At 46.9% G+C, this 57,671-nt stretch carries 52 protein-coding genes (2 of these 52 running past the window's edge); 31 read left to right on the top strand and 21 right to left on the bottom strand.

Translation table 11 applies throughout. From position 1 onward, the window contains the following. A protein-coding gene (locus OEZ43_08410; GenBank protein ID MDH5545600.1) for a DHH family phosphoesterase crosses the window boundary here: on the top strand, window positions 1-544 show its 3' portion. Its footprint begins 419 nt before the window's first position; the window shows 544 of its 963 coding nt (coding positions 420-963); its start codon lies beyond the left edge, outside the window; its stop codon occupies window positions 542-544. Between the two features lie 45 nt (window positions 545-589). On the opposite strand, the gene cysC is transcribed toward OEZ43_08410, so the two are convergent. Continuing rightward, complete coding sequence (gene cysC, locus OEZ43_08405; protein ID MDH5545599.1) at window positions 590-2,317, bottom strand: adenylyl-sulfate kinase; 1,728 nt, start codon at window positions 2,315-2,317, stop codon at window positions 590-592. A 438-nt stretch (window positions 2,318-2,755) separates the two neighbouring features. Here cysC and OEZ43_08400 point away from each other — a divergent pair, with 438 nt between their 5' ends. From OEZ43_08400 to OEZ43_08365, 8 genes are all read left to right on the top strand, one after another. After that, window positions 2,756-4,651 carry an amidotransferase 1, exosortase A system-associated gene (locus tag OEZ43_08400; GenBank protein MDH5545598.1) on the top strand — a complete coding sequence of 632 codons (1,896 nt, stop codon included), beginning with the start codon at window positions 2,756-2,758 and terminating at the stop codon, window positions 4,649-4,651. Next, entirely contained in the window at window positions 4,651-5,625 is a 975-nt protein-coding gene (locus OEZ43_08395; protein ID MDH5545597.1) for a sulfotransferase, read from the top strand. The genes OEZ43_08400 and OEZ43_08395 overlap by 1 nt, the downstream gene beginning before the upstream one ends. 11 nt (window positions 5,626-5,636) lie before the next feature. After that, window positions 5,637-6,857, top strand: a complete 1,221-nt coding sequence (locus OEZ43_08390; protein ID MDH5545596.1) for a glycosyltransferase, exosortase A system-associated — start codon at window positions 5,637-5,639, stop codon at window positions 6,855-6,857. Continuing rightward, window positions 6,854-8,026, top strand: a complete 1,173-nt coding sequence (locus tag OEZ43_08385; GenBank protein MDH5545595.1) for a glycosyltransferase family 4 protein — start codon at window positions 6,854-6,856, stop codon at window positions 8,024-8,026. The genes OEZ43_08390 and OEZ43_08385 overlap by 4 nt, the downstream gene beginning before the upstream one ends. Further along, window positions 8,019-9,308: a putative O-glycosylation ligase, exosortase A system-associated gene (locus OEZ43_08380; GenBank protein ID MDH5545594.1), complete on the top strand. Its 1,290-nt coding sequence runs from the start codon at window positions 8,019-8,021 to the stop codon at window positions 9,306-9,308. Before OEZ43_08385 ends, OEZ43_08380 begins: the two co-directional genes overlap by 8 nt. Then, window positions 9,305-10,219, top strand: a complete 915-nt coding sequence (locus OEZ43_08375) for a polysaccharide deacetylase family protein (protein MDH5545593.1) — start codon at window positions 9,305-9,307, stop codon at window positions 10,217-10,219. Before OEZ43_08380 ends, OEZ43_08375 begins: the two co-directional genes overlap by 4 nt. After that, the gene (locus OEZ43_08370) at window positions 10,197-12,035 is read left to right on the top strand and encodes an asparagine synthase-related protein (protein MDH5545592.1); all 1,839 of its coding nucleotides are present in this window, start codon (window positions 10,197-10,199) and stop codon (window positions 12,033-12,035) included. Before OEZ43_08375 ends, OEZ43_08370 begins: the two co-directional genes overlap by 23 nt. Window positions 12,036-12,101: 66 nt before the next feature. Next, window positions 12,102-12,830 carry a hypothetical protein gene (locus tag OEZ43_08365; GenBank protein MDH5545591.1) on the top strand — a complete coding sequence of 243 codons (729 nt, stop codon included), beginning with the start codon at window positions 12,102-12,104 and terminating at the stop codon, window positions 12,828-12,830. Between the two features lie 36 nt (window positions 12,831-12,866). Here the strand turns inward: OEZ43_08365 and OEZ43_08360 are convergent, their stop codons facing one another. The 7 genes from OEZ43_08360 to OEZ43_08330 form a co-directional block, all read right to left on the bottom strand. Continuing rightward, the gene (locus OEZ43_08360) at window positions 12,867-14,324 is read right to left on the bottom strand and encodes an oligosaccharide flippase family protein (protein MDH5545590.1); all 1,458 of its coding nucleotides are present in this window, start codon (window positions 14,322-14,324) and stop codon (window positions 12,867-12,869) included. Between the two features lie 42 nt (window positions 14,325-14,366). Continuing rightward, entirely contained in the window at window positions 14,367-15,356 is a 990-nt protein-coding gene (locus tag OEZ43_08355) for a hypothetical protein (GenBank protein ID MDH5545589.1), read from the bottom strand. A gap of 90 nt (window positions 15,357-15,446) precedes the next feature. Continuing rightward, a complete protein-coding gene (locus OEZ43_08350) occupies window positions 15,447-16,451 on the bottom strand; it encodes a GNAT family N-acetyltransferase (protein ID MDH5545588.1) in 1,005 nt (334 codons plus the stop codon). Next, window positions 16,448-17,653 (bottom strand): DegT/DnrJ/EryC1/StrS family aminotransferase, encoded by a 1,206-nt coding sequence (locus OEZ43_08345; protein ID MDH5545587.1) that lies wholly within the window; start codon window positions 17,651-17,653, stop codon window positions 16,448-16,450. The genes OEZ43_08350 and OEZ43_08345 overlap by 4 nt, the downstream gene beginning before the upstream one ends. Window positions 17,654-17,876: 223 nt before the next feature. After that, the gene (locus tag OEZ43_08340) at window positions 17,877-19,067 is read right to left on the bottom strand and encodes a hypothetical protein (protein ID MDH5545586.1); all 1,191 of its coding nucleotides are present in this window, start codon (window positions 19,065-19,067) and stop codon (window positions 17,877-17,879) included. 17 nt (window positions 19,068-19,084) lie between these two features. Continuing rightward, window positions 19,085-21,424 (bottom strand): hypothetical protein, encoded by a 2,340-nt coding sequence (locus OEZ43_08335; GenBank protein MDH5545585.1) that lies wholly within the window; start codon window positions 21,422-21,424, stop codon window positions 19,085-19,087. A 4-nt stretch (window positions 21,425-21,428) separates the two neighbouring features. Next, window positions 21,429-22,493 carry a PKD domain-containing protein gene (locus OEZ43_08330; GenBank protein MDH5545584.1) on the bottom strand — a complete coding sequence of 355 codons (1,065 nt, stop codon included), beginning with the start codon at window positions 22,491-22,493 and terminating at the stop codon, window positions 21,429-21,431. 547 nt (window positions 22,494-23,040) lie between these two features. Here OEZ43_08330 and OEZ43_08325 point away from each other — a divergent pair. Genes OEZ43_08325 through OEZ43_08310 form a run of 4 tightly spaced genes read left to right on the top strand, consistent with a single transcriptional unit; the run spans window position 23,041 to window position 26,178 of the window. Then, on the top strand, window positions 23,041-23,292 hold the full coding sequence (locus tag OEZ43_08325; GenBank protein ID MDH5545583.1) for a phosphopantetheine-binding protein: 252 nt from the start codon (window positions 23,041-23,043) through the stop codon (window positions 23,290-23,292). Further along, window positions 23,289-24,125: a hydrolase 2, exosortase A system-associated gene (locus tag OEZ43_08320; protein MDH5545582.1), complete on the top strand. Its 837-nt coding sequence runs from the start codon at window positions 23,289-23,291 to the stop codon at window positions 24,123-24,125. The genes OEZ43_08325 and OEZ43_08320 overlap by 4 nt, the downstream gene beginning before the upstream one ends. 21 nt (window positions 24,126-24,146) lie before the next feature. Further along, window positions 24,147-24,995 (top strand): hydrolase 1, exosortase A system-associated, encoded by an 849-nt coding sequence (locus tag OEZ43_08315; protein MDH5545581.1) that lies wholly within the window; start codon window positions 24,147-24,149, stop codon window positions 24,993-24,995. After that, the gene (locus tag OEZ43_08310; GenBank protein ID MDH5545580.1) at window positions 24,982-26,178 is read left to right on the top strand and encodes a hypothetical protein; all 1,197 of its coding nucleotides are present in this window, start codon (window positions 24,982-24,984) and stop codon (window positions 26,176-26,178) included. Before OEZ43_08315 ends, OEZ43_08310 begins: the two co-directional genes overlap by 14 nt. Window positions 26,179-26,181: 3 nt before the next feature. Here OEZ43_08310 and OEZ43_08305 read toward each other — a convergent pair whose 3' ends face one another. Together OEZ43_08305 and OEZ43_08300 are read right to left on the bottom strand one after the other, a co-directional pair. Beyond that, window positions 26,182-27,417 (bottom strand): pyridoxal-dependent decarboxylase, exosortase A system-associated, encoded by a 1,236-nt coding sequence (locus OEZ43_08305; GenBank protein ID MDH5545579.1) that lies wholly within the window; start codon window positions 27,415-27,417, stop codon window positions 26,182-26,184. An 11-nt stretch (window positions 27,418-27,428) separates the two neighbouring features. After that, the gene (locus tag OEZ43_08300) at window positions 27,429-29,015 is read right to left on the bottom strand and encodes an acyl-CoA ligase (AMP-forming), exosortase A system-associated (protein ID MDH5545578.1); all 1,587 of its coding nucleotides are present in this window, start codon (window positions 29,013-29,015) and stop codon (window positions 27,429-27,431) included. Window positions 29,016-29,153: 138 nt separating this feature from the next. Here OEZ43_08300 and rfbA point away from each other — a divergent pair, with 138 nt between their 5' ends. The 4 genes from rfbA to rfbB all read left to right on the top strand — a co-directional run bounded on the left by rfbA (window position 29,154) and on the right by rfbB (window position 32,616). Then, a complete protein-coding gene (gene rfbA / locus OEZ43_08295) occupies window positions 29,154-30,038 on the top strand; it encodes a glucose-1-phosphate thymidylyltransferase RfbA (protein MDH5545577.1) in 885 nt (294 codons plus the stop codon). Window positions 30,039-30,122: 84 nt separating this feature from the next. Further along, complete coding sequence (gene rfbC, locus OEZ43_08290) at window positions 30,123-30,683, top strand: dTDP-4-dehydrorhamnose 3,5-epimerase (protein MDH5545576.1); 561 nt, start codon at window positions 30,123-30,125, stop codon at window positions 30,681-30,683. Continuing rightward, entirely contained in the window at window positions 30,680-31,573 is an 894-nt protein-coding gene (gene rfbD, locus OEZ43_08285) for a dTDP-4-dehydrorhamnose reductase (protein ID MDH5545575.1), read from the top strand. The genes rfbC and rfbD overlap by 4 nt, the downstream gene beginning before the upstream one ends. Window positions 31,574-31,584: 11 nt before the next feature. Continuing rightward, window positions 31,585-32,616: a dTDP-glucose 4,6-dehydratase gene (gene rfbB / locus OEZ43_08280; protein MDH5545574.1), complete on the top strand. Its 1,032-nt coding sequence runs from the start codon at window positions 31,585-31,587 to the stop codon at window positions 32,614-32,616. Between the two features lie 4 nt (window positions 32,617-32,620). Here the strand turns inward: rfbB and OEZ43_08275 are convergent, their stop codons facing one another. Beyond that, a complete protein-coding gene (locus tag OEZ43_08275; GenBank protein MDH5545573.1) occupies window positions 32,621-33,814 on the bottom strand; it encodes a VanZ family protein in 1,194 nt (397 codons plus the stop codon). Between the two features lie 454 nt (window positions 33,815-34,268). On the opposite strand from OEZ43_08275, the gene OEZ43_08270 reads away from it, so the two are divergent. From OEZ43_08270 to OEZ43_08250, 5 genes are all read left to right on the top strand, one after another. Further along, a complete protein-coding gene (locus OEZ43_08270) occupies window positions 34,269-34,907 on the top strand; it encodes a hypothetical protein (GenBank protein ID MDH5545572.1) in 639 nt (212 codons plus the stop codon). Between the two features lie 122 nt (window positions 34,908-35,029). Beyond that, window positions 35,030-35,323: an HPr-rel-A system PqqD family peptide chaperone gene (locus tag OEZ43_08265; protein MDH5545571.1), complete on the top strand. Its 294-nt coding sequence runs from the start codon at window positions 35,030-35,032 to the stop codon at window positions 35,321-35,323. Continuing rightward, window positions 35,317-36,234, top strand: a complete 918-nt coding sequence (locus OEZ43_08260) for an HprK-related kinase A (GenBank protein ID MDH5545570.1) — start codon at window positions 35,317-35,319, stop codon at window positions 36,232-36,234. Before OEZ43_08265 ends, OEZ43_08260 begins: the two co-directional genes overlap by 7 nt. A gap of 2 nt (window positions 36,235-36,236) precedes the next feature. Then, the gene (locus tag OEZ43_08255) at window positions 36,237-37,310 is read left to right on the top strand and encodes a nucleotidyltransferase family protein (protein MDH5545569.1); all 1,074 of its coding nucleotides are present in this window, start codon (window positions 36,237-36,239) and stop codon (window positions 37,308-37,310) included. Between the two features lie 148 nt (window positions 37,311-37,458). Continuing rightward, window positions 37,459-38,100 (top strand): c-type cytochrome, encoded by a 642-nt coding sequence (locus OEZ43_08250; protein MDH5545568.1) that lies wholly within the window; start codon window positions 37,459-37,461, stop codon window positions 38,098-38,100. A gap of 68 nt (window positions 38,101-38,168) precedes the next feature. Here the strand turns inward: OEZ43_08250 and OEZ43_08245 are convergent, their stop codons facing one another. Further along, window positions 38,169-39,749, bottom strand: coding sequence for a S8 family serine peptidase (locus tag OEZ43_08245; protein ID MDH5545567.1), 1,581 nt, complete (start codon window positions 39,747-39,749; stop codon window positions 38,169-38,171). 582 nt (window positions 39,750-40,331) lie between these two features. Here OEZ43_08245 and prsT point away from each other — a divergent pair. Together prsT and OEZ43_08235 are read left to right on the top strand one after the other, a co-directional pair. Continuing rightward, window positions 40,332-43,058 carry a PEP-CTERM system TPR-repeat protein PrsT gene (gene prsT / locus OEZ43_08240; GenBank protein MDH5545566.1) on the top strand — a complete coding sequence of 909 codons (2,727 nt, stop codon included), beginning with the start codon at window positions 40,332-40,334 and terminating at the stop codon, window positions 43,056-43,058. Window positions 43,059-43,188: 130 nt separating this feature from the next. Continuing rightward, on the top strand, window positions 43,189-44,130 hold the full coding sequence (locus OEZ43_08235; GenBank protein MDH5545565.1) for a PEP-CTERM sorting domain-containing protein: 942 nt from the start codon (window positions 43,189-43,191) through the stop codon (window positions 44,128-44,130). 49 nt (window positions 44,131-44,179) lie between these two features. On the opposite strand, the gene OEZ43_08230 is transcribed toward OEZ43_08235, so the two are convergent. From OEZ43_08230 to OEZ43_08215, 4 genes are all read right to left on the bottom strand, one after another. After that, the gene (locus OEZ43_08230; protein ID MDH5545564.1) at window positions 44,180-45,223 is read right to left on the bottom strand and encodes an ABC transporter ATP-binding protein; all 1,044 of its coding nucleotides are present in this window, start codon (window positions 45,221-45,223) and stop codon (window positions 44,180-44,182) included. Window positions 45,224-45,295: 72 nt separating this feature from the next. Beyond that, on the bottom strand, window positions 45,296-46,213 hold the full coding sequence (gene argF / locus OEZ43_08225; protein MDH5545563.1) for an ornithine carbamoyltransferase: 918 nt from the start codon (window positions 46,211-46,213) through the stop codon (window positions 45,296-45,298). Further along, window positions 46,210-47,394: an aspartate aminotransferase family protein gene (locus OEZ43_08220; protein MDH5545562.1), complete on the bottom strand. Its 1,185-nt coding sequence runs from the start codon at window positions 47,392-47,394 to the stop codon at window positions 46,210-46,212. The genes argF and OEZ43_08220 overlap by 4 nt, the downstream gene beginning before the upstream one ends. Window positions 47,395-47,689: 295 nt before the next feature. Beyond that, on the bottom strand, window positions 47,690-48,271 hold the full coding sequence (locus OEZ43_08215) for a superoxide dismutase [Fe] (GenBank protein ID MDH5545561.1): 582 nt from the start codon (window positions 48,269-48,271) through the stop codon (window positions 47,690-47,692). A gap of 170 nt (window positions 48,272-48,441) precedes the next feature. Here OEZ43_08215 and OEZ43_08210 point away from each other — a divergent pair, with 170 nt between their 5' ends. The 3 genes from OEZ43_08210 (at window position 48,442) to grxD (ending at window position 52,225) form a co-directional block, all read left to right on the top strand. Then, window positions 48,442-49,971 (top strand): hydantoinase B/oxoprolinase family protein, encoded by a 1,530-nt coding sequence (locus tag OEZ43_08210; GenBank protein MDH5545560.1) that lies wholly within the window; start codon window positions 48,442-48,444, stop codon window positions 49,969-49,971. Between the two features lie 37 nt (window positions 49,972-50,008). Continuing rightward, window positions 50,009-51,787, top strand: coding sequence for an N-acetylglutaminylglutamine amidotransferase (locus OEZ43_08205; GenBank protein MDH5545559.1), 1,779 nt, complete (start codon window positions 50,009-50,011; stop codon window positions 51,785-51,787). A gap of 102 nt (window positions 51,788-51,889) precedes the next feature. Then, the gene (gene grxD, locus OEZ43_08200; protein MDH5545558.1) at window positions 51,890-52,225 is read left to right on the top strand and encodes a Grx4 family monothiol glutaredoxin; all 336 of its coding nucleotides are present in this window, start codon (window positions 51,890-51,892) and stop codon (window positions 52,223-52,225) included. A 75-nt stretch (window positions 52,226-52,300) separates the two neighbouring features. Here grxD and OEZ43_08195 read toward each other — a convergent pair whose 3' ends face one another. Both OEZ43_08195 and OEZ43_08190 read right to left on the bottom strand, forming a co-directional pair. Beyond that, window positions 52,301-52,537, bottom strand: a complete 237-nt coding sequence (locus tag OEZ43_08195; GenBank protein MDH5545557.1) for a zf-HC2 domain-containing protein — start codon at window positions 52,535-52,537, stop codon at window positions 52,301-52,303. A gap of 2 nt (window positions 52,538-52,539) precedes the next feature. Further along, the gene (locus OEZ43_08190; protein ID MDH5545556.1) at window positions 52,540-53,142 is read right to left on the bottom strand and encodes a sigma-70 family RNA polymerase sigma factor; all 603 of its coding nucleotides are present in this window, start codon (window positions 53,140-53,142) and stop codon (window positions 52,540-52,542) included. Window positions 53,143-53,222: 80 nt separating this feature from the next. Here OEZ43_08190 and OEZ43_08185 point away from each other — a divergent pair, with 80 nt between their 5' ends. From OEZ43_08185 to OEZ43_08170, 4 genes are read left to right on the top strand one after another with little or no spacing between them, the layout of a single operon-like run. Next, window positions 53,223-53,978 carry a DUF547 domain-containing protein gene (locus OEZ43_08185; protein MDH5545555.1) on the top strand — a complete coding sequence of 252 codons (756 nt, stop codon included), beginning with the start codon at window positions 53,223-53,225 and terminating at the stop codon, window positions 53,976-53,978. 38 nt (window positions 53,979-54,016) lie between these two features. After that, window positions 54,017-54,979: an arsenosugar biosynthesis radical SAM protein ArsS gene (gene arsS, locus OEZ43_08180; GenBank protein MDH5545554.1), complete on the top strand. Its 963-nt coding sequence runs from the start codon at window positions 54,017-54,019 to the stop codon at window positions 54,977-54,979. 7 nt (window positions 54,980-54,986) lie between these two features. After that, entirely contained in the window at window positions 54,987-55,661 is a 675-nt protein-coding gene (locus OEZ43_08175) for a TIGR04283 family arsenosugar biosynthesis glycosyltransferase (protein ID MDH5545553.1), read from the top strand. A gap of 2 nt (window positions 55,662-55,663) precedes the next feature. After that, window positions 55,664-56,290: a TIGR04282 family arsenosugar biosynthesis glycosyltransferase gene (locus tag OEZ43_08170; protein ID MDH5545552.1), complete on the top strand. Its 627-nt coding sequence runs from the start codon at window positions 55,664-55,666 to the stop codon at window positions 56,288-56,290. On the opposite strand, the gene OEZ43_08165 is transcribed toward OEZ43_08170, so the two are convergent. From OEZ43_08165 to flgA, 3 genes are all read right to left on the bottom strand, one after another. Next, window positions 56,269-56,757, bottom strand: coding sequence for a flagellar protein FlgN (locus OEZ43_08165; protein MDH5545551.1), 489 nt, complete (start codon window positions 56,755-56,757; stop codon window positions 56,269-56,271). The two genes, OEZ43_08170 and OEZ43_08165, sit on opposite strands and share 22 nt — an antisense overlap. A gap of 3 nt (window positions 56,758-56,760) precedes the next feature. Further along, window positions 56,761-57,090, bottom strand: coding sequence for a flagellar biosynthesis anti-sigma factor FlgM (gene flgM / locus OEZ43_08160; protein MDH5545550.1), 330 nt, complete (start codon window positions 57,088-57,090; stop codon window positions 56,761-56,763). A 150-nt stretch (window positions 57,091-57,240) separates the two neighbouring features. Further along, window positions 57,241-57,671: the 3' portion of a flagellar basal body P-ring formation chaperone FlgA gene (gene flgA, locus OEZ43_08155; protein ID MDH5545549.1), read on the bottom strand. The gene runs 271 nt beyond the window's last position; 431 of the gene's 702 nt are visible here — the last part of the coding sequence; its start codon lies off the right edge, out of view; the stop codon is at window positions 57,241-57,243.

The following is a 57,671-nucleotide window of genomic DNA, read 5'->3' as shown; positions in this document are numbered from 1 at the left end:
GTCATCAGGTTTAAGCGAAAAGCAGACGACACTACTCAAAACGCTGGGTGAGGCGATTAACTACAATGGTTACGGGGCAACACTAGACGATTTGCATATCACGCCAGAAGACCTTGCGCTAAGTATTCGACCATATACCAGTCCATTTGAATTTATCGAGAACGAAGACAGTTTTCGTATTTTGGAGATGGGCTATGAAAACGATATCGCCATGGTTAAATCGCTAAAGCCTGAATTGGAAACGGAAACGCGTGCAATCTATATTCTGCCGTGTGAGGCATGGGCCCGTCGTGTATCCGGCGTCTACGCGAATGACCTGGCAAACAAATCACCACAACGGGCTCACGCCATTTTGACTGCAAAAGAAGATGGTAACTTCTTGGTGAGCGTACGTGCGCCACTGAGTACGAGAACGGGGGCCGACGAATTATGCCGACAGTTCCCCAGTGGCGGTGGGCGTCAGGCGGCGGCAGGAATAAATGACTTGGCCGTGTCCGCGTTTGATGAGTTCAAGCAAGCGTTTCTCAACACACCTTTCGCTTGAATCAAAACGAAAGGTGTGTGATTTAAAATCCTGCGCTAATTTCAGCTATTGAAGATTAAGATAAGACTCGATTTTCGCGATAACTTCGTCTGCCGCCTCTTCTGCAGTACGGTTAGCCATGTGTAGATGTATCTCTGGCGTCTCTGGTGCTTCGTATGGGCTGTCCAAACCGGTGAAGTTCTTGATCTGACCAGCGCGCGCCTTCTTATACAGTCCTTTGGGGTCACGTTGCTCACAGATTTCAATCGGTGTATCGACGAAGACTTCGACAAACTCATGCTCACCGAGCAATTCTCTCACCATGCGCCGTTCTGCTTTGAAGGGCGAAATAAACGCAGTTAACACAATCAACCCAGCATCCACCATAAGCTTCGCGACCTCACCGACACGACGGATGTTTTCCACGCGATCGGCCTCTACGAAGCCAAGGTCTCGATTCAGACCATGACGCACATTATCGCCATCGAGCAAATAGGTGTGCTTACCGAGAACCTGGAGTTTCTTCTCAATGAGATTGGCTATGGTGGATTTGCCCGAGGCACTTAAACCAGTAAACCATAATACGGTTGGCTTTTGTCTTTTTTGTGCGGAACGGGTTGCTTTGTCCACATCCACTGCCTGCCAGTGAATATTGGTGGCGCGACGTAGTCCGTATTCAATCACCCCGAAAGCAACGGTCGCCTTGCTTTGTTTGTCGACCATGGTAAACGAGCCAAGCGTCTTGTCATTCTTATAGGCGTCATAAACAATGGACTTGTCGAGGCCGACGTTACCCACCCCGATTTCACCCTGTTCGAGAACTTTGGCTGCATCATGCTCGAAGGAATTCACATTGATTTTGTGTCTTAACTCGGTCACCTCGCCGGTGACAGTTTTATTGCAGGTTTGAAACAAATACGGGCGTCCTGGAAATAATGGTTTGTCGTGCAACCAGACGATATGGGCACGGAACTGATCGGTGACCTCGGGGCGATGTTCGGTCGACGTGATGACATCACCAGGAGAAATATCGATGCTCTGTTCCAATGCGATCGTTACTGGTCGATTAGACGCTCCCTCCGATAGAGCACTGGAAGTGGATGAAATGGACTTTACCTTGCCCGTCTTTGCTGCGGGAAGAACGACGATATCGAATCCGGGCGAAACAGCGCCGCTGGCAATCGTCCCGGAAATGCGAGGGAAATCTGGATCAGATTTGTCGACTTCCTGCACTGGCAGTCGAAAAGGTTTATTGTTTCTGTCATTCGAGTATTCGATTTTCTTCAGTGCAGAGGCTAAAGGCAGTCCTTGGTACCAGCGAGTATTAGGGCTGCTTTCCATTATGTTGTCGTGCTTGTGTGATGATATTGGCAGCACGGTAATGGTTGAAAAATCCAGACGGGAGGCAAGCGCGCGGAAATCTGCTTCGGTGGCTTTAAACATGTCCTCGGAATATCCAGCATTTTCCATGTTGTCTACGGCGACAATGATGTGCCGAATTCCCAACAGGTTGACAATATAGCTACCACGGCAGGCCACGGTGTCTACGCCGGTCGAGGCGTCAATCAGAATAATGGCGACATCAGCACTGCTCTCGATTACAGGGAAATTTTGATCGTATTCGGATAGTGAAGACTTACTGGCCTCACTGAATATCTCAGTGATCTGGATTAAAGAATCGACACGCATGCTCTTGAGCAACGCGGTCCTGTCGCCGCTGTTTCCCCCGCATACCATCAACCGAAACAGACGCGTCGATTTCTGACCAAAAACTTCATACAAATTTCCATACATCACTAACTCTCCTCTTGTCATTTCGCGCGATCCTTGCGCTTTCAGGCCTGTAAAGGCAATTTCGCATCTCTCCTATCCCTTATATCGTGTCTTTCGAGCATTTAGATCCAGTCCATGGTAGTTATTGCGTCGGGGTTCAGCTTTAGGGAGGGATACTTCCAAGTTCAGTGCCGATATGGTCCTGTGGGATACCGGATTTTGGTGAAGAAGACTGCCATGTTCCTGATAATTTTTCCATAACCAATTACGGTTAATATTTAACAGCGTCGTCTAGCATTATGCTGATAGAAATATAGATAAGCGCTTTAATACGAGCTTGTAGGCTGAAACAGGCAGTCTACGCCATAGGTGTTAATGCTAAAAATGGCCAAACAAGGTATCATTTCGGGCTGAAAAACATATAAATATCAATCAATTTAACATGGAACTCCTCTATAAATGTGCGGCATAGTCGGCATCTTTGACACCCGTGGTGCAGGCCCCATAGACCGCGAGCTTCTCCACAAAATGAATGAAACACAGTTTCACCGCGGACCAGACGCCGGTGGGCTACATATCGAGCCTGGCATTGGTCTGGGGCATCGTCGTCTGTCAATAATTGACCTCTCTACGGGCAAACAACCCATGCATAACGAAGACGAGTCGGTATGGGTGACCTTTAATGGAGAGATATACAATTTCCCGGCACTCAGCGAGGAGTTGAAGGCTTCTGGGCATGTGTTTAAGACCCATTCTGATACCGAAGTCATCGTCCATGCCTGGGAAGAATGGGGTGAAAAATGCGTAACGCGCTTTCGCGGTATGTTTGCCTTTGCGGTATGGGATAGAAATCGCCAGACGCTGTTTTTAGCCAGAGACCGTTTGGGTAAAAAGCCGCTGCACTACGCCTTACTGAAAAACGGACACTTTATTTTTGGTTCTGAGCTCAAAGCTCTCTATGCCCATCCGCAACTAACTAGGACGATTGAACACCAGGCTATCGAAGAGTATTTTGCGCTGGGCTATGTTGCTGAGCCGCGCTCGATCTTTAAGGAAATCCTGAAATTGCCTCCTGCCCATAGCCTGCTTTTGAAAGTTGGGAATAGCAATTTGCCAGAACCCAGAGAATACTGGGATTTTCCGTTCGAGCATGAACAGTCGATTTCTGAGACTGTCGCTATTCAGGAGTTGGTTGAAAGAGTGAAGGAATCGGTCTCGGTGCGCATGATGGCTGAAGTACCACTTGGTGCATTCCTGTCCGGCGGAGTGGATTCCAGTGCAGTTGTTGCAATGATGTCCCAGCTCTCTGACAAACCGGTGAATACATGCTCGATTTCGTTTACCAGCCCTAAATTTAACGAAGCGGAATTTGCCAAGATGGTAGCGGATCGTTACCACACCAATCACTTTGTTGAAACAGTTGACCCTGACGATTTCAGCCTCGTCGATAAGTTGGCCAATATCTACGACGAACCCTATGCAGACAGTTCCGCTATTCCAACGTACCGCGTTTGCGAATTGGCGAAAAAGAGGGTGACGGTTGCATTGTCCGGTGATGGTGCCGATGAATATTTTTCAGGCTACCGTCGTCATCGCTGGCATATGAATGAGGAGAAAGTGCGTTCGGTTCTGCCTTATTCTATCAGAGGACCAATATTCGGCCTGCTAGGCAAGGTCTATCCAAAATTGGATTGGGCACCTCGCTTTTTGCGCGCCAAAACCACATTCCAGTCGATAGGTCGGGACAGTGTTGCGGCCTATCTTCATACGGTGTCGATACTCGACAACGATATGCGGAATAAATTATTTTCGAAAGAATTCAAGGAATCTCTTCAGGGCTATAACGCCGTTGAAGTGTTTCGACGTCATGCAGCGAAAGCACCATCAAAACATCCGCTCTCGCTGATTCAATACCTGGATCTGAAAACCTATTTGGTTGGCGACATTCACACCAAGGTTGATCGAGCGAGTATGGCGAATTCGTTGGAGGTGCGTGCACCTTTGCTTGATCACGAATTAATTGAGTGGGTGACCGGGCTTGATCCAAATCTGAAGTTACGCGGACAGCAAGGGAAGTACATACTCAAAAAGGCGATGGAGCCGTTTTTGCCGCATGACGTCTTGTATCGAAGCAAGATGGGGTTTGCAGTGCCTTTAGCGGAATGGTTTAGGGGGCCACTGAAACAGCGAGTAAGAGATGCTTTGCTGGGACAATCTATTGAGGAAAGCGGATTTTTTAATATGAAGTACATAGAACATCTTGTGAATCAACATCAATCCGGTATGCGTGACTATAGTGCTTCAATATGGACGTTAATGATGTTTGAAGCCTTTCAACGCAAGGTGTATGTGTAATGAAGGATCAAAAAGTTTTGTTGCTATTTGGAATGCCTAGATCGGGAACGACCTGGGTAGGAAAAATAATCGATAGTAATCCCGATACGTTGTATTTACATGAACCGGATTCATGGAACCGACTTGACCGAATTCCCCTGTTTGTTGAATCAATGGATGTAGAATACGGCGACGAACTTAAGCATTTTGTTGAAAGCCTTCCATTAATGAGAAAGGCGCAGGTTACCTCAAAGTTGCCAATTTTCAAAAAGAACTATCAATCTAGTTTAAGGCATAGTGCTTATAAGGGATCACTCTATGCCACCAAGCTTGCAGGTAAGATTGGTTTTACTGCGAACCCCATTTCCAGAATATCTCGAAACAAGAATCAGTTTTACATAGCCTGGAAATCGATCGAATCACTCGGTAGGTTGTCGTTGTTTTCACAACTGATCGAAGGCTCTCAATGTCTGCACATTGTTAGAAATCCTGCCGGCTATATATCGTCAGTTCTTAGCGGGGAGTCAAAAAACTCCTTTCAGAGTTCAACTCCCAGCAGTGACGATTTTCAAATTTTTGAAATGTTGCTGAATACTGCTTGTGGAAAAGATATTGGGATAGGTCTTGATGAATTGAAGATGCTGGATCCAGTAGAACGGCTTGCCATTCGGTGGAGACTTTATAACGAGATTGCTTTTGCGGGTTGTAAGGATCTACACAACTATCACCGCTTGATTTACGAAGACCTGTGTCGAAATCCATTGGATATCGCCAAAAGAGTAATAAATGAATTGGGTTTGCAGTGGAGTACACAAACCGAAGCATTCGTCAAATTGAGTACATCGCAAGACAAAAAGGCATACTACTCGGTCTACAAAAACCCTCTCGAAGCCGCATATAAGTGGCAGACAAAACTCTCAGCCACCGATATCGATAAGATAAAAAATATTTTGCGAGGTAGCGTCGCATTTTCCTGGTACGAAGCAGATTTCTAGAAGGGGGGCGCGTGAAGATATTACATGTATTTGATCACTCGATTCCACTTCATAGCGGTTATACATTTCGATCTCGCTCGATTCTTGAACAACAAAGGAAGCTTGGTTGGGAAACTGAGCACCTCACTAGTCCCAAGCACAATATGGCAACAGACCCTAGCGGGGCGGAAGAGATTATTGATGGACTGCATTTTTTTCGGACGCCTCCACTTAAGGGGAAAATTTGGCGCTTGCCTGTAATGAATCAATTGGCGGCAATTCCGGCGATAGAAAAAAGGCTGAATGAAGTCATACCGAAGATAAAGCCCGATATTATCCATGCTCACTCTCCGGCATTGAACGGATGGGCAGCAATAAATTCAGCAAGGAAATTTGGTATTCCTGTTGTTTATGAAATTAGAGCATTTTGGGAAGACGCAGCAGTAGACCACGGCACGACTAAAGAAGGAAGCATCCGGTACCGTCTAACTCGTGCAATGGAAACCAGAGTTATCAACAAAGCTGACGCGGTGACAACAATTTGTGAGGGATTGCGCAGTGACATAATTTCCAGAGGAGTGTCGCCAGAGAAGATTACCGTCATTCCAAACGCTGTGGATATTCAGAAATTTAGTGAGATATCGAAGAAAGATGTAGAGTTGGAGGCAAAACACAGCCTGTCCGGAAAAACTGTGATAGGTTTTATTGGGTCTTACTATGCCTACGAAGGCCTGCCAGTGCTCGTCGAAGCTCTAGGCAAGCTTGTTACTCGGCGAAAAGATGTGGTTTTGCTTCTTGTTGGTGGCGGTCCTCAGGAAGGGCACATTAAGGCACTTGTTCAATCGAAAAACCTATCCGAACATGTCCGAATTATTGGTCGAGTACCTCATGACACTGTGCAGCGATACTATAGCCTAGTAGATATTCTTGCGTACCCCCGTCTCCCAATGCGATTAACAGAGTTAGTAACTCCTCTAAAGCCCCTGGAGGCGATGGCCCAGAAGAAATTGTTGGTGGCATCTGATGTCGGGGGGCATCGTGAATTAATAGAAAATGGCAAAACCGGTTTTCTTTTTTCGGCTGGTAACGCTGGTGCACTGGCTGATGTGTTGAATTCACTCATTGATAAAAGAGAGGCATGGGGCGACGTTCATACGGCGGGAAGGTCATACGTTGAAAATGTACGCAATTGGAAAAATAGTGTTGAAAGATATGAAAAGATTTATCTTTGCCTAACGGGGAAAGAAACGTGAAGACGCTTCTATTTTCTACGCTATTCCCGAATTGTGTTCAGCCTCAGCATGGAGGTTTTGTAGAAAACAGACTCAGACATTTATTATCAAGTGGCGAGGTTGAAACGAGAGTTGTTGCGCCTGTGGCGTGGTTTCCGTTTAAAAATGGCATATTCGGAAAATATGCCACGGCTGCGAAAATTCCCCACTATGAGGTTCGCGATGACCTGAACGTATATCATCCCCGCTATATGCTTATTCCAAAAGTGGGTATGAACATGGCGCCAGAAGCTATCTTTCGTGCTGTTCTACCACATATAAAAAAGCTAATGGCTAATGGTTTTGAATTTGACTTAATTGATGCTCACTACTTCTATCCAGACGGCGTGGCTGCTGTAATGCTTGCTGATGCAATCGGTAAACCAGTCGTTATAACTGCGCGAGGATCTGACCTAAGCCTGATCCCCTCCTTTAATAAGCCTCGACAAAAAATTATTTGGGCCGCCCAGCGAGCTAACGCGATAATTACTGTGTGTCAGGCATTGAAAAATGTTTTGCTTGAGTTAGGAATTCCCGATGAGAAGATTACTGTTTTGCGCAATGGAGTTGACTTAGAAAAATTCAGACCCCCAGAAAACAGAGAGCAGCTTCGGCGGAGACTAGGATTCAGCGGTAAAACGGTTTTGAGTGTTGGCAATTTGGTAGAGCTGAAAGGCCATCACCTTATCATTGAAGCATTACTCGAACTAAAAGATGTGTCTCTTGTAGTCGCTGGGAGTGGAGAAAGGCAAGAGTTCTTACAACGGCTAGTGAGCAGCCTGGGGCTTGAGGATCGAGTTCGATTCCTGGGCTCGGTGAAACATACAGAATTGAAAGACTACTATGGTGCAGCAGATATGTTGGTGTTGGCATCTAGTAGAGAAGGGTGGGCAAATGTTCTGCTTGAGTCTATGGCTTGTGGAACGCCGGTCGTTGCAACAAAGCTGTGGGGCACTCCCGAAGTTGTTACTGCCCCTGAGTCAGGTCTTTTAATAGACGAGCGTAGTGTAGGCGCGATTGCGAAAGGTATTTCTGCTCTTTATAGTTCCTATCCTGACCGAGTGAAAACAAGACTCTACGCAGAGCAATACAGTTGGGAAGAAACGACGTCAGGTCAGTTAAAGTTGTTTCAGGAGATGATTAATGCGTGATCTGATTATTACGCTAGTCGTCTTCGGAGCCGTTCCATTTGTGCTAATGCGACCATATATTGGGATTTACCTATGGTCCTGGTTGTCGTATATGAATCCACATCGGTTTTCCTGGGGCTTCGCCTATAACATGCCCTTTGCTGCAGTGGTTGCAGTTGCGTTATTGATAGGGCTTTTCACTTCCAAAGAAAAAAACAGATTGCCGATGAATGCAGTCACTATGACGTGGGTTCTATTTGTGTTCTGGATTACACTTTCGACATTTATTTCTCTTGATGTTGATACCGCGCTAATAGAGTGGCAACGAACCCTGAAGATACAGCTCGTCACTCTGCTAACAATTTTGCTAATTGTCGACCAGAAACGCCTGATATTTCTCATTTGGGTGATTGCTGGTTCTATAGGTTTTTTTGGGATTAAAGGTGGCCTGTTTGTGTTAGCAACCGGTGGTAGTCACCGAGTTTGGGGGCCTCCCGGGACATTCATTGAGGGGAACAATGAGTTAGCCTTGGCGCTCCTTATGATTTCGCCACTATTTTGGTTTCTTCGAACACAGTATAGCAATAAGTGGGTGAGGTTGGCATTGCTTGGGGCTATCGTGCTCTGCCTTTTGTCAGTCATTAGTTCATATTCGAGAGGGGCTTTTCTGGCTGCCGGCGCGGTTATGTTTATGTTCTGGATTAAGAGTAAGAGAAAGGTTCTGTACGGGACTGGAATAGTGCTATTGGCTGTTGTTGTACTTACCTTTATGCCAGACAAATACTTCGATAGGATTGGCACGATACAGACATATGAGCAGGATGGATCAGCGATGGGAAGAATAAATGCATGGCTTTTTGCATTTAATCTTGCACGCGATTATCCATTGTCGGGCGGTGGTTTCGGCGCATTTAACCAGAATCTCTTTCTAAAATATGCACCGGAACCTGAAAACTTTCATGACGCACACAGCATCTATTTCGAGGTCTTGGGAGAACAGGGGTTTATTGGGTTAATTCTCTTTCTATTGCTCTGGTTTTTGTGCTATCGAACTTGCAATAAGATCAGGAAACAGGTTGCAGGAAAAAAAGAATTAGAATGGGTATCGGGCCTGGTATCGATGTGTCAAATTAGTTTGGTCGCATATTGTGCCGGGGGAGCATTTTTGGGATTAGCATATTTTGACTTGCCATATCATATATTTTCGATTGTCGTGGTAGCACAAATTATACTGCTCAAGCTTGAAGGAAGTGTTGAAAAGGAAAATGAGAGGTTGCAGACTGTTTCCGGGAGAGCGACTTGAAAAACGTATCTATATTGATATATCACAGAGTGTTAGATAAGCCTGATCCATTGCGACCAAGTGAGGTTGATGTCGTACGGTTTGACGCGCAGATGAAAATTATTAGACGTTTTTTCAATGTTATACCGCTTTCCGATGTTGAGTATGCACGGAATGGCGGAGGTCTACATTCTCGCGCACTGGCAATTACATTTGATGATGGCTATCTTGACAATTATACCAATGCTCTTCCAGTACTAAAAAAGTACGGCCTACCGGCAACATTCTTTATATCTACTGGGTTTCTCGAAAACGGCATAATGTGGAACGATGTTGTTACGGAGACGATACGAGCAACGCGTAAAAGCTTTCTTGATCTTACAAATCACGGTCTTCACACTTACGATTTGCAAGATAATAGATTAGTGACTCTCGGGCGTCTATTATCAGATTTGAAATATCTGCCATTCGATAGAAGGAAGACAGTTATCGATGAACTTCCTGATATGCTTGAAGTGGATAGATGTCGCGGACTGATGATGTCTGCTGAGAATGTAAGAAGTATGGTGGAGTCTGGAATGACAGTCGGTGCACATACTGTAAATCATCCGATTCTGTCTAAGTTGTCTCTTGAAGATGCAAGTTCGGAAATACAGACTGGGAAAGCTCAATTGGAAAGCATAGTTCAGCGTGAAGTTAACTTATTTGCGTATCCAAACGGAAAGCCGTTTATTGACTATGAAGACGTGCACGTGAAAATAGTTAAAGAATCAGGGTTTACATGCGCCGTGAGTACATCTTGGGGAGTTGCTAGCAGTGGGAGCGATATTTATCAGTTGCCGCGTTTTACTCCGTGGGACAAATCTAATATGAAGTTTATATCGCGATTGTTGCGATATCGTTTCACTCGTGGAAAAGAAGAAAGGGTATAGGGAAGAGATGATTGCTGGCATCGCATGTTTAAGAAGAGATGGTGGTTTAGGTGACCGTCTTGAGGAAATGAAGCAACATTCATATTTGGTGGCAGGAAGAGTTTTAGTTAACGAATTTATTGCTCTAACTGTTGTTGGGCAGACAGCGGAAATAGATGGCAATGTTTCAGTCGGGATCATGGGGAGGCTTGATTGGGTTGGATGTAGGTACGCTGAAAATGCGACTAATAATACTGACGCAAAGCGTGTAGCTGAATTGTATTTAAAGAAGGGGATTAGCTTCGTTTCGGAGTTGAAGGGCAAGTTCTGTATTGTGATTTACGATCATGCAAAACGGTGCACGTTTCTTGTTGTGGATAGAATGGGTTTACAGAATCTATTTTACTCGGTTCAAGGTGACTACATTGTTTTTGCGACACGTGCTGACATTTTGGTGTCTAGTGCTCTCGTTCCGCAAGAGATAAGTCCTCAGGGTATATTTAACTACATATATCATCATGCCAGCCCTAGTCCTGGTAGTATCTATAAGAATGTCTTCAAACTAAGGAATGCGCACTATGTATGTTTTTCTGAAAGTGGAGCGCGCTCAGAGCTTTATTGGCAACCAGAGTTTAGTGAGTCAGTAGGGGGATCTGTAGCATCCCTGTCAGAAGAAATGATGAGCCTGATTGAAAACTCAGTTAGAAAAAACGTCGGTGAGTCAGTCACGGGAGCGTTCTTGAGTGGTGGTCTCGATAGTTCAACAGTTAGCGGGTTTTTGTCAAAAATCAGTTCATCTAAGGTCAAGACATTTTCCATTGGGTTTGACGCTAAGGGCTATGATGAAATGGAATATGCGAGATTAGCGTCAAGCCACTTTGCTACCGAAGCCGTGGAGTATTATGTTACGCCGGAAGACGTCGTGGCAGAAGTGCCTAAGATTGCAGCGTATTTTGATGAGCCGTTTGGAAACTCATCGGCGTTACCAACATACTTTTGTGCGAAACTCGCGCATTCATCGGGAATAGATAGATTGCTAGCGGGTGATGGTGGTGATGAAATATTTGCAGGGAATGAACGATACGCAAAACAAACTGTTTTTGAGCGTTATAGTCAACTTCCGCAGGGCCTTCGTCATATGTTATTGGAGCCGCTCATTTTCAAAACTCCCTTGCTGGGGAATATTTCCATAATAGGCAAGGCCAGAAACTATATAGCGAGATCCAATACGCCTCTACCCGACAGATTAGAAGCATATAACTTCCTTCATCGCCATATGGCCAGTACGATTTTCACTAGGGAGTTTCTGGAAGAAATTGATGAGTTGGCACCTTTGAACAATTTGCGAGAGACATATCATCAGCCCAAAAGTGCCACGTCGTTGAATCGCATGTTATGGCTTGATTGGAAGAGGACGCTGCATGACAACGACTTAGTGAAAGTCAATCGTATGTGCGAATTGGCTGGTGTGGAGGTCATGTACCCTCTACTTGACGACGAATTAGTAGAATTTTCGTGTCGTGTGCCATCCAATATGAAGCTTCACGGAAACAAGCTTAGATGGATGTATAAAGAAGGTGTAAAAGGATTCTTACCTGAAAGAATCATTAATAAAAGCAAGCATGGATTTGGGCTGCCTTTCGGCGTATGGACTGCCGAACATAAAGGATTGCAGGAGTTGGCATATAGCGCACTCGCTTCGTTAAAGGGTAGAGGCATATTTCAGGAAACGTTTATAGATGAAACTATAAAAATGCATCAAAATGTACATGCCGGATTCTATGGGGAATTGGTGTGGGTGTTAATGATGCTTGAATTATGGTTGGAAAAAAGTTGAGCGAGGTTATATTGTTGACGATTTAACGCAAGTTTGCTGTGTGATTAGAAACAATTGAGGATTGTGATGAGAAAATTAGGTTTCCTACCAATGTTAATGGTTTTTGTGCTGCTTCCCATTAATGTTGCGCATGCCTACAATTTCATCGTTACTGAAGCTGAATATTCATCATGGTCAGTTGAGTGTCAAGGCATGTACGCATTCACCCAGATAGGAAAAATGCAGGGTTATGCCAGGAACTATTCGGCGGCAGACATCGAACGTTGGCGTGTATTTGGAGAACGGAATGGTGGTGCTTGGCACTATTGCGCAGGCAAGGTGCTGCTGACGCGAGCGAGTCTTGAATTAGATGCCCAAAAAAGAAAGAAATTTCTTGAAAGGGCAGTTAATGAAACGGGGTTTAGTTACGGTGGTATGAAAGATGGCGCAGAATGGGCCTCTGAGATCGCCGCAACCTATGCCACGGCGTTGGCAAAAGTTGGCAGAGATTCTGAAGCAGAGAAAATTTTCGAAAAAGCAATTCAGTTGCAACCAAGAAATTCTGTAGGGTATCTACAGGCATATCTTTATTACAAAAATGGCGGTAAAGATAAATTTGCGCTAGACATCTTGCTAAAGGGAGATGAGGCCATGCAAAAAAAGTCATCTGAAATAGCATATTTTCTTGGTCTTTATTATGTTGATAAGGGGGAAGTCTCTATCGCAGAGGAATATGCTGAGCGTGCATATTCTTTGGGTTATCCATTGCAGGGATTGCGGAACAAGCTTGCTGAAAAGAAGGACAAGGGGAAGTAGTCTATAGACGAATATCCTTTTCCCGTGTTTTAAGTATTATCTTCGTTTTATTTTATTCACAAGTATCTTTTCGATACTGTCCGGTTTTCCTCTTATATGCCACAGAAGAATCAAGGCGCATAGATAAAGTACTCCACCGCTACAAGTCGATACCGCTAGGTCAAAATAGTGGTTTCCTGTGCTTAAATGTGGTTGGACAAGAAAGGAAACAATAGCAAACATAAAGCCAGCGGATAATATGGGGCTCACGGATGCTTTTATGAATTCAAGAACTTTGATATTCAGCAGTCTCGAAATAAGAAATATGACTAGTGGCAAATTAATCAAAGACGAACAAGCCATGCCAAGCGCTGCACCATATATTCCCATGACTTTGAAACCGTAGATAACGCAAATAATTAGAACAGAGACTCGTAACCACATAATTGAATTGGCCTTGTATTCCATTTTTAAGGCAATCAATGGGTGCTCCGCCATTATCGTTATAACACTCGAGACTGCACCATACAGAATTAGTAGTTTTAGAAATTCAGTTGTCTCCATCCATTGCTGCCCCAATACGACGTAGACAAAATTATCGGCAACCAGCCACATGCCGGCGACCACAGGAGCTGAAAATACAAAAGTGGCTGACAAAATATTCAGATAAACTCTAACAAATTGGGCTCGATCTTCAGCAAGTCTCGTGAAGTTGGGAAAAAGACCTCTTGCCGTTGGCAAAATGACTTCTTTAGTAAATACAGAGCCAAGTTCGTTGGCAACGTTGTATATACCCATTTGTGAAGTTCCAGTGTTTCCACCCACCACTATTACATCGAATTTGTTGTTGAGTAGGCGTGCAATGGAAAGCGGAATCATCGGTATTGCAAAACGAATATATTCCTTGGCAAAAGTAAAACTCACCGATGGCCGGTATGGGTGAAATTTGTAACTTAGCCACACGCTAACAACTTCTCCTATTAGGGTGCCAAACACAATAGCCCAGTAATTTTGATAAATCAGTGCGAGCGAAACTACCGCAAGAAAAATACTTACGCGTCGATATACAATAAATTTAAAATCGAGTGAAAAGTTTAGTTCCTTCCTGGCCAGTACCATGCCAATATTTTGAAAACCTGCAGCAATTTTAATAAAGGCAAGAATGTAGATAACCAAAGTTACCCTTGGATCATTAAAATAGTCCGCTGCGAAGGGTGCAAAAACGACTAATAGTGCGGCAAGTAGAAAGCTCTGGACAATGCCAATTGTCCAGGCAGTATTGCTTTGTTCTATATCGTTGCCAGATGCACGTATAAGTAATAGAGATACGTTTATCGTGGAAAATTCTTCAATAAGGGCTATGACTAATGTGGCCATTGCTACCAGGCCGAAATCATCAGGCGTAAGTATCCTGGCGAGAATTATAGTACTGATTAATCCGATGAATTTAACACTCCATCGCATTAAAATTGACCAGAAAATTCCGCTGGTAATTTTTGTCCTAATTGTGTTCAATTGCTGCGTTCCTTGGCGCTGCGGCGATGTTTATCTGACAGTCTAAGGCTTATGGGTAATTGAATATATGGCGCTTATATCTGTATCCTTTATTGGATAGTCGCCAACGATCGTTCTGCTACTAATATCGAACGCCAAAACGGAGCAGGTTTCGCTTACTTCTCTATTCCTGAGTAGTGGTTTGAGCCATTTGATCTTGTCTAGATGGCGGGTCTTTCTTAAAAGAGAAAATCCAAGATAGAGTATGTCATTTTTAACGAATAGCCCTCTGCACCAACCTCTAACTTGACCATATCCTCTCACGCTATTTAGATTGATGGTTTCTACAATTTCTAGAGTGCGTATATCGGCAACGATTATGTAGGCATCTACGCTTGTGAAATAGACGAAGTCTCCTGCGACAATTCCATCATGTACACTGATGCTTTTGTTTGGGCCGCTAATATCTATGCGCTGAGAATTGTCGTGTAGATTCACCGCATCCTCTTGTGTGCACCGAGTGACCCAGGGTTGGTTTTCTATCCAAAATACGTAATTAGGGTGGCAGTCGTGTGGACGTGTAGAGTGTAGCTTGCGATAATCGATCTCGGGTGAGAACCGATGCCAGGTTTCTTTCCCTTCGGCATTGATTTGGTCGACGATTTCTCCTGTATCCTTATCCAGAACTACAACCATGTCGAGGCCGGTTGAGGTCACGAAAAGTCTATTTTCTCTAACTGCCACGGAGTGTATGTTGTGGAAGCACTTATGCGAGTATGTTTTAAGTAGTTCGAGATCGGGATAGCTATATTGGCGTATTTCTGTGTCGGTTGGAATCCAAAGCACGTTTCCGTCTACCGCCATTGCAGTGAATTCCAGGTTAGGGTATTCAGAAGGAAAATTATCATTGCCTCTGTCGATCGAGAGTAAAGTTTCAACCTGTCCGGTAGAGGTGTCTAGTGATAGTAGCTTGGCACACCCATAGTACTTTCCCTCACCGAGTTCAAATCCATTGGGTCTTAGTAGGCCGCCACTGATTAAAAGAGTTTCCATAAAAAATGTACCCAGAAATATATTTAAATTAAATGAAAAAATGAATATTGGCGAAAGTACAAAGATACTTTGGCGCTAAATTCTTGCCGCTTATTTCCCTTTCAGGAGTTTGACAAATGCGTGAGGAAAATAATTCACGTGGTACATTTGCCGAATGTCAGTAGTCCATTTCTTGTGCCATTCCATAACTTTGCCGTAGAATTCTATTCTTTGAAACTCGGAAGTATTGAATATATCTTCAAAATAGTGTCGTCTCATCAACAGGGCAGGCGACGATGAGCTTTCAGATTCATCGTAGGTTGTTTTAAGAATAATGATCTGTTTGCTATCGGAAACACATAGGTCAGTGGCGACTAGTTTGTCATTGTAGTGTAATTGGTAGACTCTCGCGTTTCCCGTTTCCGCCAGACGCGTCAAAATATCAATGTAAAATCTACCTTGAGAATTATCGACACTTATAGCTGTTCCCATTTCGGCCTTCCATCCGGAAGACTCAAGTTTGCCATAGTCGTCTACGCATTGTTCCATCTGTTCAGGTGTATTGTAGGCTGAAACGTTAAGAGATACGTTTTCGCGATTTAGTCGATTGCGCTGTTTGTTTATGTTTTGTCTTAAATTTCTTCCTCGTTGAGCCCAGTATTGGTCAAAATCCAGATTTTCAGTAGTAACACGGGCAGTTTGTATATAGTCGAGCGTAGAGATTTTACCGCTGTCGATGGGTTTTCTAGTCAAAAATGGATCTTGTTGCGTAAGCCCGAAATTTAGAACTATGAAATCGGGCAAACATTTAATAAGCGATCCGAGCAGGTCTTCTAGCGAGTAGTCGTCGTTGTGAATCCATGGGGCAACAGGACACTGAGATGGTTGAATTGTTGACCAACGACCGAAGGCTACTTTGCTAACGATAGTAACAGCAATGACTTTACCTTGGTCTTCACAAATTGCCAGGTGCGCGTTATCAAAATCGAAATTACGTACTGACGCACTGATAAATCTATAGTCAAGAAGAATAGAATTGGGAAATTCCCGATTGAGGGTATCCCACTCAGACTGGAAACCCGAAAATTGATCAATCGCAACTAGCTTCCATTTCATTTGGCGGCCACCTTTTCGGTGGAGAGGTAATTTTCTGACTCTTTGTTTATTATGTCTGCCATCCAGTCTATATCTTTTGTGGTTAAGGATTGGTGAATTGGAAATTGAAAAACACTTTTGGAATATTCGACACTATATTTGCAGACGTCGGCGTCTACTCCTTCCCATAAGAACTCACCAAAGCGAACAATGGGTACCCCTTTGCTTTTCAATACTGGAAAAAGCTTATCGGGGTGTTGAACAACGGCAGGAAATACATACGGTACTGTGTTGTTCGGCACGCTATCAAAGAGTGGGGAAACTAAGGAATTATTTTCTATTCTCGTCCGAAAGTAGTGGTAATTGTCCAGTCTTTTTTGAGTTATGCCAGCCAAGTTACTATTCTTGATTACGAACAATGAAAAGTTGGAAATTTCTTTGTCGAGCCAATTAGGATCAATGCTATAGCCACCTTCCGAGGAGCTTGGCCCAATGGAGCTGGTTTTTCTTTTTAGGGATTTTAATAGTTTCCAAACAGCATCTTTTATGGAAAAAATTGGAGAAAAAAAGTATTTGAGAAACGGTAGTCTTTTGTAGTGTAGCGAATACTCGAGAGGGTTAACTTTGGCTTTGAACTGGAACCCTTTTCCTGCACTAGTGAGAGGATGTCTTTTCTCAATAGAGTATCTTGATATCAGACAGCCCCCATCAAATACAGGAAAAAATTTCATTGCGCTCCCAATCGCGGCGTCTCCAAAACTTCCAATGGGACGGTTGTTGATTTTACCCATAAACGCGTGTGCGCAATCTTCGAGAAGAAGCAGATTATTTTCTTCGCAAAACTCACGTATACGGCCAATGGGCTGATGAAAACCAAAATAGTGTGTCGCCATAAGAAGTTTACTATTGCTAGTCAACTTGAGCTTAATGTCGTCGAAATCGACAGAGGTGTCTTGAGTGATCTTATAAAAAACCGGTTTAGCTCCTACGAAGAGCACGGGTTCAACCATCGAAGAGCAGTGGTATGCGGGAATAAGCACTTCACACCCTGGACCTATATTCATCTCCTGTAATGCTATGGTGATGGCGACCCGACCACTGGTCACAAAACGAATATCACTATTGTCTAATATTGATGGAAATGGGCGCCTTTTTGCGAGTTTGAACAACGTAGACTCATCAATTGTAGGTTTGATTGGGATGCCAGGTAATGGATAGTTCATTTATTGTAATTCTGTCTATGTCGCAATAATTTCGAATATTTTAAAAAATAGCTAAGCATTTTCAAGTGACTGAAAATACAGAAGCATTAAGTTGAGGGTGAGCAGGCAAAGCATTTCGAGGTGAATTGTGCCTAAAACCCTAGGGAAGAGCAATTCCGTATGGTGCTGTTCGTCCGAATGATACTACATTCCGTGGCGGAAAATTATACTAACCATCTCTTTCTTACAATGGTTTCGTGTTCACCGAGGCTGCATTGGGCTTGATTGGTGTGCTTGCAATCGGTTTTGGTCCCAGTTTATAAATGAATACGTTGTCTAGGGTGCTGGTAACTACGACGAAAACATTTTTCGATGGAATATATCTGAACCGACCAAAGGTACCTTGCTCAGTTTGGGGAGGTGGGGTAACGGTATTTGTAATGGCTGCTGGAATGCGTTCCCATTTTCCCGTACCCAGTTTAAGTTGATAGACGTCCGAACCGCCTGCCCATGCGACAAAGCTATCTGATGCTGGATCGTATTGAAACCCTGGGCTGGGTTTGCCGAGTATTTCGGTATCACCAGATGTGGCAAGCTTGGTATTTGCAATAGTCTGGTTGTTGCTCAAACTCCAAATATAAACCTGATTATTCCCAATCGCGACGAGTTTTCGGCGAATTGGGTCTATCGCGGCGGAAAGCGTATACGGAATCCAGCCGTCAGGTTCGGTATGCATGTTTCCGTGAGTTTGCCAGGTGTCATTTACAGGATTGTACGAGCTTAGAAATGATCCTGCGCCAGCATTATGTACCCATATTTTGCGAGTAAGCGGATCATAAACACTTAATGCTCCAATACTCCCATTGTTAAATGGGACCGAAGCCTGAAGGTACTGCCAAGTAGCGGTAGCGAAATGATAGAAAAAGGTATTGGTGTCACTTTTACCAGTTTTCCAGAGTCCACCACCTCCGGCGACGAATAGCCGGTCAAATGGAGGAGGTATATAGTCGATATATCCATATGTATGTCGTGAAACCGGAGCTCCATCCTGATACTTTTTATCTCCTTCCGTCCAGTTTACGAGGGATGACGGCTCGGTAAGTCGTTCCCATGTCAGTGAGGCAAGGTCGAATGCATATATTTCGTTTCCTGAATAGTCAGCATGTCCTCCACCCCAAACGATCAATTTATCTCTACTCGTATCGTAAACAGCCCCGTTCCAAGCGGAGATGACCGCCTTGTGACCGCTATTATTTTCAGGAAGCGGGTTCGGTGCGATATCTGAAAGTTTGCTGTTTTCGATTTGGTACCAATGGAGTGGAGCTAGATCTTCCAGTGGTCCCCCTAGAACTCCCGTGTTCCAAGATAAAAAGAATGGCGTAAACAATACCATCTTGAAGTATCTCGAGTAGCTTGATGCGTATGTGGTTTTCATGGTGTCTCCAAAATCTTTCATCGAGGTACAATCGCGAAGTTTGGGTAGCGGGAGTAATCGGGTTTGGCAGTGCGATTTTGAAAAATATCCCAGGCCTTTTGGGCCCCATCGACGCTATTGTCGACCGCAGCTAAGGCAATTTGCAGGTTCGACGGATATCCGGTTGGTGAATATGGGTAGCCTTCCATCACACCGCGGTCAATTTGTCTGTATTCGGCCATGGCCAGGCTGTTACATTCATTCGATGTGAGTTCGGGCGCAAATTGCGTAGTATAAATTTCAAGCCATGTGGAATAAATAGGCGTGTCCTGACTTGCACGTAGGTTCAACGAATAGCTCGATGCGAAAAGCCAACAATAGCCGGGGTTTGTCATACGACCAATAGGAAAGCGCGATTTCCATTTTAAGAGTGTAGAGGCGTCGGTAAAGCCTAGATCTACAAGGTTTCCAGTGCTCCAGGTGAAGAAGTCGTCCATCCATGGCGCAATTCCTTTACCATCGTTATACACAAGAGCATAGCCGTTAGTTATTACGCCATATGGGTTAGCAATATCATTTTGGCTGTAGTTGCTGTTATACCAGTTTATGTTGTTTGTTAGTTTTGTCGTGAAGTACTCTTTCATTGGGTTGGCGTCGGGGGTGATATATGCTGCATGTCCAAGTGTTCTAAGCGCCCATGCCTGTCCTCTGACTTGCTCCTGTTTGAAAAGACCCGAACCAAACTCTCTGAAATGTGGGTTGCTTTGAAATAAAAGATAGTTGGACCAGAACTGGAGTTCTTCTAGCAGATAATAGTCGCCGGTTACGATATATGGCAGATATCCCAGTGACGGATGGTGTGCAACATCGTGGGTGTATAAACTTGCACATTCGCCTGCGCAGGCGGGAAATGCTTCATGTTTTCCTGTGACAGGGTTACGGGTATCGCCATATGTGCCTTTAAGTGTCATATAGGGATAGTCATCAAGCGATACACTAAGGTTTGTGTTCTTGTCTCTGTAGTGTATTGACCAACTTCCGGCTAAAGAATCTGTACCTAACATCACTGTCTTCGCTCGATAATCCTGGCTGAGCAGGTATCGAACGCTCCATCGAGGTAGTGGCCCAATTGCTGGATTTGCCCCCGTCGCTGGCATATAGGCGTTCGCAACACCGATCCCCATGGGTTCAATTTTTTCGCCACTCCAACCGTCATCCATCGCTTGAAGATCTTGTTCGGGAATCACAATGCTGCGGTCATAATTGGGCACCGCTTTTGAGTCGATAAGATAGTCCACATCATGCTTCACATGAACGTCCGGTTCTTCGCCGCACCACAACGTTTTCCGCCAACGCGCATGATGATAGTGAGTAAGTCCTGTTTTTTCGTAGACACGCTTTCCGCAGAGTTCAAGTTGTACATCATAGGTAAAGTTTTGCGGTCCTGGCACGTAGGCCCAGTTGTTTTCAATTACATAATCAACGCGAATAGATTGAAGTCCTGTGTAAGCGCGGACATAAAAGCGCGCTGTCAGGTGAGGATGTTCAACTCCTTCTGCGGTCACTAGTGGCGTGGCGCTTATCCACTCACTCGCGAGTGAGCCATTTATCCATGTGGATTGCAGGCCGTTTCGCAGAGCATCCTTAACGGATGCAGTATGAACAATACCGTCGATAGTTACCGAGGCTTTACCGTCGAACTGACTATTGAGGATGTCCTGGATCGAAATAGGTGTGCTCTGAGGAGCATCTAATGCCGTTCTGAGTTCAAGCACTGCTTCGCCAGAAGGTGCAAGACTTGGTAGCATGAATGTAACAATTGCGTGTCGTAACGATGTGTCTGTGTGAAAGGCCTTTTTATCAAATTGACTTTGTAGTTGTTGAATTGTCTCGCCTATTAACACCACTGATAATTGCGCATTTCCGGAAACCTGCCCTTCATGGAAAATGTGGCCAAAGGTAATCGGTATTGATGCTTGAGCGCTGTTTCGCAGATTCTGTATACGCACCTTCGCGATGGGCATGGTGGCAGATAAATCAGGAGACTCAGGCTCTACTTTTATAATTTCAGGCTCCTCTGCAACGGTTTCTGGGGGGGCTGGAATTGTGGCGTCAATAACTACATCGGTGCTTCCAGAGTTGGCCTCTGTTTCGTTTGTTTTGTCGTCCTCAATTTTGGCGTCAATCGAATCCCGATTATTAAGTATGTCGGACTCGTTTTGTTTGGTGGCATCCTTGTTTATTGTCTCGGAAGGGGTAATTTGGAATTTCCCAAAGGACTCTGTTCCGACTTCACATCCGCTAACGCCAGCTAAAACGAGGGCAAAACCTAGTCGGTAGAAAAATTGGCGGGTCGTGTTACTAGTTGGATTGCGCATATCGTTACGGTAACGTTATACAACTAGCATCAGAAGCATCTGAATATCCCCATGCGTTGTATGCTCTAATGGAGAAGCAGGCAAATTTACTATTTGCAGGGAGTGCAGAAATGATCGTCTCTCCACCTATGGTGACCGATGGAGAAGCGGGCTCCCAATTAGTATCGTCAGCGACTAAGATGGTTAGCAATTCGTTTATATTGCTTATGTCTTCGCCAATATAAATGCTATATCCATCAGGTCCATCGGGGTTTGCCGGCCAAGAAATGTCCAAGCTGTATGAACTGGCGTATATCGTCTTCGTGACAGTGTTCTGAGACGTGTCGTCACGCACTTGAAGCGAGATATTGTACGAACCGTTTACGTCAGTATGAAATGTTGTTTCAACGGTGTATAGGTTCGAAAGTGTTGCCTGACTACCTGCCGGCCTGGACACCATCGTCCAGGTATAGCTAAGTGTGTCGCCGTCCTCGTCGCGACTTCCCGCACCAGATAAAGCAACGGTGGTTTGACTCGCTACAACATCACTTGTTGTGTCTATCCTGGCTCGAGGGGGAATGTTCTCTGTCGTAGCGATCAGTTCCATGGATTTTGTTGCCGAAGACTTGCCGTCATTTACGGTCAGTTCAAGCAGATATGCACCTGCAATGTCGGGTGTGACCAGAGTGTAGGACGAGGTATTCGTCTGCAACGTAGTTGCGCTGCCCTTAGGCGTAGAGGCCAACTTCCACAAGAACCCAAGCTCGTCCGCATCGGCGTCAAATGCCTCAGCGCTGATTGACTTCTCTATCCCCACAATGGCTATGTCGGAAGCTTTTAAATATATGACAGGCGCATTGTTTAAAGGCGCAGGCACAATAGATGGCTGTTCATCGTTTTGTATTATCAGCGAACTATCGATCAATGGGCTGTCGATCGGCGTACTTGTTTGGTCATTAGTCTGTTTACTGGTTTGGTTTTTGCTGGGCTCGTTTACCTGGGTGTCGTTAACGTGATTGTGTATTTGGTTGTCCAGGGAGGATTGATCTGGAATTGAATTTTCTATTCGCTGAGCATCTTTCTGGCTCACAAGCTCGAGCGAGAAATTTTCACGAGAGCCGTCAGAGCAGCTAAGTGCGGACAACCCGAATAACGTTAGTCCTAATGAAGTGATTAAGCGTTTGCAGCCGGCTGTAGTTGTATATCTTAGATGCATATAATCCGTTTTGTGCAATTACAAAGTTTTTCTTTCAAAATAAATGATTTATAGTGAATTGCAGCATTCAGGCCAATACAAGCGTAAAACCCGCTATAATCGCCCAAGCACCTTGATTGCCAAACCGAATATCATAACGCGCTTTTGCGAAGCTCTCTATAAGAAACTGATTGGGTGTCGAAAGTTGCTCTACTGTGTCGGGTTAAGGCGACGCACGCAACTGCGTTTTAGCTTTGGGAGCGCGCTATAAGCTATCAAATCGCTTTCGGGTCAGCTGTTTCTGGTCCAAAACAGTGGCTTATTGATTGACAAGTAAAGATTCATTCTACGCATCCCAATCCATGATTCGCGTGGTATATTATGCAGTTTTTTATTTGCTTGGTAGTGTCGTGCTCAGACACATTGATGAGTAGAGGTAACGATGTCTCAACTTGAGGAAGTGCTCCAGATCCTGGGGGATGTATTGCAAATTACTGATATCAAAGGCAGGTTCGATAGGTCGACCATGCTTTTGGGTGGTGTGCCGGAGTTTGACTCCATGGCGGTGGTGTCGGTTATTACGGCCCTGGAAGAGAATTATGGCTTTGTCGTTGATGATGATGAGATTGACGCAGAAACATTTGAGTCAGTTGGTAGTCTGGTTGATTTCGTTGAAGGCAAGTTGAATACTTGAGCAGTAACACATTCTCCGTTCAGCCGTTTTTTCTTGAACGCGATACTAAAAAGATTTTTTGTATCGCCTTTGTTCCCCAAGCAATTGTTAAAAGCCAGAAAATTAATGGCGTTGTCGTGGTTCCCCCATTTGCGGAGGAAATGAATAGGTCTCGCCACCTGTTTACACGTATTGCGCGTCGATTGGCTGAATCTGGTTCGATCGTATTGTTGCTCGACCTATACGGGACAGGAGATAGTGGAGGCGATTTTGCGGATGCTGGTTGGGAAGACTGGAAATCCGATATATTGGCAGGTATCCAATGGCTGAAGGAACAGGGTGCAAATTCCATAGACATGCTGGCGATGAGGGCCGGCTGTCTATTAGGTACAGAGGTGGCGTCTGAGACGGATATTCGGAAACTTGTTATGTGGCAACCTGTATTAGATGGACGAACGTTTTTAACCCAATTCTTTCGCCTGAAAATTGCGGCCAATATGACTAGCGAAAATCGAGAGTTATCGACGACCAAAGCGATCTTTGAGCTGATCGAATCCGGCACAGATGTCGAAATCGCGGGGTATCAGCTTTCTAGCAGTTTAGTTGGCCCTATGTCTGACGCAAAGCTAGCGGGGAATCTCGAGCAACTCGACGTAGACATTTGCTGGTGCGAACTTATCGCCGACGAAGGACGTGAGCCTCCTTTGATGAATCGTAAGCTATTTGAGCATCTCGCATCCACAGGCAAAAAGATTCAATTTCAAAAAATAGTTGGCCCACCTTTTTGGGGCGCGACTGAGCTCGTCGAAGCGCCGAAATTAATTGATGTTAGTGTGTGCATACTATCATCTTGAAGCAGAAGTTTGAAAAGTCACATGGATAGTCATCCCGAAACGCCGATTACTTTTACCTGCCAGGACGAAACGCTAGTCGGCATAGTTCATCACTCGGATGCATCTGCTGAAACAGGTGTACTCATCGTCGTCGGTGGTCCGCAATATCGTGCGGGTTCACATCGGCAGTTTGTTTTACTCGCACGCATGCTTGCAAGCAATGGAATTCCTGTCTTCCGTTTTGACTACAGAGGTATGGGAGACAGTAGTGGTGAATTGCGTACGTTTGAAGATGTCGACCAGGATATTCGCGCAGCTATAGACACGTTTATTGTCCATTCGCCATCGATCAAGAAAGTGGTTATATGGGGATTGTGCGATGCGGCATCCGCTGCCTTATTCTATGGGCATACCGATAACCGAGTTTCGGGCATGGTGTTGCTGAATCCGTGGGTCAGGACAGAGGCAGGAGAGGCGCGTGCGTATCTCAAACACTACTATTTGCGAAGGCTGACGAGCAAAGCATTTTGGTCCAAAGTATTTAGCGGCAAGTTCCGCATGGGCGAGTCGGTGAGTTCTGCAGTATCAATGTCAAAAAAAGCAAGTCAGATTACCAGTGATGCGTCATGTGGAATTGCGCCACTACCACAAAGAATGTTGCAAGGCTTGAGTGCGTTTCACGGGAAAGTGTTGTTTGTTCTTAGTGAAGACGATCTGACGGCGAGTGAATTTCGCGACCTCATCGCCTCGTCCAGGGAATGGAAAAAAATGCTCGCAAAAAAGAAGGCGATTTTTAAGGACGTGCAACAGGCGAATCATACATTTTCCAGTGAGAAGTGGCGTAGTCAAGTAGAGCATTTGACCTTGGATTGGCTGCATGACATATCATAAAGTTCATGGCGGCATACTCAGCATTTTAGTGCTGACGTTAAGTCTCTCGACTTTTATGCACGGCGCATTAGCCGATGATAAAAACGGCGGATCGCGAACGCCAAAAGTCCTTGAGGTTGGTCCAGGAAAAGAGTTTTTGTTTCCCAGTGTTGCCGCGGAATTTGCTGGAGATGGCGATACCGTATTGATTGACGCTGCAGGTTTTTACGATGATGATGTGGCGATCTGGAAGGCTGATGACTTGATCATCCGCGGTGTAAATGGTGTGCCTCATATTGAAAGTAAGCGTCAAATTCCAAATGGTAAGGCAATTTGGGTGTTACAAGGCGATAACTATTTCATCGAAAATATTGAGTTTTCCGGTGCAAAAGTCCGAGATAAAAACGGCGCGGCACTGCGTTTGGAAGGTGCGAGTATAAAGATTGTTAACTGTTTTTTTCATCACAACCAGAACGGAATTCTTTCAGGTAAGAATACAAAGAGTGATATTTCGATAGAGAATAGCGTGTTTTCATATAATGGTCATGGCAGAGGCCAAACCCACAATGTATATATTGGTGAAGTGCGTAGTTTGAATTTTATTGGAAATCTTTCTCACCATGCCATCATTGGCCATACGCTCAAAAGCAGAGCGAGTAACAACTATGTTGCCTATAATAGGCTCTTGGATGGCACCGACGGAAATTCGAGTTATTTGATTGATTTGCCCAATGGTGGGAATTCTATTGTTATCGGAAATGTGATTCAGCAAAGTGATAAGACCGATAACTGGGCTATGGTGGCATTCGGGATGGAGGGATTGAAGCACAAAGAGAATAGTCTATATCTAGTGCACAATACCTTTATCAATTATCGAAACTCAGCGATGTTTGTAACCATAAAGCCTGGCGCTAAAGTCCGGGTGACAAACAATCTCTTTGTGGGAAAAGGGCGTTTGCCAGAAGAGAACGGCGTCCATGCGAGTAACAATTTAATGCAAGACCTGCCAGGAAAATTCGTAGCACCTGAATCGTTCGATTTTCGACCCAAAATGGATACAGATATCATCGATCAGGCCGTCCCTTTTGTCTTGCCTGGAGGAACGGAGTTAATCCCTGAGTGGCAAATCGGTGACAAGGAATTGCGCCGGAGAGAAATGCGTGGAAAGGCTTTAGATATTGGCGCGTTTGAGTTCGGTCTGTAATTACTAAATCAATAATTCAGTGGTTTGTGGGTGACTCAAAAACTTCTCCGGACTCGCCGTCAACCCATATGCCCCCGACTGAAACACCACCACCAAATCACCAATATCCGTACTAGCCAAATCCATCTTGTTAGCCAATAAATCCAAAGGTGTGCATAGAGGTCCAACCACGCTGACATTTTCCAGATCTGTGGAAACCATTTTATTTCCAATCGCCACCGGATAATTCTTACGAATCACCTGACCAAAATTACCCGAGGCCGCTAAATGGTGATGAAGGCCACCGTCGGTCACCAGAAACTTTTCACCCCGGGATTCTTTGATGTCGATAACTTTGCAAACGTAGACACCAGCCTCACCAACAATAAAACGTCCGAGCTCGGTAACAATTTCTGCTTCAGGTATGGCTGCCTTTACCTTCGGCAGAAGTCTATTCAGGTTTTCGCCGATCGGGTTGAGGTCGAGTCGTTGTTCGCCAGGAAAATACGGGATGCCAAGGCCTCCACCTATATTCAGCAGCTTGGCAGGGCAAGGTGCATCACTATGCAGCCGAACAGCGAGCTCAAATGTCTTTTCATGGGCTTCCATAATCGAATCAGGATTGAGGTTTTGTGAACCCCAGAAAATATGAAAACCGTGAAAACCTAGATTCAGCTTCGAAAGTTCTTTCAGCAAAGCAGGAACGCGCTCGGCGTCGATACCAAACTGTTTCGGTCCACCACCCATTTTCATGCCGGATGATTTCAAGTCGAAATCCGGATTTACGCGTATGGCGACTTTTGGTGTGATGCCAAGCTCGTTAGCAATCTTCGCAATCCGACGCATTTCGCCTTCTGATTCCATATTGATAACGACGCCAGCGGCGATGGCCTGGCGTAATTCTTTATCGGTCTTACCCGGCCCTGCAAAACTAATGTGTTCACGCGGCATGGAAGTGTCGAGCGCAACTTTCATTTCACCAGCAGAGGCGAGATCAAAGCCGTCGACTAGTGTCGCCAGGTGTTGAACCACTGCAGGCATCGGATTGGCCTTAATCGCGTAGTGCAAATGAATGTCCGCCGGTAGGGATTCGCGTAGCAGTTTGATGCGTTGCGTGATCAGGTATCGGTCATAGGCGTAAAATGGGGTTTGGCCAGCCTGTTCTGCTAAACGACTTACCGTCATTCCCCCAACAGCAAGATCGCCGTCAATGATAGTAAACTGATCCATAGGGGCGTGTTGAGGTTTGGGTTTGTTCATCGATTTAATCACTAATTCGTTTCGTTAAAGATATCCGCGTACTCGATCGCAAGCGCCTTTCTATCAATTTTCCCATTCGGGTTTCTAGGCAAAAGTTCACGGAAAATAATTTTTATCGGCACCATGAAATTCGGTAGGTGCTGTTTGCAGTGGCTTAGCAGTGTTTCTTCTGATGCATCATCAGTTTTCACAGTCGCGACAATCACTACGGCCTGTCCAAGTATAGGATGCGGAATGCCCAGGGCCACGTTTTCACCTGTTAGTCCACTGGCATAAATAATCTCTTCGACCTCTGACGGGCTGATGCGGTAGCCAGAGCTCTTGATCATATCGTCCTTACGTCCGACAAAATAAAGATAACCGTCTTCGTCCATTTTGACAGTGTCGCCCGACCATACCGCCAGCTCAGTCAAGACCAGTCCGCTGACTTGCGAAGGTGTTGGTTTAAAACGTTCCGCGGTTTTTTCCGGGTCATTCCAGTAGCCCAGGGATACCAGTGATCCTCGATGGACGAGTTCGCCCGGTTCACCGGGCGCACACGGACTGCCGTCCTCGCGCACTACCATCACTTCTGCATTGGGTATGGCCTTGCCCATGGAATCCGGGCGTTTGTCGATTTCTGATGGTGGCAGATAAGTGGAACGAAACGCCTCGGTCAAACCATACATTAAATAGAAATCACTCTTGGGTAGATTGCTACGCAGTGAAGCCAAGGTGGTTTTTGGCATGGCACCACCGGAGTTTGTCATATAGCGCAGGCAATCAATAGCTTCTTGTGGCCATTCGAGTGCACCAAGCTGATTCCACAGAGGTGGTACGCCAGCAAGGCCGGTGATGCCATAGCGCGCAACCGCCTTTACCACATCGCGGGGGAGTAAATAGTCCATGAGCACCGCTTCGGCACCCACATGAAAAGCCGTACTCAACTGACTAAAGCCATAATCGAAACTAAACGGCAGTACCGCGAGCAGTTTGTCTTGAGCGGTATTTTGCAAATACTCGGCGACACTTTTGGCACCGGTAACCATATTCTTGTGCGACAACACCACGCCTTTGGGCTTGCCGGTGCTGCCTGAGGTATAGAGTATCGAAACCATATCGCTGTCGATGCGACGGTGAAAACGGGAATTACCGCCGTTTGCAATCAGTTCCTCCCAGCGGAGAACCGACTGTAGTTTTAGCTCAGGTAACGCTTTCGTCGCCGTGTTGACCAATACGACGCTCTGAAGGTCATGGCAATGCTCCAGTGTTTCTTCAAGCAGTGCAAGGCGATCCATTGACGTAATGAGTGTGCGTACATTGCAGTCACGCAGGATATAGCCAACTTGTTCGGATTTGAGTAGCGGATTAACCGGAACGAATACTCCACCAGCCATCGAAGTGCCGAAAAAACTGCACACCGCTTCGAATTGTTTGGGCAGGTAAATGGCGACTCGCTCATTGGCGCTCAGTCCAAGCCCCATCAGTCCGCTGGCGACCTGCGATATGGTTTGGGCCAGGGTTTGATAATCCATGGCCTCCTTTTTCCATTGCAGGGCGGTGGAATTGGGGGTGGTATTGCTGCTGCGTAATATCAGCTGGTGTAACAGTTCCGACATTTATTATCGATTCTTCCTGAAATAACAAGTAGATAGTGGCGGCGTTTGAAGAGACGACCACCACATACAGGTTCAACTGGCGGCTTTCGTCATGTACAATCGCTGCACGAAATTAGGCGCTATTGTAAGGAAAACGCATTGCAGTATAAAGGCATTATACTGGCGGGAGGATCCGGTACCCGTCTACACCCCCTCACTCGGTCTGTCAGTAAGCAGTTGATGCCGATCTATGACAAACCCATGATTTATTATCCGTTGTCGGTGCTGATGCTCTCGGGTATCCGCGATGTGCTGATGATAACCACACCCGAGGACGCCACTTTGTTTGAACGTTTACTCGGTGATGGCAGCCAGTGGGGGATGAATCTCGCTTATGCCGTTCAACCCTCACCCGATGGGCTGGCCCAGGCCTTTATCATCGGCGAACAGTTTGTTGGCAATTCGCCTTCCTGTCTGGTATTGGGCGACAATATTTTCTATGGACATGGCCTGGAAAAAACCCTGCAGGCGGCAACGTCTCGTTCCGAAGGTGCGACAGTCTTTGGCTACTACGTTAAGGATCCACAACGCTACGGTGTTGTGGAGTTTAATAAAAGCGGCGTGGCGCAGGGCATAGAGGAAAAACCCAAACAACCGAAATCCAACTACGCGGTCACCGGTCTGTATTATTACGACAGCCAGGTCGTCGATATTGCCAAATCCATCCAGCCCTCGCACAGAGGAGAACTGGAGATCACCGATGTCAATAAGCGCTATCTGGAGATGGGGCAGCTGAATGTCGAAGCCCTTGGTCGCGGCATTGCCTGGCTAGATACGGGTACTCATGAATCATTATTGGCCGCTGCCAACTATGTGGAAGTGGTTCAGGAGCGTCAAGGTCTGAAGATATGCTGCCCTGAAGAGATAGCGTATCGTAAAGGTTATATAGATGCCGAACAATTGGAAAGACTGGCTCAGCCCCTGGCAAAAAATGGCTACGGTCAATATCTTCTGGATTTGCTGAAACGCGATTATTTTGGATAAAAGTTCGGTCTTTGTATGTTTCTATTCACACCATTTTGGTGAGGGTAGGCACAAGAAGGCCGCAAGATACCAACGTGTCTAATTATGAATATCATTGAAACCACATTACCTGGCGTTATCGTCATCGAACCCAAAGTATTCGGTGATACGAGAGGATTTTTTATGGAGTCTTTCCATACCCAACGCTATCGCGAGGCGGGTATAGACATGGATTTCGTGCAGGACAATCTATCTCGCTCGGCTAAGGGGGTGTTGCGAGGTCTGCATTATCAGGTTGAGCATGCACAGGGAAAACTGGTGTTTGTCACCAGAGGCTCTGTCTTTGATGTAGCAGTGGATATACGTCGAGGTTCGCCGAACTATGGTCAATACTATGCCCATATTCTGAGCGAAGAAAATCATCGTCAAATGTATATCCCTCCCGGTTTTGCCCACGGGTTTTGCGTGCTGAGTGAAACCGCCGATTTCATGTATAAATGCACCGACTATTATCATCCTCAACACGAACGCAGCATCGCATGGAATGATCCGGATATAGGCATAGAGTGGCCGCTTGTAAATGTCACGCTTTCAGAAAAAGATAAAGCCGCCTCGTCACTTGCCGGTGTTGCCGAGCACGATCTACCCCTATATCCCGCGTCATGAAAATCTTAATTGCCGGAGGACATGGGCAACTCGGAAGTGATTTGAATCGAATCGCGGGCGCTCGCGACTATAAGGTGGAAGCTCCTAAGCGCTCAGATCTGGATATTACTTCTGAAGAGTCAATAAACGCTTTCCTGAACACGCACAAGTTCGACATCGTCGTTAACTGCGCGGCCTATACAGCCGTCGACAAGGCGGAATCTGAAGCGGAACTCGCTTTCGCGGTTAACCACGATGGTGCGGCGAATCTGGCAAGAGCCTGCACGCTTCATGGACTGCCGCTGGTACATATATCTACCGACTATGTATTTAATGGCGAAAAATCCGGTGCGTATGTAGAGGATGATGTCGCTAGTCCTCTCGGTGTATACGGTGAAAGTAAATGGCAGGGCGAGCAGGCTATCAGACAACATTGTTCGTCACATCTGATTTTGCGTATTGCCTGGGTATTTGGTGTATTTGGACATAATTTTGTAAAGACCATGCAGAGGCTTGCTTTGGAGCGTGACGAGTTACGGGTGGTGAATGACCAATACGGTTGTCCAAGCGCAACACGTGCAGTGAGTCATGCGATCATCGCAATGGCTGAGAAAGTGTTGCGAGATGGTGGGCCGTGGGGGACATATCACTATTCCTGCCAACCATCGACGGATTGGTATGAGTTTGCGCGTGAAATTGTCGAGGAAACGGCTAAGCGGCAAGTAGTGAAAGTCCAAACCATAACGCCGATTTCAACACAGGAGTATCCAACTCCTGCCATGCGCCCAAAAAACTCGGTGCTAAATTGCGATAAAATTCGACAGGATTTTGGGATAAGTCAAGCGGATTGGCGTGAGGAGTTGCGTGATGTGGTTGCGGAACTCGAACAGGTTCGAACGAAACAGAAATAACGGAAGCTAATATGACATTTTCTCCCAGGAACATATTAATCACTGGCGGTGCAGGATTTATCGGCAGCAATCATGTGCGCTGGTTGTTGGCAAAGGATGATTCGGCAAGAGTCGTGAATCTCGATGCGATGACGTATGCGGGCAGTATGGAAAATCTTCAGGAACTTCCTGGTGCCGACCGACACACTTTCGTCAAAGGCGATATATGTGACCGTGTATTAGTGGATAAACTTTTCCGCGAACACGCTATCGATAGCGTTATCCACTTCGCCGCGGAAAGTCATGTCGATCGTTCCATATCTGGCCCGGAGGCTTTTGTACAAACCAATTTGTTGGGAACGTTTACCTTATTGGAAGCCGCACGTAACTATTGGTTAAAAGAACAAAAGCTGAATGCTGATCAATGTCGCTTTCATCACATCTCGACGGATGAAGTTTACGGTACGCTGGAGAAAACAGCGCCCGCTTTTACCGAAACGCATCCCTACCTACCTAATTCGCCCTATTCGGCATCCAAGGCCGGTTCTGATCACCTGGTGCGTGCCTATTTTCATACCTACGGCTTACCAGTCACTACATCGAATTGCTCGAACAATTATGGGCCATTCCAACATCCGGAAAAGTTTATTCCGACGGTGATTCGTTCCTGTCTGGCAGGTAAAGCGATACCTGTTTATGGTGACGGGACGAATATACGAGACTGGCTGTTTGTTGAGGACCACTGTAGCGCGGTAGATACGATTATGCGCACAGGCATAACCGGAGAAGTGTATAACATCGGTGGTTGTAATGAATGGGCGAACATCGATATTGCGCGTCTGATTTGCAAGACGCTGGATGAGATGCGCCCCAGCACTTCCGGCCAATACGAAAATCTAATCAGCTTTGTTACTGACCGCCCTGGACACGATTGGCGATACGCGATCGACAACGCCAAGATACATCGCGAATTGAACTGGGAGCCATCGATTCAATTTGAGCAAGGTATACGAAAAACCATAACGTGGTATCTTGAAAACGAAGCCTATCTGAATCGCCAGTAGTGGTTCAGTAGAGTGTTGGGCCTTTGCGTATTTCCGGGTGTAGCCAGGGGATCGTCCAGGCGCCCAGGGCGAGAAGAATTTCCGTGACATCGACAACGGTATCCTGGGATTCGAGTAGCAACACCACGAATACCACCATGAACCCACCTATCATGCCAAAGTTGAAATCATTGCGCGGACGGAAGGCAATGGCACAAAACGACAGCGATAGAAAAACAAAAAACACCTGAAGTATTTCGGCAAATCGCTGTATTTTGCCGATCTGTTGATCAAATGGTAGCCAGTTAATCAGTTTGCCATGACTTACATAATCGGGTTGCAGGAAGTGAGTCATCAAATAGCTGACGACGAGTAGCGTCATCACAATGGCCGCCTGGCGCTCAATATCCAGCAACAATAATCCGCCACACAACAACATGCCGATGATTGCCATAAACCAGATTGCCAGATCCATTTGCGTATCCATGACAAACAGGCGCAGAAACAATATAACGAACACGAAAACAATATACAGTGGCCAGAAACTGCGAAAGTTAACGCTGATAAAGGAAAGTATGAATCCAACCGCGAGTACATTTATCGCCATATTGGGGTAGATCAGCCAATGGCTGGTATGACTAAAGAGTTGCAGACGATCAGTCAACTCCGCTAATCCGGACACTGGAATTAAGGGACTGGTTACAGACAACGCCCAAATGCCTAAAGTCGCCAGAGCCAGATCAGCGAAACGTCCGTGAGCGAACCAGTTGCAACGTTTTTCGCGTAGCCAGGCGCCGGTTATTGAATGCCGGCCAGTAAAATACGCGATCAATGTGCCGATAAATCCACCCGCCATATTCAGACCGGAGTCGATAAGCGATGGGACACGGGGCAGGAATATTTGCAACCATTCTAATGTCAGACTGAGGATAGACATCAAAAGGACAGAGACTAAGATGAGGCGGACCGGCGGAAAGCGTGAACGCAGACTGATCGCTATCAAAACACCGAGTGGCATATAGACCAGAAAATTGGTGACATAATCACTGCGAGGCATGTATCGCGCGGTAACATCGAATAGGGTCCACCAGTCATCATTTTCCGGTAAACGCCAGTTGCTCATAGGGTATAGGCTGCCGTAGACGACAAGCGCCAAATAGGCGAGCGTGATCAGAGGGCGTAAATAGTGTCGCTTTTGTGCGTTGATGCCTGAATTCACAACCGTTGCATTTATATTGGATGAGGCGGGTTCCAGCTATCGTGGGGCCACATCGGTGTTTTCCTAATAGCTTGAGAATAGGCAAGAATTTGGCCATAGTCATTAAGACCTTCGGGTTATTTCAACTTCAAGAGGTATGTAGGAGAATGCGCGCCTGTATTTTCTATTCCTCGACTGTCGATTAAATTTACGTACTGGTTGTGTCATACTTCACTTTCTCTGGAGTTAGGTATGAAATAATATGCTAACTACATGAAGCACAAAGAAGAAAAGTTAGGTGCTTCAGATACCGCTTGAATTGCGCTGTCGGAAATATTGACAAGAAGCGATGCAATGCGTTTTGGATCGAGAAAAAGTCGTTGAGTATTAAAAGGTTATAGAAGTGGCGCAACTTATGCAGTTATAGCAATGCGCCGTTCATATTGGATGCCGAAACCGTCATCTGGAGTAAAAGATGGGTCACACCGAAAATCAAGATAAATCAAAAGATCAAAAGATAGACCAATCGCGTCGACGCCTGGCCAAGGCCGGATTGATAGGCGCTCCGTTGATTTTGGTTACCAAAAGCCGCTCGGCCCTGGCGGTTAATCAGGCATGTACGATGTCCGGGTTGGAATCAGGCAATTTGTCTGTCAGACCTGACGGCATCGATCCTTGTGCTAATGGCGACTATAAAGGATTAACTCCAGGTTATTGGGGACAACATCCGGAAGAATGGAGTGTTTACGGTTTTGCGCCGGGAAGCTGTACGGATGGAATGTCTGGTCCGCATTGTTCGTTCAACTCATATGGGGATGATGGTACGGCGTTTAACGATGCGGCCAAGGGGTTTTTTCTGGACTCAGCATTTTCCTACTACGATGGGGGCGTAATGAAGTGGCGTACTATGATGCAAGTCATTCAGTTGGAAGGAACTGATGACACGTATCAGCTTGGTGCACACATCGTTGCTGGATTATTGAATGCATATAAATTCGCAGGAAACTTTCCCTATACGCCAGCCGAGGTTGTCGAGTTGTATCACACTTACCATGTATCTGACCCCTTGATGTTAAAACAGGTGTTTCAATCATTGAACGAGCTTGGTGCATAACGGGCGCGTATGAATCCTGGAAAAAAGCCGCAAAAGCGGCTTTTTTTCTGTCTTAAGGTTTCTGTGTTATTAATGGCTTCAATGAGTATGTCGATAGATAACCCTCGTATGGTGAAAGCGTTATGACAGAAAAAGCTGCCTGGCATCTTGCCGATGCCATGTCGCTAATTGCAAGAGCTCTCGACGATCGGGTGGCCTTGTTCGATGAAAACTCGGGCAGCACATTAGTTTTTGACATAATGTCCGCTGAAATTCTTTTGAATCTCAAGCTTGAGCCTACTCCAGCGAGTGAGCTGAGTCTCGCGTTGGCCAGGCAGTTTGATGTTGAATGGGATTCCGATTTGGAAGAACAATTGACAGGCCGTTTGACGGAGCTGGAAGCTGCTCGTTTAATCAAGCGAGTGGATGAGTGCTAGTTTCTGACCTGACGCTCGCACAGATTCGACGTCGTCTTCAGGCCGGCCAGATGCGTATTCGCGCGGGGATATACCGCCTGTGCGTGCGCTCCAGCCATTCGATTGTTGCAGAGAGTTTGCTCAATCTCTACGAACAATACCCATTGGTGCCAGAAGATGACTTTATCGATTTCTATCTCGATATAAAGTCGCCCCCAGGTCTGCGTCGCTGGATTAAACCACAGGTGAGTTTTTCGCTTGATGGCCATACGCCATTTATACCGCTACCGGCTGAACACGCCTTCGCATTGTTTGAATGGGCGTTTAACTGGTGTGTTGGTAACCATGCACATAATTTTATACTGATACACGCCGCGATAGTGGAGAAAAACGGGCGTGCATTGGTGTTGCCTGCGCCCCCGGGTTCAGGTAAAAGCACCCTAACCGCATCGCTTGTCGCACACGGATGGCGTTTGTTATCCGACGAGCTCACCATTATTGATCCGCTTAGCAAGTTAGCGGTGCCCTTTCCCCGTCCTGTTAGTCTGAAAAACCAGTCTATCGATATTATCGCCGAGACGTTTCCGGATATGGTGATAGGTAAAAAGTCTTACGATACCTCAAAGGGTACTGTTGCACATATGAAACCACCTGCGGATAGTGTATTACGTGGGCTGGAGCGCGTGCCGGTCGCCTGGATCGTTTTCCCTAAATACCAGGCAGGCGCGACAACGCAGCTGGAGCGAAAAAACCGAGGCGAGTCACTCGTCGAACTGATTCGCAACGCCTTTAATTATGACTTACAGGGAAAAATCGGGTTCGAAGTCATGACTGAGGTCATAGGAGGTAGTGAAACCTACACGTTCTCTTATTCAGATATTGGCGAAGCGCTGGAATTATTCGATCGAGTCGCTTCAGGGGAGGACATCTAATCGTGCAGGTGTTGCTGCGGGAAGTATTGGCCAGGCCGGGTGTTGTTGTTGATTTTTCTCAGCAGGATTGGGCGCTATTAATTAGGCAGGCGCGTGCCGCGTTTTTGTTGGCGCGAGTTGACTATTTGCTGGTGCAGCATGAATTGCAATTCGCGATACCGCCAGCCGCAGTTTGGCACTTCGAAGCAGCACGCGTTCTATTCGAAAAACAAAAAAACTCGGTGCGATGGGAAATTCACTGTTTGAAAAGTGCTCTTGCCAAGGCGGATATACAGCCAGTTTTTCTAAAAGGCGCGGCCTATGTTATGGCCGAACTGCCCCCTATGCATGGCAGAATATTTTCCGATGTTGATATCATGGTCCCGGCTGACCGGTTGGAGCGTGCGGAGCGTGCTTTGATTCTGAACGGATGGATTCGTAAGGCGTTGGATCGATATGATCAAATGTATTATCGCAAGTGGATGCATGAGCTGCCGCCGTTAATAAGTCGGCAGCGGAATACAGTGACTGATTTGCACCATACTATTCTGCCTCCGACTGCGAGGCTCAAGGTTAAAACTGAACTATTGTTTGCGTCCGCAATAGAGCAAGATGGCGCGTATCGCTTGTCGCCTCTGGATATGGTTATACATAGTGCGACACATTTGTTTTGCGACGGTGAGCTGGAGCACGGCATGCGAGATCTAGTCGACCTGGACGCTTTAATGCGCGAGTTTTCGCAACTAGACCCGGGGTTTTGGCAGGCGTTAGTGAATCGCGCCGGACAGTTGGGTTTAGGTCGTCCAGTGTTTTACGCATTGCGCTATGTGCATAAAATCTTGTTGAGCCCGGTGCCAGAGGAGACTTTGCGTCTAAGTTCCAAATATGCGCCCATCTTTCCCCGCTACATGGATCTGTTATTTCATCGAGGCCTCATGCCGGAACATGCAAGTTGTCGTGACAGTTTCACGGGTATCGCGCGTTGGGTGCTGTATGTGCGATCGCACTATTTGCGCATGCCTATATACCGTTTGCTTCCGCATCTGATACGCAAGGCGTGGAAACGCCGTTTTCAAACAGACACCGCGGCAGCGTAGTAATAGCCCTGTCGGGTATTTACTGAAATTTTGCTTAATAAACCTTTACTTCCCCTTCTACTTAATTAAAATACAGGCTTTCGCGCCGTTTTTACGGGTGAGATTAACGTATAGCGTTCTTTAAGAGAGAGACGGTAAAGGGTTGATTATGATAAAAAAATTAACAGTTGTTGCGATGTTCGCAGCATTAGTATCCGTGGCTGGAGGGGCTTTTGCCGGTGGTGATGCCGCTGCGGGTAAAGACAAAGCCGGCCTATGTATGGGTTGTCACGGTGAAGATGGCATGAGTGTAAATCCCGAGTGCCCGAACCTCGCCGGACAAAAAGCGGGTTATATCATTAAGCAGGTTATCGATTTCCAGAAAGGACATCGTCAGAACGATACCATGTCACCTATGGCGGCAATGGCGGGCGAGCTGCAGGATATAAAAGATATCGCTGCATTTTATTCCTCGCAGATGTCTATGGGCGGTAGCCGTTATATGATGGGCAAACCTGACGATAAAAAGAGTATCGCTAAGGGCCAGAAGATATTCGAGGAAGGTAATCCTCGCACCGGTTTATATGGCTGTATCAATTGCCATGGTAAGAACGGTAAGGGCAAAGCGCCAAATAACCATGTGTTCCCGGTTATTGGTGGTCAGCACCGCGAATATATCGCCAAGCAATTGCGCGATTTCCGTGCGACGACTCGCGCCAATGATCCCGCCAACATGATGATGGATATTGCCAAAAAGCTTAGCGACGAAGAGATCGATGCGCTAGCGGATTATCTTGCTAGCTTGGACTGATCGAGCACCAAGTCGAGAGTTATAAAGAAAAAGGCGGGCCTACTAGGCCCGCTTTTTTTTAGAGACTACTATCGTTTTCGTCCATTTCCTTTGCCAGAGCTAGTGGTATCGCTTGTTTCGACATTTATCTGGATTGCCCCCTCATTACCTGCCGCGTCTCTGGCGACTGCACGAAGTGTGTGTAGGCCTGCTGTGGCTTTTCGCGTATTCCAATTGCAAGTAAAGCTTTCGGTGTCAGCGGCAGTTCCCATTAGGTTGTTATCGACATAGCAGGAAATCATGCTGACTGCGAAGTTGTCGCTTGCGCGTATTTCAATCTGGACCGTGCCACTGACAACTATGCCATCACCTGGGGAAACAATGCTGACTTGTGGTGACTCTGTATCCGCCGGAAGTGGCTCGGTGGGAGTAGGAGTAGTTGGCGTCGGGGTTTGCCCTTCCATGTTTAGTGCGGCTTGAACAGCGGCCTGTGCGTTTACCAGGCCATGACCGTATCTGCTGTCCCATCCTGTCGTACCAAGATCTGTCGCGCTGTCTTCAAGAATTTGTTCTACCTGCGCGGCTGTGAGAGTAGGGTTGACAGATATTAACAGGGCGGCAATACCTGCTACCACTGGACTGGAAAAGGAAGTGCCTGAGGGTGCTCCATAGCTTCCGCCGGTTGCGGTTGTCCATATGCCTAAGCCAGGGGCTATGAGATCAACATAATTTCCGAAGCTAGACCAGGAGGTAATATTGTCGTTACTGTCACTGGCGGAAACGGCAATTAGGCCTTGCTGGTCGCTATAGCCTAGATCAGTGCCGCTATTTCCTGCTGACACGAAGACAACACCTCCTAAATCGCGAAAAGCGAGGGCGGCATCGTCAACCGTTTTGCTGCCGGATACGCCATAACTGATGTTGATGACTTTGGCGCCGTTGTTTGCTGCCCAGGCGATGCCTTGAGCTATATCGCTAAGATAGGCGTTTCCGGTCGAGTCATTTGTGACGCGTACAGGCAGTATGCTGGCGTTAAACGCCATACCTACAACGCCAATACTATTTCCCGCGATTGCCCCAATGACGCCAGCTACCTTGGTACCGTGACCAACGACGTCAATGGTGTTCGTGCTGTCATCAGCGGTATTAAAGCCACTGAGCAAATTACCTGCGAGGTCGGGGTGATCGACCTGTACGCCGGTATCAAGAACGGCGACTACGACATTACTACCTGTCGCTATGTCCCATGCGAAAGGTGTATGAACATGCTGGTGATGCCACTGAACGCTAAACTTGGGGTCGTCGGGGATGAATTCTGCTAAAGGTAAAAGTCTGTTCAGTTCTGCGTAGGCGATCCCAGGAATGTTAGATACGGCATTCGCGAATACCTCTTCTTTATTCGCAGGGACATTTACCCGGTGTACGCCAATAAACGGCAATTTCTCTAGAGCAGCAGCGCCGGCTTTTTGAAGAATCAACGCAAGCGTTTCGTCACTAATGCCTGGATTACCTTTTACCAGGATCTCACCGACGGCCCAGTCGCTCTGAGCGATTGAGTAGGTCGGAGTCGCCATTAAAGCAGGTAGTGCGAAGGCTAACAGTATCTTTGTTGAGTAATGTGGGTTGAGGACGGTTTTTGCTTTGCTGAGTAATGGAATTTGTTTGTACATATATTCTCTCGTAATCGTTAGCACTAATGTCTGTTGGATATGCTCTATGCCCTGGAATGAAGGCATACTCGTTTTGCATAACGTCTTACGCAGCCTTTTTTGTACCCCATATTATTGGTTTTGTGCTCCTCCCCAAACTTACGTCGAGACTTGGCGCACACTAAAAGCGGAACAAGTGGTTCGTGACTATTTCTGGAGCAAGAGCGGCGGACGCAGAAAGCGGGCCAATATTTGCCAATGTAAATCTTGATTGTGTTTTTGTTAGAAATACTGCGGTTTGAAACATGTCCTAAGGCTTAAACGTTAAGAGCACATTAATACGTTTGTGTCATACTGTCGTGTCTCGAAGACTGCTATTATTTGTGGGATTCGCCTGCTGGGTCGATTGTTTAGCATTTGTGATTTAAGTAGGCGATGAGCAATTTAGCATTCATAATTTTCTTAAAACTTCCTGGACTGATTTAACGAATGTCAAAACTTTTTCAATTCTTTCTCTGTAATAAATCGGTAGCTGAAAATCAGGTAATTAAAATAGCCTTTTTCTGCTTTTTTTCCTTAATGATCTTTCACCCGGTCACCGTTTTGGCAGAGAAAGACCTGGCGCCGCAACAATATGAAAAAGGTTTACAGGCCTACGAAAAAGGCGATCTCAAGGAAGCGTTGATTCATCTCAAAAATGCGATACAGCAAGATGGAGATTATCTCGTCGCGCATGTCTTGCTTGGAAAAGTCTTGCTTGAGGGGGGGGATGCAGCTGGCGCAGAAAAGGAGTTGAGTCGCGCTATGCGTATGGGAGCCGATCACGCGCTGGTATTGGTACCTCTCGCAGATGCATTATTCATACAGAACAAATACCAGGAAGTCGTTGACTTAGTCTCCACAAAAAGTGTTAGCAAAGATGTGCAATACGAGCTATTGGTTCGTCGTGGGGATACCTATATAAAACTGAATGATTTGAAAAAGGCGCGGGCAGAATTTGAGCAGGCGCAATCCACCAAACAAGATTCGGCAAAAGCATATCTTGGTTTGGCTCAGGTGATGATTAGTGAAGAACGATTAGGTGAGGCTGAAACCCAGGTCTCGCGCGCGTTGGATTTTGACTCAAACTCGTCTCGTGCATGGGAACTGATGGCAAAAATTCGCTATGCGCAAGGTAGTCTGCAAAAAGCCGCTGAGTATTATGACAAGTCTGTTGTAGCTTCACCGGAAAACATAAACGCCTTACTTGGTCGTGCCAGTTTGAACCTGGAATTGGGAATGAATGAACTGGTGGAAAAAGATCTAGCGGTGTTAAAAAAAGAATTTCCTCGCGACCCTCGCGGTATGTATCTAAATTATTCGTTTTTGAAGAAAACGGGAAAAAAGAAGGAAGCACAGGAGGTGTTGACGAGTGTTTATGCCTTCCTGGAACCTATCGATATCAAGAATCTTCAACGTAACTCTACATTGCTCATGCTGGCCGCGATGACGGCGTTAGATATCGAACAATATGAAAAAGCCCACGACTATCTTTCTATTTATGTACGCCTGTATCCCGGTGTATCGCAGGCTCAGAAGCTTTTCGGGCGTGTACTCATGGCCCAGCAATTGGACAGAGACGCTGTCGAGGTGCTTGAGACTGCGCGACTGAAGAATCCCAATGACTATGAGTTGCTCACTTTGCTTGGCACCGCCTACGCGAATATTCACTTATATGCAAAGGCGGATGAGATTCTGAGCCTTGCAGTAAAAAGACATGGTGGGACGACAGCGCGTTTACAGCGGGCAATCAATGATTTGAATTTTGGTCGTGAAGACGATGCGCGACAGGATTTTAATCTTCTTTTTGAAAAGGCCAAGGATCCGAGGGCGGGATTTATGCTGCTTTCTTTGTATTTTAGAGAAGGCAAGATGGAAGATGCGGAGGTAATCGGACGTAAGCTAGTTGCCATACAATCAGAGAATTTGATTGCGCGAAACATGCTTGCTGTCGCCCTGATAGAGAATGGGAAACTTGGAGAAGCGGAAAAGCAACTACGGCATATATTGTCATCTGATGAATCATTTTTCCCAGCGCAAATGAATCTGGCAAAAATTTCAGCTATGCAGGATAAGCTGGATGAGGCAGGTGCCATACTCAACGAGCTCGAAAAACAAAATCGCAATATGGCCACGGTTTATATTGCGAAAAGTCAGTTGGCAAGAAAGCGCGGCGAAGCAAACGAGTCAATCAGGCTTGCTGAGAAGGCCTATGATGAGGACAAAGCAAACATCTCAGCCCTAACCCATTTGATCGAAACCTATCTCAGTAACCGAAATTTTGAAAAGGCTTTAGCGATAGCGAGCGAAGGCAGCGTGGCATTTCCTGAAAGCATAAAAATGATGGAATTGTTAGGTAATGCATACAATTTTAGTGGCAAGCCCGATCGGGCTCGTAGTGTTTATCGTGATATAGCCAAGTTGGCCTCATATGACACACGACTACTATTTCGACTTGCGCGACTGCAGTACGAAGCCGGGGACGTGGATGGTGGTATCTGGTCTTTGCGCAAGGCGATCGAAGGTGACGAGAACTTTGAGCCTGCGCGTGTGGTTTTGGTCGAGAGTCTGATTTCACTGGATAAGCTGGAAGAGGCGGAAAAGCTGATCGAAACACTACGACAATCTCAGGATCAGGCTCAATATCACCGCCTACGTGGAGACTGGTACACGGCGTCGGGAAAGTTTACATCTGCACGCAAGTCATACAATAAGGCCCTCGAGGTCCAGCCAAGCGAAGCGCTGACCTTGAAGCTGTTTGGCGCCTATAAAAACGAGAAGAATAACGACGAGGCGAGGCGTGTGTTAGAGGCCTGGATAAAGACGCATCCAGACAGTATTCAGATAAGAGCTGCGTTAGCGCAGGAACTGTTGTCAATCAACGAATTAGATAGCGCAGCGGAGCATTATGAGGCGATTATAAAGCGCAACCCCAAGCATGCGCAGTCACTTAATAATCTGGCCAATATTTATCTTATAAACAAAGATATACGTGCTCTTGAGTTAGCGAGAAGGGCGCATGAGCAGGAACCTGATCGACCTGACTTTAATGACACTCTGGGCTGGATTCTGGTGAGTTCAGGAAGTGCTGAGGAGGGATTGCGCTTTTTGCGTAACGCCCATGCCCGCGCCTCTGCGAACCCGGAGGTCGGGTTTCATATCGCTGTTGCCCTTGAAAAAATGGGTAGGAAAGACGAAGCAGTGTCTCAGTTAAGAAACATTCTAGAAAAGAGTGTTAAATTCCCTCAACGTAAGGATGCGGAAAAAATGCTGCATCGGTTGCAGCCTTGATGCTTGTCGAAGATGTTTACAATTACTGTTAAAAGGAATTTTAACAATATGAAAATTATGAAAAAACACGCTTGGCATGTTAATTGTATTTTAGTTCTGTAGAAACTAATTTTTCTCAGGGACAATTAAAATGATGAACCCAATCAAGACCCTCTCAGCTGTATCACTCGGGCTAGTGATATGTCTGGCAAGCGCGACATCTTTTGCCGGGATGTCATATAGCGGAGGCAGTTATTCCTGGAGTAGCGGCAACGATGATAGCTGTTATTCCAATTGTGGCGACTATGATCGTGACGGACGTGACGACTACGGCGACTGGAACTATAGCTACGACGACGGTGACAGAAGCAAGAAAGTGAAGGTGTCTTCATGGTCGGATTCCAAGTGGGATAAATCGTTTGAAAAGCACGATGCATACTACGATAAAGGCGGATACGGTTCCAAAGACGCCGGCGAGACCGACTTCCACAACTATGTCGATAACGATGGTGGGCATTTTGAATCTGTACTGTATGACTATGGCGATAAGTGTGTAGTCCTGGAAGAGATAAGCTTTACCCGTAAATATCGTTCTGATACTGACTTTACTGTTTTCGCCTATGTTGGTGATGACTCGGATTGGGAGTCAAACGGCAAGACGATAGACGATCATCTGAAAGGCAAGAAGTATTCTGATCTGTTGGCTTCGTCTGAATGGGAAGCTTATAAGGTTTATGACGGAAAGAATGGTTCCAGCACTAAAACCAATAGCTATGGCGAAACTGAGTACACCAAGCGATTTGTTTCTGACAAAAATAACGATGGTGTGGACGACTATGTGGCTTCGAAATACTGGCTGGTTATGGCTGGCGCCGAGTCTTCCGGCTCATATGACGATGGCAATAAGGACTATTTGCGCTTCACACATGCTGGCGGAAGCTATTACGACAAGAATTCCGGTGGGTGTTACAAGAAGATCGTGATCTGTGAACCCGGTGGAAGTACACCTCCCAATGGAGTGCCGGCACCCGCACCTTTGGCGCTAATGGCTATTGGTTTGTTGGGACTGGGATACACTCGTAGACGTAAATAGTTTTAACTGACGCCATATCTTTATGAAAAGCACTCTTCGGAGTGCTTTTTTATTGCTTGAATGCAATTAAATGATGTAAGTCGAGTTCAATGCCGACTTGCTCGCCGATCTGTAAATCACAATGGCTGGGAAAAGCCGATAATAATTGGTGTCCGCTGGTCAATTTCAAGGTGTAGAGAATCTCAGAGCCTTTGAAGCTGCGTTCTATAATGCTGGTGCGCAATAGGCTATCTTTTTTTGGCTTAATGTCATCGGGCCGGATCAACACATCAACACGTGTTCCAATCGGCCAATCATAGGCGCGATCACCGCGTATTTCACCAATCTCTGTCTTTACGCAATTCGGGTTGATTAACTCACCAGGTAGAAAAACGCCCTGACCAATGAAATTAGCGACAAAACGGTTACAGGGGTCATGGTAAAGATTGTACGAGGTATCCCATTGCTGCAATTCGCCATCGCGTAAAACAGCAACCATGTCAGAAACGGCGAACGCTTCTGCCTGATCATGTGTCACCAGTACGCCGGTGATCTCTCTGGTCTTGAGTATCTCGCGTACTTCCAGACTGAGGCGCTCGCGCAATTCAACATCGAGGTTAGAGAAAGGTTCGTCCAGGAGTATGATGCGGGGCTCAGTCGCCAATGCGCGCGCAAGTGCCACGCGTTGCTGCTGTCCCCCCGAGAGCTCATGGGGATAGCGTTTGGCATAGGGTTCCAGGCCAACCAATTCCAGTAATTCGCTGGAAATTCTACGTTGTTTTTGGCTGTCGAGTTTACGTATTCCGAAGCAGATATTTTCCGTTACGCTCATATGGGGAAACAAGGCATAGTCCTGAAACACCATGCCCAACTGGCGTTTTTCCGGAGGCATCATTTTTTGCGTGGAGGACACTAATTTTCCATCCATCGTTATTTGTCCGGATTGCACGGGTTCAAGCCCCGCGATTGCCCTTAAGATAGTGCTCTTGCCGCAGCCGCTTGGTCCTAACAAACAAGTAAAACATCCTTCCCGTATGCGCAGGCAAAGATCCTTGACGACTGCAGATTCGCCGTAAGCGCAGGTAACGTTTTCCAGTTCAAGGATGTGGCTCATGGGTTACAGCATCAATGTTTAATTGTTCACGGATGAAAAAACAACGAATGTTTTTCGGTACAGTTATGCAGATTAATCCATGCGCCCGATCATGAGAAATTCAAGCAAAGCCTTTTGCGAGTGGAGACGGTTTTCAGCCTCATCCCAGACCACGCTTTGTGGTCCGTCTATAACATCGGCTGTCACTTCTTCACCGCGGTGGGCGGGTAAACAATGCATGAATACGGCATCCTTATTTGCGGCGGCCATGATTTCATCATTGACCTGGTAGTCATGAAATTGCAGCGCACGTTCAGCCTGCTGATCTTCCTGTCCCATGCTGGCCCACACATCAGTGCTGATCAGATCGGAGCCTTTGGCAGCTTCCAGTGGCGTTTTGCAAACAGTGATGCGCTTGCCGCCGAACGCTACGATTTCCGGGTCTGGGGTAAAGGCTTTCGGCGTCGCAATCCGAAGATTAAAGTCGTACATCACGGCGGCATTGATATAGGAGTGACACATATTATTGCCATCGCCTATCCAGGTAACTGTCTTGCCCTTGATATCGCCACGGTGCTCGAAATAGGTTTGCATGTCTGCTAACAACTGGCAGGGGTGAAACTGATCTGTCAGTGCATTGATAACAGGTACGGAGGCAAAGCGTGCGAATTTCTCCAGCTTGTGATGCTCGAAGGTGCGTATCATGACGATATCGACCATGCGTGATAATACGCGGGCTGAATCTTCAATGGGTTCTCCGCGTCCCAGCTGTGTATCGCGTGGCGAAAGAAAAATTGCCTGGCCGCCAAAATGTATCATGCCGGTTTCGAAAGAAACCCGGGTACGGGTCGATGATTTTTCGAACACCATGCCAAGCACTTTGTTTTTCAACGGCTCATAGCTTTCACCGGCCTTGTGCATGCGTTTGAGTTCAATTGCACGTCGTATCAGGTATTGATGCTCTTCTGCGCTCAAGTCGCGCAGAGTCAGAAAGTGACGTGGCGTAGTCATACGCTACTCTCCTGCAGAAATGTTTTTATTGTATCGCTGACGGTTTTTACCAAGGTGTCCGCCTGTGCGCTGGAAAGATTTAATGGGGGCAGCAAGCGTACGACTTTTTCCGAAGTCACATTAACCAGTACGGAATTTTCAATACAGCGCTGTACCATCTCTGCGCAGGGACGATCGAGTTCTATACCCAATATCATTCCTTTGCCACGAATGTTGACTACCCCTTCCACCCCTTCGAGTGCCTTCCTGAAACCGGCAAGGATTTTCTCGCCTGTAGTAGCCGAGGCCTGAATCAGTTTTTCCTTCTCCAGGGTTTCAACCACTGCGAGCGCGGCTGCACAGGCGAGCGGGTTGCCACCAAAGGTTGAGCCGTGATTGCCCGGGCCGAGCACGTCGGCAGCTGGGCCACGCGCAAGACAGGCGCCTATCGGTACGCCATTGCCTAGAGCCTTTGCCAGGGTGATGACATCAGGCGTGGATTTACCGTGTTGGTAGCCAAACCATTTACCGGTACGACCCATGCCGGTTTGAATTTCATCAAGCATCATTAGCCAATTATGCTGATCGCAGATCTCGCGGATCCCATCCAGGTAATTGGCATCAGGGATGTTCACTCCGCCTTCGCCTTGTATCGGTTCGACGAGTATCGCGACCACTTGATTATTGTGTTCGGCAACACGACGTATCGCCTCAAGATCGTTGTATGGAACGCGCAAAAATCCTTGTACCAGCGGCTCAAACCCGGCTTGCACCTTGCGGTTGCCGGTGGCGGATAATGTCGCCAGGGTGCGGCCATGAAAACTGCTCTCGGTAACAATGATGGCAGGGTTTTTTATGCCTTGTTTGTTTCCGTATAAGCGCGCGATCTTGATCGCCGCTTCATTAGCTTCGGCCCCAGAGTTGCCGAAGAAAATTTTATCCATGCCGGCAAGCTTTGTTAATCGATCAGCAAGCTGTTGTTGTAAAGGGATCTGGAAAAGGTTGGAAGTGTGCACAAGCGTATTGGCTTGCTCACAAATAGCCTTGGACACTGCAGGATGCGCATGACCCAAGCAGCACACGGCAACTCCGCTCACCGCATCCAGAAACTGCCGACCGTCTGCGTCGAATAGATAAGCACCTTCTCCGCGGGTAAAGCTGAGAGGAATCCGGTTGTAGGTTTTCATAATCGTATCTGACATCGCTGTTCTCGTTCGCCAAAATGAGAAAAGCGGCCTCGCGGAGACCGCTTTCCAGAATAATTTGCCTTAAAACATTTCTTACAGAATCCAGGTCGGGATTTAAATCGGACCCTTAAATATAGAAACGCCTGTTACGAACTGCCGATTTATCCTCGTCAAGAGGAGCCAAGTATTCTAGCCATACCTATAGCATGTCGCAATTCTTTCGCGGTGCTATCGCGGCAGAAAAACGAAAAAAACCGGGGGAATCGTGCAGATTCACCCCGGTTTTTGATTTAATGCGAAGGGATTTTAACTACGCGCCGTAGTTTTTCGCAGCGAAATCCCAGTTAACCAGACCCCAGAAGGATTCAATGTACTTGGGGCGTGCGTTGCGAAAATCGATGTAATACGCATGTTCCCAAACATCGATAGTCAAAATCGGCGTCTTACCTTCAGTCAGTGGGCAGCCGGCGTTTGATGTATTTGCCAGTTCTACCGAACCGTCGCTGTTCTTCACCAGCCAGGTCCAGCCTGAACCAAAATTGGTTGCTGCAGAGGTAGAAAACTTTTCCTTGAAGGCATCGAAAGAGCCGAAGGCCTTGTCGATTGCGCTAGCGAGATCGCCGCTAGGCTGGCCACCGCCATTTGGGCTGAGGCAGTTCCAGTAAAAAGTGTGATTCCACACCTGTGCTGCATTATTGAACAGACCACCGGAAGCCTTCTTGATGATGTCTTCCAGACTCGCATCAGCGAATTCAGTGCCTTTGATCAAATTGTTCAGATTGGTGACATAAGTCTGATGATGCTTGCCATAGTGGTATTCCAGGGTTTCCTTGGAAATTGTCGGGGCGAGGGCGTCCATTGCATATGGCAGTTGGGGTAATTTGTGTTCCATGAAAGTCTCCTTCAAATACTTTGTGGTGCAATTCTTGACAAGTTTTGTATGGTTAAACGTAGTCTAAAGTAAGCACGCATGTGAGGCAAGCCGTAAAGCGGCGGACATTATAACTCCTTGAGCCAGCAGGCGTGGTAGTATTTGTGACCGATAAACCCATGGCTAAACCTATGGATGCAATAGAGCTTTCAATTTTCTCCAGTCGCATCGCGGCGATTTGCGACGAAATGGGCGTGGTCCTGCAGCGGTCGGCATTCTCGCCCAATATCAAGGACAGACTGGATTTTTCCTGCGCCATCTTCGACGCCAGAGGGGAATTGTGCGCCCAGGCCGCGCACATCCCGGTTCATCTCGGCAGTATGGCCTATGCTATGCGCGATCTGGTTGGAAACACGGACTGGAACGCGCGGGATGTATTGATCCTCAACGACCCCTATCTGGGTGGAACGCATTTACCTGATATCACCGTAGTGTCGCCGGTTTATGCAAACGAACAGCTTGTCGCCTTCGTCGCCAATCGCGCCCATCATGCGGATATTGGTGCGTCCAGTCCAGGCTCTATGCCTTTGTCCAAATCACTGGACGAAGAAGGTGTGGTTATACCACCGACCAAGTTGGTGCGCGCCGGTGTTTTAGACGAAGGTGTTTTTCAGTCCATACTGGGGAATGTGCGTAATGCTTCTCATGCACGCGGGGATTTTGTTGCGCAAATGAGTGCGAATCAGCTCGGCGTTAAACGCTTGTCTGAATTTATTGCTAAACAAGGTATCGCATCATTTGAAACAGGACTGGATGAACTCAATGACTACGCTGAGCGTCTGGCGAGGACGGCATTAAATAGCATTCCCGATGGCAGCTATAGATTTGAAGATGTGCTTGATGATGATGGTATGGGTAATCTCGATATCCCAATCAAGGTCCACTTGCTGGTGCGTGGTCACGACGTCGAGGTGGATTTTACTGGCACCGCTGCGCAAGTCACGGGAAATATCAATTGTCCACTGTCGGTCGCGGCGGCAGGTGTCTATTACGTTTTTCGTTGTTTGATGCCGGAGCAGACTCCTGCATGCGCTGGCGCTTTTCGTTCCATACGTCTACATGCGCCAGAGGGGTGTTTGTTGAATGCGCGTCGACCTGCGGCTGTTGCCGCAGGAAATGTTGAGACGAGTACCCGGGTGGTTGATGTGGTGCTCGGCGCTCTGGCGCAAGCTATCCCGAAAAAAGTTGCCGCAGCGAGCCATGGTTCGATGAATAATTTAGCCATGGGTGGCACTCACAATGGACAGCATTGGGATTATTACGAAACTATGGGTGGTGGTATGGGGGCGAGTGCAACATCTCACGGACTGGATGCGGTACAGACCCATATGACGAATACCTTGAATACACCAATTGAATCGTTGGAAATGCATTATCCATTGCGTGTACGGCGCTATGCTGTGCGAGAGTCATCCGGCGGCGATGGCAGGTTTCGAGGTGGAAATGGCTTAATACGTGAACTCGAATTTCTCGATGACGCGCAAGTTACCTTGTTAACGGAACGCCGCCGTCATACACCTTGGGGGTTGGGTAACGGCGCATCAGGTCAGCCCGGCGAAAATACACTGGACGAACAAAAACTCCCCGGCAAGGTCACATTGACAGTAAAAAAAGGCCAGCGTTTGTGCATCAAAACGCCTGGCGGTGGTGGTTATGGATAAAATTTTTGTTTTGCTTTAGGCAGCGATAGGAAGAGATATGTGCGGAATTTGCGGTGAGTTGCGTTTTGACGGGCAGCAAGCAGATGCGAAGGTTGTTCGCAACATGACGAGTAAGCTCGAGCGTCGTGGCCCTGATTCCATGGGGGAGTATTTCGATGGCCCTCTCGGATTTGGACATCGACGTTTATCGATTATCGATTTGTCAGAACGTTCACACCAGCCAATGTTAGATCGCGAACTGGGTTTGAACATCGTGTTTAACGGCACGATATACAATTACCGAATCCTGCGCGAAGAATTAAAGGCAAAGGGATATCAGTTTTTTTCCGATGGCGACACAGAAGTGATTATCAAGGCCTACCACGCCTGGGGTGCGTCTTGCGTTGAGCGTTTGCACGGTATGTTTGCCTTCGCCATATGGGACATGAATAAACGTCAGCTATTTCTCGCGCGTGATCGATTCGGGATCAAACCTTTCTACTACAGTTTCGACAAAAAACGCCTGCGTTTCGCTTCCACTACGCAGTCGATACTAGCGGCAAAGGATTCGGATACCAGCATAGATCCCGTCGCCTTGCACAATCTGTTTTCATTGCATGCCGTCGTTCCTGCTCCACGCACTATTCTGAACGGTATACGCAAGGTCAGACCGGCCACATATATGATTGTGCATGACAACGGACAAGTGGAAGAAAAGACATACTGGCGCTTGAATGCACAACGGCCAGCCACAGCAAAAAATGAAAGTGAATGGCAGGAGCTCATACACGCCGCGTTACGCAGTGCGGTACAAAAGCGCAAGGAAATTGCCGATGTGCCTGTTGGCGTGTTGTTGTCTGGCGGGCTGGATTCGAGCCTGTTAGTCGCTTTATTGGCCGAAGCCGGTGTGCAGGATTTGCGAACATTCTCCATTGGTTTTGAAGATATCGGTGATGAAAAAGGCAGTGAGTTTGAATTTTCCGACCAGGTCGTTGAACGCTATCAGACCAAACACACGCGCCTGCATATTCCAAACAGTGAAGTGCTACCGCGTTTGCCGGAAGCCGTGGACCAAATGACGGAACCGATGTTTGGTCAGGATGCTGTGGCGTTTTATCTCCTGGCGGAACAAGTGTCGCAACACGTCAAAGTGGTTCAATCCGGCCAGGGCGCTGACGAAGTATTTGGCGGCTATTTCTGGTATCCACAAATGCATGACGCAACAGGTAAACCGTTAGAGCGTTTTCGCAACTATTACTTTGATCGTGATCACGACGAGTTCGCGCGCATGCTGACGCCGGCATGGTATAGCGAAGACTTTACCAGTGCGTTAGTGGAACAAGCCTTGTCAGAGCCAAATGCCGATACCTTTATTGATCAGGTTTTGCGTTTTGACTGCACGACACTCATCGTCGATGATCCGGTGAAACGCGTAGACAATATGACCATGGCCTGGGGATTGGAAGCGAGAGTACCTTTCCTCGACCATGAATTGGTGGAGCTTGCTGCGGCGATGCCGCCGGAATTAAAACTACAATCGGGTGGAAAACACCTGCTAAAAAATATTTCCCGCGGTTTGATACCGGATGCCGTTATTGATCGGCCTAAAGGATATTTTCCGATGCCAGCCCTGAAATATGTGCAGGGAGACTTTCTAAACTTCATGCGCGATATTCTAATGTCTGATGCCTGTTTACAACGGGATATCTACCAACGTGACTATGTTGAGCGTCTATTGTCTGAGCCTGAATCCCATTTTACCCGTATCAAGGGCAGCAAGCTGTGGCATCTGGCACTCCTGGAATTTTGGCTGCAGCGTAATGTGGATGCGGCGTAGTTTTGTATAAAGCCCAAAAAAAGCCGGATTGGCGCTTGAAAATACCTGACTAAAACGATATTGTATTGGGCATATCACGACTTCCAGATTGAGGGCATATTAATGGACGTTTTGGAAAGAATTAAACAACAGGTAGAAAGCACGCCTGTACTTATCTATATGAAGGGATCACCCCAGTTTCCTATGTGTGGGTTTTCCAGCCGCGCCGCGCAGGCACTACAGGCTTGTGGCGTTGAGTTCGGCTACGTCAATGTGCTTGAAGATCCAGAAATTTTTCAGAACCTTCCTGCTTTCGCCGATTGGCCTACTTTTCCTCAGATTTATATTAATGGCGAATTGGTTGGTGGCTGTGACATCACGCTTGAGCTGTTCCAAAGCGGTGAGCTCAAGACTATGGTCGAAGAAGCGATCAAGAATTCAAAGCAAATCAGCGAGTAAGCCTCCCAGATTACTCGTGAAACGAAAAACCGCCCTGTGGGCGGTTTTTTTTGTCCTTTATCCCGATGGGCCGGCCTATTTCTTACGGGACTCGGCCAACAGGCGTGCAACCTGATCTTCTACCGTTTTTTCATCGGTTTCAACCGGCGTTATCCGGCTGATGCTGCCTATGGTGGTCTCCAGCTGATACATAAAACGGCGGCAATGGGTACACATCATTAGGTGCACGCGAAATTGCATGCGCTGCCATACACCCATGTGGTGATCACGGTAATCACTTGCCATCTGAGTAATGTCTTTACAACTCAACATGATCAGTCTCTATTTGCTTTATCAATGACTTGCCACATCCTGGTACGGGCGCGATGCAGCAGAACTCGACTATTAGACTCACTGATGTCCAGAATCTTACAAATTTCGTCCATTTCCAGTCCCTGCATATCCCGCAGATTCAGGATGGTTTGCTGTATAGGCGGGAGATGGTCCATGGCGCTACGAATCTGCTCCCTGAGCTGGTTGCTCTCAAGTATGGCCTCGGGGGTAGTCTGTTCCCAGACCAGGGGTGCTTGCTGCCAATGACCATCGGATTTGAACCGATCACTGACGAGTTGACCGCTTTCCAGATCGCTCATATCGGCAAATTGTACGAGCCGCTTTTCCTTGCGCAGGCGCGTCAATGCGCAATTGGAAACGATGCGGCTAATCCACGTTTTCAGGCTGGAGCGCTGCTGAAAGTTTGGCAAGGCCTTGAGCACCGAGACCCAGGATTCCTGGACGACCTCTTCCGCAATGGCATCACCGACAAAGCTACGCGCAAGATAAAGCATATTGGCGTGGTGAGTTGACACCACTTCCCGAAATGCATTCTCTTCGCCGGCGATTAATCGCTTAATTAGGTCTGATTCGTCTGTAGACATAATTCCTTCCTGGGCCTCTTTGTAACAAATTTTGTCGTGCTTCGTCCATCAAAGACATCAAAACAAAGGTGTCTTGAGGTATGGCTTTTTTCAGGTGGACAGTAACCGCGTCAAGTCTATTGTTAATCATGTTATCGATGTCGCAAGTGTTCGCGGTCGAACCGGATTGGCAACAATACAATCAATTGTTGGCAGACAATGTCAGTAGGGGCAAAAAGAATGGCGTTGAGCTCAATCAGCTCGACTACCAACGATTGCGCCAGGATGCTCGCTTACAAACCGTATATCAGCAGATTGCAGACTATCCACTGCACAAATTGCAAACAAATGAAGAGAAACTGGCGTTCTACATTAATGCGTATAACATACTGGCAATCAAAATAATTATTGATCACTGGCCGGTGAGCAGCATACGCGATATCGGAAATTGGCTGAATCCGGTGTGGAAAAAGGATGCCGGTACGATTGGTGGAAAAAATGTTACGCTACACGCGGTAGAGCATGAAATACTACGCAAGATGGGTGATCCACGCATACACATGGCTATCGTCTGCGCGTCAGTCAGTTGTCCGGATTTACGGCAAGAGGCCTATACAGCACGTCAATTGAATGCGCAGTTAGATGCGCAGTCCCTGAATTTTTTATCGAATAGCAAAAAAGGATTGTTGCGCCAGGGCAATCGTGTCCACGTCTCGAAGATATTTGACTGGTTCGAAGAGGATTTCGACAGCATGGGAGGTCTGGTTGCCTTTTTTAGAAAATACAAACCAGAGCTACCCGCGGGTATGGAAATTGAAACAGACCTCAACTATGACTGGGAATTGAATAGCAAATAGATTTGATTAACCAGCAAGTCACCATCATCGGAGACCTTATGCACGCTACGTTGCCGCTTTTAAAACAAACCGATTTCCCCGCAATTTCTCGCGGAAAACTGCACACCTTGCAAGTCAATCTAGGCTATCGCTGCAATCAACAGTGTTTGCATTGCCATGTGAATGCCAGTCCAAAGCGCAAAGAAAATATGGACGAAGAAACGATACAGCAACTCATCGATTATATGCGCGTGCAAAGACCGGCAAGTCTGGATCTGACCGGGGGCGCACCGGAAATGAATCCCTATTTCCGTAAATTGGTGATTGCCGCGCGCGAGATGAATATACATGTGATAGACAGGTGTAATCTCACCATATTGTCTGAGCCCGGATATGAAAGTCTAGGTGAATTTCTTGCGCAGTATAAAGTGGAAGTGGTCGCATCGATGCCTTGTTATTTACAGGAAAATGTCGATGGTCAGCGAGGCAAAGGCGTGTTCGACGGCAGTCTTACCGGTCTGCGATTATTGAATGATCTGGGCTATGGCAAACAGGGCTCAGGATTGGAATTAAACCTGGTGTATAACCCAACCGGACCGTTCTTACCGCCACCACAGGCAGAGCTCGAAGCCGATTACAAACGCCATTTAGGCGAAAATTACGGCATCGAATTCAATCAGCTTTTCACGATAACCAATATGCCAATCAAACGATTTGGCAGTACGCTGATTTCGAAAGGGCAATTTGACGAATACATGGGTCTGCTAAAATCCGCATACGCAGAGTCCAATCTGGATGGCGTAATGTGTAAAAGCCTGATCAGCGTCGATTGGCAGGGTTTCGTTTACGATTGCGATTTCAATCAACAGCTGGAATTACCGGCAAAGCTGTCGAACAAGAGCAAAACCCATATCAGTGAATTGACTAGCGAGGATATCAGCGGTGCACCGATTGTGATTGCCGATCACTGTTATGCCTGTACCGCAGGACAGGGCAGTAGTTGCGGTGGTGCGCTAGCTTAAGCATCTCATGAAAGTATCGATTGTCATTCCCACATACAACGAAGCAGCCAATATCGAAGCAACGTTACGGGGTTTGCAACAGTGGCGACAACAGGGGCATGAAATCATCGTCGTCGATGGTGGTAGTGATGATGGTACGGTAGCGCTAGCATCGCCACACGCAGACATGGCCTTTGTTGGCCCCAAGGGGCGTGCGCGACAAATGAATACCGGCGCCAGCAAGGCGAGCGGCGATATTATTCTTTTTCTGCACGCGGATACGCAGCTCCCAAATCATGCCGTCAACATCGTATGTAACGGCCTTGAACAAACAGGGCGCAATTGGGGGCGTTTTGATGTGCGTTTGTCGGGCAGTCACTGGTTGCTGCGCATCGTCGAAATGCTGATGAATATACGTTCCCGTTTTAGTGGTATCGCCACCGGCGATCAGGCGATATTTGTCCGTCGTTCCTTGTTTCAACAACTCAAGGGCTACGCGGAAATTCCTTTGATGGAAGACATCGAACTTAGCAGACGACTCAAGCGGATCTCCCGTCCGTATTGTATTTCACAAGCGCTTACTACCTCTAGTCGTCGCTGGGAACGCCGCGGTATTGCGCGCACCATCTTATTAATGTGGCGCTTGCGTCTTGCGTATTTTCTTGGTGTCTCGCCCGAACGTCTGGCGCGTCAGTATTTATGACCATGCCGCGTCGTATTTTAATGGTCTTCGCCAAGGCCCCCGTAGCTGGGTATTCCAAAACACGTCTCATTCCTGAACTCGGCGCGGACGGTGCGGCAAATTTGCAGAAGGAACTCATCACACGAACACTCGTAAACTGCGTCGATAAAAAACATTGGCAAACTCAGTTATGGTGTGCACCTGATTGTGAACACGATGTATTCTCCAAGGCGAAAAAGCAGTATGACGCCGAGCTTTATGCCCAGTGTTCCGGCGATCTCGGTCAACGCATGCAGACCGCTTTTGAATACAATTTGTCTAATGCGGAGACTCAGCCCTGTCATGTGGTCATTGTGGGTACAGACTGCCCGGCAATGAACGCGGCAAGAGTGCGGCAAGCTTTTGCCGCTTTGCTTGCCGGTTCTGATGTTGTGATCAATCCGGCGGAAGATGGTGGCTACGTGTTGCTGGGCATGAAGGTCGTGTATAAACAGTTGTTTGACGAGATTCCCTGGGGCAGTTCGGAAGTCATGCAGCAAACACGTCGGCGTGCAAAAAATTTGCGCCTGTCGGTGAGCGAATTGGCGGAGTTATGGGATGTGGATGAAATCGACGATTTTCGGCGTTATCAGGCCTTGGCGATGGTATGACCGCTACTGCCATCACCGGGTTTATGTCCGCCTTTGTTATCGTATAGCGAACCACCCATGCTTTGACCGCGTAAAATATCCATGGCTTGTTGCGTTACCTGTTGGCGTAAGGCAATCACCGCGCCGTTGATCATATTCTGTTGCTGACAATCCTTGGATAGCGTGCTCAAGGTCTTCCACAGAGATTCCAAACCGAGAGTAGCGCCGGTATCCATTTGCACCAGACACTTGCGTATGCCCTCAAGGGTGAACTCGCAGCCCTGTGCGCGTAGAAAATCCTGCCAGCTACGATTCAATACTTCCAGATCGTTGACCATGTTTTGCTTTTGCTCGCCGTAGGATTGCAGATCATCCGGCTTTTGCGTGCTCAGAAGATCGTACTCAACTCGCAGGAGTTGCGATAGCTGCGTGAGTATATTGATCTGCTCGTCGAGCAACTGTTTCGCGGACTGGGCGGCGGCGCTCATAGATTATCCCAATCGCTGATTGATCAGGCTTTCCAGTTGTATCATCTTGTCGGCGACGCGAGCAGGATTAATCTGGTACTGGCCTGTTTGAATATCGTTACGGATTGCAGCAACACGTTGAGTGTCGATCACGGGCTGTGTGCTGAGTTGTTGCTCCAGTGCGCGTAATTGAGACGCGGTACTGGTCAAATTAACCGTGTCTCCTTCCTGTACGGGCGTTGCCGCCACAGGTGCAGGCTGGGCCTGGGTCGCGGATTGAACGCCTTGTTGGCGCTGACTTTCGCTGATAATGGTGCCGGGGTTGTGTCCCGAACCGGTAATTTCAATGGCCATTTCTATATCCTCCAGAAAATTTCTCTAAAACAGGTGTCTCTATAGTCGATAGTCGACACTTCGCAGAAAAACTTTAGCTTTTTTTCATTTTTTTTAATCAATAGCTTAAGACCTGGCTTGGACCAATTAAAAAAATCCCTTGCCAGACCCTCACAGTCGCACCTGAACTACGCCGGGACGAATGACTTCTGCTTCAATTGCGCGCTTCGAGGAGTTGTTGATGATGTCTATCACCTCACCTCTGGCGCCGTCTGTCATCGCCGTGCCGTTCATTTTGACTTCCACCCCACTCACTATCGCCTGTATGGTGACGCTCTCTCCCTTACGGACGATATGCGGTGGCCTCAAATGCTTAGGGGCAAGCACCATGCCACTGCGCAGGTTACGTCGGGTAAACATACCGATAACATCTTGAGCCTGCATGAAATATCCACTCGTCAATCCATCTAATGGCATGTCAATGGCAACAATATCGTTTGCTGAGACGGCTGTATTGCGCCGCAGGTGGCTACGAGTTGCCATGACGCTGCCAAATTGACTTATTGAAACAGGAACATAGATAGTCCAGCCGGTTTTGTCCG

It is taken from the genome of Gammaproteobacteria bacterium (assembly GCA_029881255.1).
In the GTDB taxonomy this organism is placed as follows: domain Bacteria; phylum Pseudomonadota; class Gammaproteobacteria; order S012-40; family S012-40; genus JAOUMY01.
Note: the sequence above shows the minus strand (reverse complement) of the source record. Positions and strands in the feature narration are given on the sequence as shown.

What these genes read in the sequence shown, in the direction of transcription:
- cysC (MDH5545599.1), bottom strand. Translation starts at nt 2,317, where the DNA reads ATGTATGGAAATTTGTATGAAGTTTTTGGTCAGAAATCGACGCGTCTG.
- OEZ43_08400 (MDH5545598.1), top strand. Translation starts at nt 2,756, where the DNA reads ATGTGCGGCATAGTCGGCATCTTTGACACCCGTGGTGCAGGCCCCATA.
- OEZ43_08395 (MDH5545597.1), top strand. Translation starts at nt 4,651, where the DNA reads ATGAAGGATCAAAAAGTTTTGTTGCTATTTGGAATGCCTAGATCGGGA.
- OEZ43_08380 (MDH5545594.1), top strand. Translation starts at nt 8,019, where the DNA reads ATGCGTGATCTGATTATTACGCTAGTCGTCTTCGGAGCCGTTCCATTT.
- OEZ43_08365 (MDH5545591.1), top strand. Translation starts at nt 12,102, where the DNA reads ATGAGAAAATTAGGTTTCCTACCAATGTTAATGGTTTTTGTGCTGCTT.
- OEZ43_08355 (MDH5545589.1), bottom strand. Translation starts at nt 15,356, where the DNA reads ATGGAAACTCTTTTAATCAGTGGCGGCCTACTAAGACCCAATGGATTT.
- OEZ43_08350 (MDH5545588.1), bottom strand. Translation starts at nt 16,451, where the DNA reads ATGAAATGGAAGCTAGTTGCGATTGATCAATTTTCGGGTTTCCAGTCT.
- OEZ43_08345 (MDH5545587.1), bottom strand. Translation starts at nt 17,653, where the DNA reads ATGAACTATCCATTACCTGGCATCCCAATCAAACCTACAATTGATGAG.
- OEZ43_08340 (MDH5545586.1), bottom strand. Translation starts at nt 19,067, where the DNA reads ATGAAAACCACATACGCATCAAGCTACTCGAGATACTTCAAGATGGTA.
- OEZ43_08335 (MDH5545585.1), bottom strand. Translation starts at nt 21,424, where the DNA reads ATGCGCAATCCAACTAGTAACACGACCCGCCAATTTTTCTACCGACTA.
- OEZ43_08325 (MDH5545583.1), top strand. Translation starts at nt 23,041, where the DNA reads ATGTCTCAACTTGAGGAAGTGCTCCAGATCCTGGGGGATGTATTGCAA.
- OEZ43_08315 (MDH5545581.1), top strand. Translation starts at nt 24,147, where the DNA reads ATGGATAGTCATCCCGAAACGCCGATTACTTTTACCTGCCAGGACGAA.
- OEZ43_08310 (MDH5545580.1), top strand. Translation starts at nt 24,982, where the DNA reads ATGACATATCATAAAGTTCATGGCGGCATACTCAGCATTTTAGTGCTG.
- OEZ43_08305 (MDH5545579.1), bottom strand. Translation starts at nt 27,417, where the DNA reads ATGAACAAACCCAAACCTCAACACGCCCCTATGGATCAGTTTACTATC.
- OEZ43_08300 (MDH5545578.1), bottom strand. Translation starts at nt 29,015, where the DNA reads ATGTCGGAACTGTTACACCAGCTGATATTACGCAGCAGCAATACCACC.
- rfbC (MDH5545576.1), top strand. Translation starts at nt 30,123, where the DNA reads ATGAATATCATTGAAACCACATTACCTGGCGTTATCGTCATCGAACCC.
- rfbD (MDH5545575.1), top strand. Translation starts at nt 30,680, where the DNA reads ATGAAAATCTTAATTGCCGGAGGACATGGGCAACTCGGAAGTGATTTG.
- rfbB (MDH5545574.1), top strand. Translation starts at nt 31,585, where the DNA reads ATGACATTTTCTCCCAGGAACATATTAATCACTGGCGGTGCAGGATTT.
- OEZ43_08270 (MDH5545572.1), top strand. Translation starts at nt 34,269, where the DNA reads ATGGGTCACACCGAAAATCAAGATAAATCAAAAGATCAAAAGATAGAC.
- OEZ43_08265 (MDH5545571.1), top strand. Translation starts at nt 35,030, where the DNA reads ATGACAGAAAAAGCTGCCTGGCATCTTGCCGATGCCATGTCGCTAATT.
- OEZ43_08250 (MDH5545568.1), top strand. Translation starts at nt 37,459, where the DNA reads ATGATAAAAAAATTAACAGTTGTTGCGATGTTCGCAGCATTAGTATCC.
- OEZ43_08245 (MDH5545567.1), bottom strand. Translation starts at nt 39,749, where the DNA reads ATGTACAAACAAATTCCATTACTCAGCAAAGCAAAAACCGTCCTCAAC.
- OEZ43_08235 (MDH5545565.1), top strand. Translation starts at nt 43,189, where the DNA reads ATGATGAACCCAATCAAGACCCTCTCAGCTGTATCACTCGGGCTAGTG.
- OEZ43_08230 (MDH5545564.1), bottom strand. Translation starts at nt 45,223, where the DNA reads ATGAGCCACATCCTTGAACTGGAAAACGTTACCTGCGCTTACGGCGAA.
- argF (MDH5545563.1), bottom strand. Translation starts at nt 46,213, where the DNA reads ATGACTACGCCACGTCACTTTCTGACTCTGCGCGACTTGAGCGCAGAA.
- OEZ43_08220 (MDH5545562.1), bottom strand. Translation starts at nt 47,394, where the DNA reads ATGTCAGATACGATTATGAAAACCTACAACCGGATTCCTCTCAGCTTT.
- OEZ43_08215 (MDH5545561.1), bottom strand. Translation starts at nt 48,271, where the DNA reads ATGGAACACAAATTACCCCAACTGCCATATGCAATGGACGCCCTCGCC.
- OEZ43_08210 (MDH5545560.1), top strand. Translation starts at nt 48,442, where the DNA reads ATGGATGCAATAGAGCTTTCAATTTTCTCCAGTCGCATCGCGGCGATT.
- OEZ43_08205 (MDH5545559.1), top strand. Translation starts at nt 50,009, where the DNA reads ATGTGCGGAATTTGCGGTGAGTTGCGTTTTGACGGGCAGCAAGCAGAT.
- grxD (MDH5545558.1), top strand. Translation starts at nt 51,890, where the DNA reads ATGGACGTTTTGGAAAGAATTAAACAACAGGTAGAAAGCACGCCTGTA.
- OEZ43_08195 (MDH5545557.1), bottom strand. Translation starts at nt 52,537, where the DNA reads ATGTTGAGTTGTAAAGACATTACTCAGATGGCAAGTGATTACCGTGAT.
- OEZ43_08190 (MDH5545556.1), bottom strand. Translation starts at nt 53,142, where the DNA reads ATGTCTACAGACGAATCAGACCTAATTAAGCGATTAATCGCCGGCGAA.
- OEZ43_08185 (MDH5545555.1), top strand. Translation starts at nt 53,223, where the DNA reads ATGGCTTTTTTCAGGTGGACAGTAACCGCGTCAAGTCTATTGTTAATC.
- arsS (MDH5545554.1), top strand. Translation starts at nt 54,017, where the DNA reads ATGCACGCTACGTTGCCGCTTTTAAAACAAACCGATTTCCCCGCAATT.
- OEZ43_08175 (MDH5545553.1), top strand. Translation starts at nt 54,987, where the DNA reads ATGAAAGTATCGATTGTCATTCCCACATACAACGAAGCAGCCAATATC.
- OEZ43_08170 (MDH5545552.1), top strand. Translation starts at nt 55,664, where the DNA reads ATGCCGCGTCGTATTTTAATGGTCTTCGCCAAGGCCCCCGTAGCTGGG.
- OEZ43_08165 (MDH5545551.1), bottom strand. Translation starts at nt 56,757, where the DNA reads ATGAGCGCCGCCGCCCAGTCCGCGAAACAGTTGCTCGACGAGCAGATC.
- flgM (MDH5545550.1), bottom strand. Translation starts at nt 57,090, where the DNA reads ATGGCCATTGAAATTACCGGTTCGGGACACAACCCCGGCACCATTATC.